General features: G+C 66.4%; 56 protein-coding genes (2 of these 56 running past the window's edge). 41 read left to right on the top strand and 15 right to left on the bottom strand.

The annotated features are described in order from the left end of the window. Together NDB2M1_RS01635 and NDB2M1_RS01630 are read left to right on the top strand one after the other, a co-directional pair. Positions 1–1,344: the 3' portion of a TonB-dependent receptor gene (locus NDB2M1_RS01635; RefSeq protein WP_072379002.1), read on the top strand. It extends 888 nt beyond the left edge of the window; 1,344 of the gene's 2,232 nt are visible here — the last part of the coding sequence; the start codon falls outside the window, past its left edge; the stop codon is at positions 1,342–1,344. A 73-nt stretch (positions 1,345–1,417) separates the two neighbouring features. After that, complete coding sequence (locus NDB2M1_RS01630; protein ID WP_072379000.1) at positions 1,418–2,845, top strand: pyridoxal phosphate-dependent decarboxylase family protein; 1,428 nt, start codon at positions 1,418–1,420, stop codon at positions 2,843–2,845. A gap of 3 nt (positions 2,846–2,848) precedes the next feature. Here NDB2M1_RS01630 and NDB2M1_RS01625 read toward each other — a convergent pair whose 3' ends face one another. The 5 genes from NDB2M1_RS01625 to NDB2M1_RS01605 all read right to left on the bottom strand — a co-directional run bounded on the left by NDB2M1_RS01625 (position 2,849) and on the right by NDB2M1_RS01605 (position 7,158). Next, entirely contained in the window at positions 2,849–3,364 is a 516-nt protein-coding gene (locus tag NDB2M1_RS01625; protein WP_083554591.1) for a nuclear transport factor 2 family protein, read from the bottom strand. 12 nt (positions 3,365–3,376) lie between these two features. Next, positions 3,377–4,672, bottom strand: coding sequence for a fumarylacetoacetase (gene fahA, locus NDB2M1_RS01620; protein ID WP_072378998.1), 1,296 nt, complete (start codon positions 4,670–4,672; stop codon positions 3,377–3,379). After that, the gene (locus NDB2M1_RS01615) at positions 4,669–5,214 is read right to left on the bottom strand and encodes a VOC family protein (RefSeq protein WP_072378996.1); all 546 of its coding nucleotides are present in this window, start codon (positions 5,212–5,214) and stop codon (positions 4,669–4,671) included. The genes fahA and NDB2M1_RS01615 overlap by 4 nt, the downstream gene beginning before the upstream one ends. Beyond that, on the bottom strand, positions 5,211–6,329 hold the full coding sequence (gene hppD / locus NDB2M1_RS01610; RefSeq protein WP_072378994.1) for a 4-hydroxyphenylpyruvate dioxygenase: 1,119 nt from the start codon (positions 6,327–6,329) through the stop codon (positions 5,211–5,213). Before hppD ends, NDB2M1_RS01615 begins: the two co-directional genes overlap by 4 nt. 175 nt (positions 6,330–6,504) lie before the next feature. Then, positions 6,505–7,158: a TetR/AcrR family transcriptional regulator gene (locus NDB2M1_RS01605; RefSeq protein WP_171955296.1), complete on the bottom strand. Its 654-nt coding sequence runs from the start codon at positions 7,156–7,158 to the stop codon at positions 6,505–6,507. 150 nt (positions 7,159–7,308) lie between these two features. Here NDB2M1_RS01605 and NDB2M1_RS01600 point away from each other — a divergent pair, with 150 nt between their 5' ends. From NDB2M1_RS01600 to NDB2M1_RS01590, 3 genes are read left to right on the top strand one after another with little or no spacing between them, the layout of a single operon-like run. Then, positions 7,309–9,651, top strand: coding sequence for a TonB-dependent receptor (locus tag NDB2M1_RS01600; RefSeq protein ID WP_072378989.1), 2,343 nt, complete (start codon positions 7,309–7,311; stop codon positions 9,649–9,651). A gap of 1 nt (position 9,652) precedes the next feature. Continuing rightward, complete coding sequence (locus NDB2M1_RS01595) at positions 9,653–10,690, top strand: DUF1611 domain-containing protein (RefSeq protein WP_216233922.1); 1,038 nt, start codon at positions 9,653–9,655, stop codon at positions 10,688–10,690. Further along, a complete protein-coding gene (locus NDB2M1_RS01590) occupies positions 10,681–11,667 on the top strand; it encodes a dipeptide epimerase (protein WP_072378987.1) in 987 nt (328 codons plus the stop codon). The genes NDB2M1_RS01595 and NDB2M1_RS01590 overlap by 10 nt, the downstream gene beginning before the upstream one ends. Positions 11,668–11,786: 119 nt before the next feature. On the opposite strand, the gene NDB2M1_RS01585 is transcribed toward NDB2M1_RS01590, so the two are convergent. Next, positions 11,787–13,154: an MFS transporter gene (locus NDB2M1_RS01585; protein WP_072378985.1), complete on the bottom strand. Its 1,368-nt coding sequence runs from the start codon at positions 13,152–13,154 to the stop codon at positions 11,787–11,789. An 84-nt stretch (positions 13,155–13,238) separates the two neighbouring features. Between NDB2M1_RS01585 and NDB2M1_RS01580 the strand changes: the two genes are divergently transcribed. Further along, entirely contained in the window at positions 13,239–13,478 is a 240-nt protein-coding gene (locus NDB2M1_RS01580; RefSeq protein ID WP_072378983.1) for a hypothetical protein, read from the top strand. 19 nt (positions 13,479–13,497) lie between these two features. After that, on the top strand, positions 13,498–15,213 hold the full coding sequence (locus NDB2M1_RS01575; RefSeq protein ID WP_072378981.1) for a CocE/NonD family hydrolase: 1,716 nt from the start codon (positions 13,498–13,500) through the stop codon (positions 15,211–15,213). Here NDB2M1_RS01575 and NDB2M1_RS01570 read toward each other — a convergent pair. Beyond that, positions 15,210–16,049, bottom strand: coding sequence for a M55 family metallopeptidase (locus tag NDB2M1_RS01570; RefSeq protein WP_072378979.1), 840 nt, complete (start codon positions 16,047–16,049; stop codon positions 15,210–15,212). The genes NDB2M1_RS01575 and NDB2M1_RS01570 overlap by 4 nt on opposite strands. Positions 16,050–16,095: 46 nt before the next feature. Continuing rightward, the gene (locus tag NDB2M1_RS01565; RefSeq protein ID WP_197274393.1) at positions 16,096–16,986 is read right to left on the bottom strand and encodes a LysR family transcriptional regulator; all 891 of its coding nucleotides are present in this window, start codon (positions 16,984–16,986) and stop codon (positions 16,096–16,098) included. A 325-nt stretch (positions 16,987–17,311) separates the two neighbouring features. Here NDB2M1_RS01565 and NDB2M1_RS01560 point away from each other — a divergent pair, with 325 nt between their 5' ends. The 4 genes from NDB2M1_RS01560 (at position 17,312) to NDB2M1_RS01550 (ending at position 19,666) form a co-directional block, all read left to right on the top strand. Next, the gene (locus tag NDB2M1_RS01560) at positions 17,312–17,998 is read left to right on the top strand and encodes a peroxiredoxin-like family protein (protein ID WP_072378977.1); all 687 of its coding nucleotides are present in this window, start codon (positions 17,312–17,314) and stop codon (positions 17,996–17,998) included. Continuing rightward, positions 17,998–18,171 (top strand): hypothetical protein, encoded by a 174-nt coding sequence (locus NDB2M1_RS22515; protein ID WP_171955295.1) that lies wholly within the window; start codon positions 17,998–18,000, stop codon positions 18,169–18,171. The genes NDB2M1_RS01560 and NDB2M1_RS22515 overlap by 1 nt, the downstream gene beginning before the upstream one ends. Further along, the gene (locus NDB2M1_RS01555; protein WP_054123073.1) at positions 18,168–18,899 is read left to right on the top strand and encodes an SDR family oxidoreductase; all 732 of its coding nucleotides are present in this window, start codon (positions 18,168–18,170) and stop codon (positions 18,897–18,899) included. The genes NDB2M1_RS22515 and NDB2M1_RS01555 overlap by 4 nt, the downstream gene beginning before the upstream one ends. Before the next feature lie 80 nt (positions 18,900–18,979). Continuing rightward, positions 18,980–19,666: a glutathione S-transferase family protein gene (locus tag NDB2M1_RS01550; RefSeq protein ID WP_054123072.1), complete on the top strand. Its 687-nt coding sequence runs from the start codon at positions 18,980–18,982 to the stop codon at positions 19,664–19,666. Positions 19,667–19,717: 51 nt separating this feature from the next. On the opposite strand, the gene NDB2M1_RS01545 is transcribed toward NDB2M1_RS01550, so the two are convergent. Then, positions 19,718–20,086 carry a sigma factor gene (locus NDB2M1_RS01545; RefSeq protein ID WP_072378975.1) on the bottom strand — a complete coding sequence of 123 codons (369 nt, stop codon included), beginning with the start codon at positions 20,084–20,086 and terminating at the stop codon, positions 19,718–19,720. 236 nt (positions 20,087–20,322) lie between these two features. Between NDB2M1_RS01545 and NDB2M1_RS23300 the strand changes: the two genes are divergently transcribed. After that, on the top strand, positions 20,323–20,454 hold the full coding sequence (locus NDB2M1_RS23300; protein WP_256374880.1) for a hypothetical protein: 132 nt from the start codon (positions 20,323–20,325) through the stop codon (positions 20,452–20,454). A 9-nt stretch (positions 20,455–20,463) separates the two neighbouring features. Here NDB2M1_RS23300 and NDB2M1_RS01540 read toward each other — a convergent pair whose 3' ends face one another. Further along, a complete protein-coding gene (locus NDB2M1_RS01540) occupies positions 20,464–21,453 on the bottom strand; it encodes a dipeptidase (protein WP_072378973.1) in 990 nt (329 codons plus the stop codon). Positions 21,454–21,566: 113 nt separating this feature from the next. On the opposite strand from NDB2M1_RS01540, the gene kynB reads away from it, so the two are divergent. After that, positions 21,567–22,205: an arylformamidase gene (gene kynB, locus NDB2M1_RS01535; RefSeq protein ID WP_231625071.1), complete on the top strand. Its 639-nt coding sequence runs from the start codon at positions 21,567–21,569 to the stop codon at positions 22,203–22,205. Then, positions 22,202–23,443, top strand: coding sequence for a kynureninase (gene kynU, locus NDB2M1_RS01530; RefSeq protein ID WP_072378971.1), 1,242 nt, complete (start codon positions 22,202–22,204; stop codon positions 23,441–23,443). Before kynB ends, kynU begins: the two co-directional genes overlap by 4 nt. Before the next feature lie 50 nt (positions 23,444–23,493). On the opposite strand, the gene NDB2M1_RS01525 is transcribed toward kynU, so the two are convergent. Genes NDB2M1_RS01525 through NDB2M1_RS01515 form a run of 3 tightly spaced genes read right to left on the bottom strand, consistent with a single transcriptional unit; the run spans position 23,494 to position 28,142 of the window. Further along, positions 23,494–25,359, bottom strand: a complete 1,866-nt coding sequence (locus NDB2M1_RS01525; protein ID WP_072378969.1) for a CocE/NonD family hydrolase — start codon at positions 25,357–25,359, stop codon at positions 23,494–23,496. Between the two features lies 1 nt (position 25,360). Beyond that, a complete protein-coding gene (locus tag NDB2M1_RS01520; RefSeq protein WP_072378967.1) occupies positions 25,361–27,376 on the bottom strand; it encodes a M3 family metallopeptidase in 2,016 nt (671 codons plus the stop codon). A gap of 13 nt (positions 27,377–27,389) precedes the next feature. Then, positions 27,390–28,142, bottom strand: a complete 753-nt coding sequence (locus NDB2M1_RS01515) for a TonB-dependent receptor (protein WP_072378965.1) — start codon at positions 28,140–28,142, stop codon at positions 27,390–27,392. Between the two features lie 266 nt (positions 28,143–28,408). Here NDB2M1_RS01515 and NDB2M1_RS01510 point away from each other — a divergent pair, with 266 nt between their 5' ends. From NDB2M1_RS01510 to NDB2M1_RS01465, 10 genes are all read left to right on the top strand, one after another. Further along, positions 28,409–29,902 (top strand): aldehyde dehydrogenase family protein, encoded by a 1,494-nt coding sequence (locus tag NDB2M1_RS01510; protein WP_072378963.1) that lies wholly within the window; start codon positions 28,409–28,411, stop codon positions 29,900–29,902. Positions 29,903–29,957: 55 nt separating this feature from the next. Then, entirely contained in the window at positions 29,958–30,974 is a 1,017-nt protein-coding gene (locus NDB2M1_RS01505; RefSeq protein ID WP_072378961.1) for a helix-turn-helix transcriptional regulator, read from the top strand. After that, the gene (locus NDB2M1_RS01500) at positions 30,971–32,092 is read left to right on the top strand and encodes a M14 family metallopeptidase (protein ID WP_216233921.1); all 1,122 of its coding nucleotides are present in this window, start codon (positions 30,971–30,973) and stop codon (positions 32,090–32,092) included. The genes NDB2M1_RS01505 and NDB2M1_RS01500 overlap by 4 nt, the downstream gene beginning before the upstream one ends. After that, positions 32,089–33,675 (top strand): GMC family oxidoreductase, encoded by a 1,587-nt coding sequence (locus NDB2M1_RS01495; RefSeq protein ID WP_072378957.1) that lies wholly within the window; start codon positions 32,089–32,091, stop codon positions 33,673–33,675. Before NDB2M1_RS01500 ends, NDB2M1_RS01495 begins: the two co-directional genes overlap by 4 nt. After that, positions 33,672–34,022 (top strand): nuclear transport factor 2 family protein, encoded by a 351-nt coding sequence (locus NDB2M1_RS01490; RefSeq protein WP_054123061.1) that lies wholly within the window; start codon positions 33,672–33,674, stop codon positions 34,020–34,022. Before NDB2M1_RS01495 ends, NDB2M1_RS01490 begins: the two co-directional genes overlap by 4 nt. A gap of 8 nt (positions 34,023–34,030) precedes the next feature. Further along, the gene (locus NDB2M1_RS01485; RefSeq protein ID WP_083554587.1) at positions 34,031–35,302 is read left to right on the top strand and encodes an MFS transporter; all 1,272 of its coding nucleotides are present in this window, start codon (positions 34,031–34,033) and stop codon (positions 35,300–35,302) included. Positions 35,303–35,359: 57 nt separating this feature from the next. After that, positions 35,360–36,178: an SDR family NAD(P)-dependent oxidoreductase gene (locus tag NDB2M1_RS01480; protein ID WP_072378953.1), complete on the top strand. Its 819-nt coding sequence runs from the start codon at positions 35,360–35,362 to the stop codon at positions 36,176–36,178. A gap of 67 nt (positions 36,179–36,245) precedes the next feature. Continuing rightward, positions 36,246–36,536: a DUF1330 domain-containing protein gene (locus tag NDB2M1_RS01475; protein WP_072378951.1), complete on the top strand. Its 291-nt coding sequence runs from the start codon at positions 36,246–36,248 to the stop codon at positions 36,534–36,536. Positions 36,537–36,576: 40 nt separating this feature from the next. Beyond that, on the top strand, positions 36,577–37,869 hold the full coding sequence (locus NDB2M1_RS01470) for an MFS transporter (protein ID WP_072378949.1): 1,293 nt from the start codon (positions 36,577–36,579) through the stop codon (positions 37,867–37,869). 32 nt (positions 37,870–37,901) lie between these two features. Then, positions 37,902–38,810 (top strand): CmcJ/NvfI family oxidoreductase, encoded by a 909-nt coding sequence (locus tag NDB2M1_RS01465; protein ID WP_072378947.1) that lies wholly within the window; start codon positions 37,902–37,904, stop codon positions 38,808–38,810. A gap of 3 nt (positions 38,811–38,813) precedes the next feature. Here NDB2M1_RS01465 and NDB2M1_RS01460 read toward each other — a convergent pair whose 3' ends face one another. Further along, positions 38,814–39,728 (bottom strand): LysR family transcriptional regulator, encoded by a 915-nt coding sequence (locus NDB2M1_RS01460; RefSeq protein WP_072378945.1) that lies wholly within the window; start codon positions 39,726–39,728, stop codon positions 38,814–38,816. Between the two features lie 107 nt (positions 39,729–39,835). Here NDB2M1_RS01460 and NDB2M1_RS01455 point away from each other — a divergent pair, with 107 nt between their 5' ends. The 7 genes from NDB2M1_RS01455 (at position 39,836) to NDB2M1_RS01425 (ending at position 46,495) form a co-directional block, all read left to right on the top strand. After that, on the top strand, positions 39,836–40,339 hold the full coding sequence (locus tag NDB2M1_RS01455; protein WP_072378943.1) for a hypothetical protein: 504 nt from the start codon (positions 39,836–39,838) through the stop codon (positions 40,337–40,339). After that, the gene (locus NDB2M1_RS01450) at positions 40,336–41,274 is read left to right on the top strand and encodes an NAD(P)-dependent alcohol dehydrogenase (protein ID WP_072378941.1); all 939 of its coding nucleotides are present in this window, start codon (positions 40,336–40,338) and stop codon (positions 41,272–41,274) included. Before NDB2M1_RS01455 ends, NDB2M1_RS01450 begins: the two co-directional genes overlap by 4 nt. Positions 41,275–41,408: 134 nt before the next feature. Next, positions 41,409–42,338, top strand: a complete 930-nt coding sequence (gene cysD / locus NDB2M1_RS01445; protein ID WP_072378939.1) for a sulfate adenylyltransferase subunit CysD — start codon at positions 41,409–41,411, stop codon at positions 42,336–42,338. Continuing rightward, positions 42,338–44,263: a sulfate adenylyltransferase subunit CysN gene (gene cysN / locus NDB2M1_RS01440; protein ID WP_054123054.1), complete on the top strand. Its 1,926-nt coding sequence runs from the start codon at positions 42,338–42,340 to the stop codon at positions 44,261–44,263. Before cysD ends, cysN begins: the two co-directional genes overlap by 1 nt. A 17-nt stretch (positions 44,264–44,280) precedes the next feature. Further along, positions 44,281–45,015 (top strand): 3'(2'),5'-bisphosphate nucleotidase CysQ, encoded by a 735-nt coding sequence (locus tag NDB2M1_RS01435; protein WP_072378937.1) that lies wholly within the window; start codon positions 44,281–44,283, stop codon positions 45,013–45,015. Positions 45,016–45,048: 33 nt separating this feature from the next. After that, entirely contained in the window at positions 45,049–45,534 is a 486-nt protein-coding gene (locus tag NDB2M1_RS01430) for a flavin reductase family protein (protein ID WP_054123052.1), read from the top strand. A 265-nt stretch (positions 45,535–45,799) separates the two neighbouring features. Beyond that, complete coding sequence (locus NDB2M1_RS01425; RefSeq protein WP_072378934.1) at positions 45,800–46,495, top strand: Crp/Fnr family transcriptional regulator; 696 nt, start codon at positions 45,800–45,802, stop codon at positions 46,493–46,495. 134 nt (positions 46,496–46,629) lie between these two features. Here NDB2M1_RS01425 and NDB2M1_RS01420 read toward each other — a convergent pair whose 3' ends face one another. After that, on the bottom strand, positions 46,630–47,316 hold the full coding sequence (locus NDB2M1_RS01420) for an OmpW/AlkL family protein (RefSeq protein ID WP_072378932.1): 687 nt from the start codon (positions 47,314–47,316) through the stop codon (positions 46,630–46,632). Between the two features lie 255 nt (positions 47,317–47,571). Between NDB2M1_RS01420 and ccoN the strand changes: the two genes are divergently transcribed. From ccoN to hemN, 10 genes are all read left to right on the top strand, one after another. Further along, complete coding sequence (gene ccoN, locus NDB2M1_RS01415) at positions 47,572–49,215, top strand: cytochrome-c oxidase, cbb3-type subunit I (protein WP_072378930.1); 1,644 nt, start codon at positions 47,572–47,574, stop codon at positions 49,213–49,215. Positions 49,216–49,239: 24 nt separating this feature from the next. Next, on the top strand, positions 49,240–49,989 hold the full coding sequence (gene ccoO / locus NDB2M1_RS01410) for a cytochrome-c oxidase, cbb3-type subunit II (protein ID WP_072378928.1): 750 nt from the start codon (positions 49,240–49,242) through the stop codon (positions 49,987–49,989). Beyond that, positions 49,986–50,177 carry a cbb3-type cytochrome c oxidase subunit 3 gene (locus tag NDB2M1_RS01405; protein WP_054123047.1) on the top strand — a complete coding sequence of 64 codons (192 nt, stop codon included), beginning with the start codon at positions 49,986–49,988 and terminating at the stop codon, positions 50,175–50,177. Before ccoO ends, NDB2M1_RS01405 begins: the two co-directional genes overlap by 4 nt. Continuing rightward, positions 50,167–51,108: a cytochrome-c oxidase, cbb3-type subunit III gene (gene ccoP / locus NDB2M1_RS01400; RefSeq protein WP_083554586.1), complete on the top strand. Its 942-nt coding sequence runs from the start codon at positions 50,167–50,169 to the stop codon at positions 51,106–51,108. The genes NDB2M1_RS01405 and ccoP overlap by 11 nt, the downstream gene beginning before the upstream one ends. A 26-nt stretch (positions 51,109–51,134) precedes the next feature. Beyond that, complete coding sequence (ccoG, locus tag NDB2M1_RS01395; RefSeq protein WP_072379997.1) at positions 51,135–52,592, top strand: cytochrome c oxidase accessory protein CcoG; 1,458 nt, start codon at positions 51,135–51,137, stop codon at positions 52,590–52,592. A 157-nt stretch (positions 52,593–52,749) separates the two neighbouring features. After that, complete coding sequence (locus NDB2M1_RS01390; RefSeq protein WP_371328178.1) at positions 52,750–53,229, top strand: FixH family protein; 480 nt, start codon at positions 52,750–52,752, stop codon at positions 53,227–53,229. Further along, the gene (locus tag NDB2M1_RS01385) at positions 53,226–55,343 is read left to right on the top strand and encodes a heavy metal translocating P-type ATPase (protein ID WP_072378924.1); all 2,118 of its coding nucleotides are present in this window, start codon (positions 53,226–53,228) and stop codon (positions 55,341–55,343) included. Before NDB2M1_RS01390 ends, NDB2M1_RS01385 begins: the two co-directional genes overlap by 4 nt. Further along, on the top strand, positions 55,340–55,489 hold the full coding sequence (gene ccoS / locus NDB2M1_RS01380) for a cbb3-type cytochrome oxidase assembly protein CcoS (protein ID WP_054122096.1): 150 nt from the start codon (positions 55,340–55,342) through the stop codon (positions 55,487–55,489). Before NDB2M1_RS01385 ends, ccoS begins: the two co-directional genes overlap by 4 nt. Then, positions 55,486–55,725 carry a hypothetical protein gene (locus NDB2M1_RS01375; protein ID WP_072378923.1) on the top strand — a complete coding sequence of 80 codons (240 nt, stop codon included), beginning with the start codon at positions 55,486–55,488 and terminating at the stop codon, positions 55,723–55,725. Before ccoS ends, NDB2M1_RS01375 begins: the two co-directional genes overlap by 4 nt. After that, positions 55,722–55,733, top strand: partial view of an oxygen-independent coproporphyrinogen III oxidase gene (gene hemN / locus NDB2M1_RS01370; protein WP_072378921.1) — the start only. The gene runs 1,332 nt beyond the window's last position; the window shows 12 of its 1,344 coding nt (coding positions 1–12); its start codon is at positions 55,722–55,724; the stop codon falls past the right edge of the window. The genes NDB2M1_RS01375 and hemN overlap by 4 nt, the downstream gene beginning before the upstream one ends.

The raw sequence follows: 55,733 nt of genomic DNA, 5'->3' as shown, positions 1-55,733 counted from the left end.
AACTCGATCGTTGGTCTCAATCTCAAGTACGATGCGGGCAGCTTCACGGTCACCTCGCAGAGCACCTACCACGACCGCAAGCTGCGCTACATCAGCCAGAACGGGTACTACTTCCCGCTGGTGACCGGCATTCTTTCCGGCTTCCAGAACGTGCAGGAAGGCTACAGCAGCGATGTCTCGCCCAACAACGGCAAGATCTTCACGCAGGAACTGCGCATCGCCTCGAGCGGAACCGGACCTTTCAAGTGGACGGTCGGCGGGTTCTATCTCGATGCCGACATCACGGCCGGACAGTTTGCGCGTTCGCCCGACCTTGTTCCGATCCTTGGCGGCGACAATGTGGTCGATCTCAACATCAAGGGCCGCCAGATCGAATACGCAGGCTTCGGCGAGGCGACCTACACGCTGGGCGACAAGATCGACCTTTCGGCGGGCGTGCGCGTCTCGCGCGTGACGCTGCGCAACGACGTGCGCACTGGCGGCTTCCTGCCGGTGTTCTCGCTCGATCCTGCCGCCTATGTGAACAAGACCTTCAATCAGCGCAACACGCCGGTGACGCCGCACTTCTCGATCACCTGGCGCCCCACACAGGATCTCAGCCTCTATGCGGCGGCGGCGCGCGGCTACCGTGTGGGCGGCATCAACGTAACGTCCGGCGTTGGCGGACGTCGCACGCCGGAGACCTACAACTCGGACAGCCTGTGGAACTACGAAGTCGGCGTGAAGGGCCGCCTGTTCGACGGGCGCCTCGATTTCGCTCTGGCCGGTTACTACATCGACTGGAAGGACATCCAGGTCTCGCTCGTCAACAACATTGGCCAGTACACCGGCAACGCGGGCCGCGCGCATCTCTATGGCGTGGAGTTCGAAGGCACCGCGCGGTTGACGGATCACTTCACGCTGGGCGCGGCCTTCAACTTCGCCAGCAACGAGATCGCGCAGCGCACCGAAGGGCTGGGGACGGCGGCGGGCGTCGTGACGGTGGTGCCGGGTGACAAGCTCGCCGCTTCGCCGGAATCGCAGGCGAACGGCTTTGCCGAGTACCGCTTCGATCTGGGCAAGGCGCAGGTCTATGCGCGCCTTGCCGCGCGGTATGTCGGCCCGGCCTATACCGCGTTCAACCGGGCCGGCGCGCGCTTCGGCGACTACGGCGCGGCGGACTTGCGCATCGGTGCGGACTTCGGACGATTCGAGCTGGTGGCCTTCATCAACAACCTGACCGATTCCGCAGGCAAGACCAGTGCGGGCGACGCCACGTTCGCCGGCCCCGTGCTGCTGCAGGAAAAGGTCGCGTTCCGCCTGCAACCGCGCACGATCGGCCTGACCGCGCGGGCGAACTTCTGAACCGGCCCCGGCTTGACCCTGCCCGGCTCTGCTCTGCAAAGTCGGGCAGGGACCGTGGGGCTGCGAGGAAGCGATGACTAACGAGGAATTCCGGGCGTTGGGGCACCGGCTGGTCGATTGGGCGGCAGACTACCGCCGCGATCTGGCCGTGCGCCCGGTCGGCGGCGACTTTGTGCCCGGACGAGTGCGTGCGATGCTGCCACCTGTTGCTCCCGAGGCGGGGGGCGGGCTTGAGGTGGCGCTCGCCGCACTCGATACCGTGGTGCTGCCCAACATGGTCCACTGGCAGCACCCGCGCTATTTCGGGTGGTTTCCAACCGGGGGGCAGGAAGCCGGTGTGCTGGGCGAACTCGTTTCGGCGGTGCTCGGCAGCGTGGGGCTTTCCTGGGAATCCTCGCCCGCGCTGACCGAGGTGGAGGAAGTCGTCATCGGCTGGTGCCGCCAGCTGTTCGATCTGCCCGACGCCTGCCAGGGTGTGATCCAGGACAGCGCCTCGACCGCGACGCTGGTCGCCTTGCTCGCGGCGCGCGAGCGGGCCTCAGGCTATGCGCAGTTCGGCGGCGGGCTGCGGGCGCTGGAGCGACCGTTGGTGGTCTACTATGGCGAGAGCAGCCACAGCTCGGTCGAGAAGGCGGCGCTATTGGCGGGGTTCGGGCGCGACAACCTGCGGAAGATACCCGGCGGCGCTGACGATGCCATGGCGCCCGATGCGCTTGCCGCACAGATCGAGGCGGACATTGCGGCCGGCTGCGTGCCTTGCGCGATTGTGGCGTCCAGTGGATCGACCGGTACACTTGCGTTCGATCCGTTGGAGGAAATTGCGAGCCTCGCCGCGCAGCACTGTATCTGGTTCCATATCGATGCGGCAATGGCGGGTGCGGCGCTGATCCTGCCCGAATTGCGCGCGCGGTTTGCGGGGATCGAGCTTGCTGATTCCATTGTGATCAACGCGCACAAATGGCTCGGCGTGCCCTTCGATTGCAGCCTCTATTTCGTGCGCGAGCCCGAAGCGCTGGAGCGGGTGATGTCGACCAATCCCGCCTATCTCCAGTCCGCGCGCGACAGCGAAGTGCGCAACTACCGCGATTGGGGCTTGCCGCTGGGCCGCCGTTTCCGCGCGCTCAAGCTGTGGTTCGTGCTTGCCGATCTCGGCGCGGAAGGGCTGCGGGCCAAGCTGCGCAAGGATCTGGCGCTGGCTGAGGACTTGGCGGCCAAGGTTGCAGAAGCGCCCGGCTGGCGGCTGGTGCGGCCGCTTCGGTTGCAGACAGTCTGCTTGGTGCACGAGCCTGCGGGCCTTACCGGCGCGGCGCTTGACGCGCATACCCGGCGCTGGGCCGCGTCAGTCAATGCTTCGGGCAAGGCGTGGCTGTCGCCTTCGCAGATCGACGGGCGCTGGTTCGTACGCGTGTCGATCGGGTCTGAGCGGACCGGGCCGGAAGACGTCGCCCGGGCATGGGCAGCTATGCAGCTCGAAGCCGAACGCAGCGCCGCATTGGCTTGAACCTCAGCGCGGGACGTCGCCGTCCCAGTGCTCGACGATCCGGCCATCCTTCACACGAAACATGTCAAACGCGGTGGTGGTAAAGGGTTTGTCCTGCGGCGTCTTGCCCGGCATCTGCCGCGCGAATGCGAGCACCACGATGTCGCGTTCGGCGGTGATGGAAATGAGACCGCCGCGGATTTCGGCAACCGGTGCCGAAGCGTGGGCATAGGGCGTGAAGAAACGCACAAACCCGGCGCGGCCGGTGGGGACGTTGGGATTGTGCTGGAGGTAATCCTCGGCAAGGAAATCGCCCGCGCGGTCAAGGTTCTGTGCCTCGATCACCACGCGCCAGAAATCGAACACCAGCTTCTTGTTGGAGGCCAGCTGCGGATCCGGACTGGTAAGCATGGCTGCCTGGCTGCCCGCAGGCGCTGCAGCAGGGGGCGGCGACACGGGGTCTGCAGCGAGGGCAGCCGCAGGCGTGAGCACGAGCAAGGTGGCTGCCGGAAGCGAGCGGAACAGGCGGGCAGGCATCATCAAGGTCACTCCTCAGGCGAGCAGTGCAGGAAGGATTGTGCCGGTACAGGCGCTGAAGCCGATGGTGCGGTAGCCCTCGCGCCGCGCGGTGCCGCGCAGGGTCAGGCGGTCGCCGTCTTCAAGGAAGGTGCGTGTCTCGCCGCCGGGCAGGGTTATCGGCTCGCGCCCGCCCTTGGTCAGTTCGAGCAGGCTCCCGGCACCTGCGGGGTCGGGGCCGGAAAGCGTGCCGGTGCCAAGCAGATCGCCCGGTGCCAGATTGCAGCCATTGCTGGTGTGGTGGGTGACAAGCTGCGCCGGAGTCCAGTGCATCGCCGCGCCTGCGGTGCTGCGTGACAGGACATGCGGCGCAGTACCAGCCTCGCGCATTGCGGCGGTTTCGAGCAGGACTTCGAGCTCGATGGCGATCATGCCGTCCGCGGCGTCGGCAGGATCGCGCAAGTAGGGCAGCGGCTGCGGTTCGCCTTCGGCGCGGGGGGAAGGGGGGCAGCGGAAGGGTGCCAAGGCCTCGCGGGTCACCACCCAGGGTGACACGGTCGTGGCGAAGTTCTTGGCGAGAAAGGGGCCGAGCGGCTGGTACTCCCACGCCTGCACATCGCGCGCGGACCAGTCGTTGAGGAGGCACAGGCCGCCGATGCGCTCCCACGCCTCGCTGATCGGCACCGGCGTGCCGAGCGGATTGGCGCCGGCAATCCACAGGCCGAGTTCGAGTTCGTAGTCGAGGCGGCGGGTGGGACCGAAGACGGGGGCGGTCTCGCCCGGCGGGAGGGTCTGGCCGATGGGGCGAGTCACAGAGGCGCCGGAGGCCTGCACCGAGCTGGCCCGGCCGTGGTAGCCGATCGGCACATGATGGTAGTTCGGCAGCAGCGGATTGTCCGGCCGAAACAGCGCGCCCACCGCGCGGGCGTGGTGGATGCCGACGTAGAAATCTGTGTAGTCGCCGATTGCGAAGGGCAGGAGGAGCGTGCAGGCGTCTGCATGGTGCAGGTGCGGCCTGATCTCTTCGGCGTGGGCCGCATTGGTGAGCAGCGCGAAAAGAGCGTAGCGCAGCGCGAGGCGGGCCGCGAAGGGCAGCGCGAACAGCGCATTGAGGCGCGGCTCGCCAAGTGCCGCGCCGAGTTCGGCAGGCAGGAGCGAAGCAATCCCGCGCAGGTCCAGCACTTCGTCGCCGATGGCTGTGCCGATGCGGGGATCAGTGCTACCCGCCGGAGTAAACACCCCCAGCGGCAGGTTCTGCACCGGAAACGCCGCGTGGTCCTGCGCAGACTCGACCCAGCTTTGCGCCGCCGGGTCGTGGGTGTGATCGATCATTCGCTCGCACCCGGTTCCTTGTGCAGCCATTCGGCGTGGCGCGGCGCGCGCTTGGTGCGGCTCCATTCCTCGAGCATCACCGGCGCGAGTGTCTCCAGTTCCGCGTACTGCGCAGGGGTGCCGATATTGCACGCGAGTTCGAGCCGGTGGCCGTTGGGATCGAAGAAGTAGATCGAGCGGAAAATGCCGTGGTAGGTTGGCCCGAGCACGTCGATGCCCTCGGCCTCCAGATGCGCCTTCGCCGCATGGAGCGCGGCTTCATCGACCACTTCGAAGGCGAGGTGCTGAACCCATGCCGGGGTGTTGGGATCCTTGCCCATTTCCGGCTGGTTGGGCAGCTCGAAGAACGCCAGCACATTGCCGCCGCCGCAATCGAGGAAGACATGCATATAGGGATCGTGCTCGCCGGTCGAGGGTACCGTGTCCTCGGCGAAGGCGGTGGTGTAGCGCATGCCCATCACGCGCTCGTACCACGCCACGGTCTCCTTGGCGTCGCGGCACCGGTAGGCGACGTGGTGGATGCGCTGGATCTGCGGGATCATGCGGCGGCTCCTTCCACCTGCAGCACGCCGCGGCGCAGCTGGTCGCGCTCCATCGACTGGAACAATGCGGTGAAATTGCCCTCGCCGAAGCCTTCGTCCTTCTTGCGCTGGATGAATTCGAAGAACACCGGGCCGATCTGCGTTTCGGAGAAGATCTGGAGCAGAAGGCGCGGATCGCCCTTCTCGGTCGAGCCGTCGAGCAGGATGCCGCGCTTCTGCAGCTCCTCCACCGGCTCGCCGTGGCCGGGGAGGCGTTCATCCAGCATCTCGTAATAGGTCGCGGGCGGCGCGGTCATGAAGGGGGTGCCGAGCGCCTTGAGGCGGTCCCAGGCGCCAAGGAGATCGTCGCACGAGAAGGCGATGTGCTGGATGCCCTCGCCATTGTAGGCGCGCAGGAATTCCTCGATCTGGCCGCCGCCGGCCTTGGCCTCTTCGTTAAGCGGGATGCGGATCTTGCCGTCCGGGGCGGTCATCGCGCGACTGGTGAGGCCGGTGTATTCGCCCTTGATGTCGAAGTAGCGGATCTCGCGGAAGTTGAAGATGCGCTCGTAGAAGGCGGCCCAATGCGCCATGCGGCCGCCGTAGACGTTGTGAGTGAGGTGATCGATGGTGTGGAAGCCCGCGCCCTTGGGCTGGCGGTCCACCTCCGGCAGGTAGACGAAATCGATGTCGTAGATCGAGAGGTCACCCAGCGGCGAGCCTTCGTAACGGTCGATCAGGTAGATGATCGCGCCGCCGATGCCGCGGATGGCGGGGAGGCTGAGCTCCATCGGGCCGGTGCGCACCTCGACCGGTTCGGCCCCGCGTTCGAGGGCGACGCGGTAAGCCTCGGCCGCATTGCGCACGCGCCAGCCCATGCCGCAGGCGGAGGGACCATGCTCGGCTGCAAAGTAGGCAGCGGGGCTCTTCGGCTCGTAGTTGGCGATGAGGTTGATGCCGCCCTGCCGCCAAAGCTGCACCGCCTTGGAGCGGTGGTTGGCGATATGGGTGAAGCCCATCGCGGCGAAGACGGGTTCGAGCAGGCCAGGCTGGGGCGCGGAAAATTCGATGAACTCGAAGCCATCGAGGCCGAGCGGATTGTCGAACAGGTCGGTTGTCTTGGCCTCGGCGTTCAACGCATTTCTCCCACGATTCCGGTTGCGGGAGAAGGATAGCGCAAAGGGCATGCGTTGTCCGCGCAAAGTCAGCGCCGCGATAGCGCATCCATGCATCAATTTCGCATGAAGCGTTGGTGATTGGTGATTTTCGTGCGTCCTTGCAACTCTGGCTGGAGTTATCGCGCGCCGTTAGTCAGGGCGTGGTCAGCAGCCGTACCATCGCGTCTTCCCAAGCCGTCACCGCCTTTTCGATCTGCGCGCGCGGGACGGCGCGGATCGTCTCCAGCGAGAGGCCGAACATGATCGCGTTGTTGAGCAGGCGCACGGTCTCGACACGCGGGTCATCAGGGCTGATGACCCCCTCGAGAATGCGCGCGAGCAGGCGGCGGACGAAAGCGCTGTGGCGCGAGAGCGTATCGCCGATCGCGTCGGCAAGTTCGGGATCGTCGCGCATCGCAAGCTCGATTTCCATCGCTGCGACGAGTTCCTTGGTGCCGATCAGCGACCACGAGGCCTTGGACAGCGCGAGGAAGCGCGGGAGGCCCTCCGGCACGCCCCGCAGCGCGCGGCGATAGGCGAGGAAGCGCTCGGTGGCGAAGCGGCGCACGACCGCCGCCATGAGGCCCGCCTTTGTCGGATACTGGTGCTGCAGCGCGCCGAGGCTGACACCGGCTGCCTTGGCGATCTGGCTGGTAGTCGCACCAGCATAGCCGACCTGGTGGAGCAGTTCGACCGAGGAGGAGAGGATCTTGCGCCGAGTCTCGGCGCTGCGCTCACCCTGCGTGCGGCGCACTGAACGCTGCGCCGGTGCGCTATCGGGCGCAAATGCTAGGGTCTGGCTGTTCACGATGCGTGCCTTTCCTCCTCCGGGTGCGGGCAGGAGCCTGATGCATATATGCCATACTTAGAGCCAATGCGGAGGCATAACGAAATTTGAGTTGACCGGTACATCTGCCATTTACAATATAGGTTACTTGTAAATTCAAGGGGCAGGGACATGAAGATTGCAGGTTCGAAGAGACTGGCGATGCGACTGGTGGGACTTTCGGCCCTGCTTTCGGGAACGAGCCTCTGGGCCGTGGCTGCCCACGCCGAGGCGCCGACCACCACCGAGGAGCTGGCGACAAACGAAATCGTGGTGACAGCAAGCCGGCGCGAACAGTCGCTGGTCGAGGTTCCGTCGGCGGTTACGGCGGTCTCTGGTGACGTGCTTAACGAGCGCGGCCTGACCGACATCCGCGACTTTGCCGCACTCGTTCCCGGCTTCTCGCTCGACGATCGCGGCGGCACCGACGTGCGCCTGATCCTGCGCGGCCAGAACACTGGCGGTGCGGGCGCCAGCGTTGCGACGATGATGGACGACGTCGTGCTGAGCTCGACCAGCGCGCTCAGCAACGGCTCGACTGTCACGCCCAACTTCGAGACTTATGACCTCGAGCGCGTGGAAGTCCTGCGCGGGCCGCAGGGCACGCTCTATGGCGCGACGGCGCAGGGTGGTCTGGTCAAGTACGTGACGAAGAAGCCTGATCTGGTGAAGGCGGGTGCCGCCGCCGAGGTTGGTTTTGAATCGGTCAATCAGGGCGAGACTGCCTTCAACGGTCGTGCCGTGGTCAATATCCCGCTCATCACCGACAAGCTCGCGATCCGCGCGGCCGGCTACTACATCGATCTGCCTGGCTATATCGACAACCCGCTGCTCGGCCTCAAGGATGTCAACCGCGGCAACCGCCGGGGCGGGCGCGTGTCGCTGCTGGCGAAGCCGACCGATCGTCTGTCGATCCGCGTGACGGGGGCTTATCAGAGCGAGGAATACGGCGCAGAAGGCGTGGTCGAAGTCGTCGGTTCGCCGGTTCCGGGCAGCGAGACATCGCGCTCGTTCGACCTCGTCGGCGGCACGCCGAGCGACCGCAAGGGCTTCCAGGGCGGCAACCGCGCGCGCTCGCGCTTCATCAACGGCGTGATCGACTGGGACGTGGGCTTTGCCGATCTGACCAGCTCGACGAGCCTGGTGAAAGTGAGCCGGCGGCAGGGCTTCGACATCAGCAACGGGCCGGTGGCGCCCTTCGTGACGCTGGGCGCCGCGTTCGGCGGGCTGTTCGGCGAGCCGATCACCCTTCCGTTGGTGCAGGACAACGATCACCAGAAGTTCAACCAGGAAGTGCGGCTTTCCTCGAAGAAGGGCGTCGGTCCGAGTTGGCTGACGTGGCAGGTCGGCGTCTTCCACTCCTATGAGGATGTGCTGTTCAGTCAGGATTTCGTGGTGCGTTCGGCAGCGGATGCCAGCCGGGAGCTGACGGTTCTGCCGTTCATTCCGGGCATTGGCGGGCTTGGGCTTGGCGGACAGCGCACCGATGCCAATTACAACGAGTGGTCGGGCTTCGGCGACGTGACGTTCAAGTTCGGGCGCTTCGAGCTGTCGCTGGGCGGGCGCTACACCGATATCCGGCAGGACGGCGTGGTGACCAACTTCCCGGGCGTGTTCACCGGTCCGCCGAGCGCGGCCGATCCGACGATCGCGGGGTCTGTTCCGTTCGTATCGAAGGAAAACAAGTTCACCTACTCGGTGGCGCCGCGGTTCGCGGTGACCGACCGCATCTCGCTCTACAGCCGCATCGCTTCGGGCTATCGCCCGGGTGGTCCGCTGACCGTGCCGGGGGCGGGAACGAATGGCATCCCGCGCAGCTTCCGGCCTGACAACACCGTCAACTACGAAGTCGGCACCAAGGGCGATATCGGCCCGCTGGCGTTCGACGTGGCGCTCTATCGGATCGACTGGACCGATGTGCAGGTGCTTGGCGCTGTAACCCCGCAGAGCGGCCCGACGCTGTTCGTCACCACCAACGGTGGCCGCGCGCGCAGCCAGGGCATCGAATGGGCGCTGGCGCTGCGGCCGGAAAAGAACCTGACGATTGCGTGGTCAGGCAATGCCGTCGATGCCACGCTGCGCTCGGACGTGCCGGGGATCGGTGGTTCTGCGGGCGACAATCTGCCCTACGTGCCGCGCTTCACCAGCACGGTGACCGGTGACTACCGCATTCCGCTGACCGGCTCGGTGACGGCGAATCTGGGCGCGACATGGTCCTATGTCGGCGGGCGCAATGGCGATTTCATTGCCGCGCCGCTGCTCAGCAACAATCCGCACCTGCCAGCCTATAGCACCTGGGACCTGCGCGCGGGAATCGAAGTCTCCGGCATCACGCTCGATGCGATCGTGCGCAACGTCTCGAACTCGCGCGGGATCACCGGTTATCGCAGCGCGTTCGGGTTCAACGGGACCACCGGTCAGGCCGCCATCGTGCAGCCGCGCTCGGTGCAAGTGCGGCTTTCCGGCCGGTTCTGACATGACCATGCCAATGGGGGAGGTGCCGCAAGTGCGGCTGCCACGGCCCTACCTGATCTTCGTGGGCGACGCGCAAAGTGCTGTCGCCGCGAAGACCGGGGCGGGAGTCTGTCACTGGGCACCTGAGGCCTGCACCGCGCAGTGGCGGCTTGGTGCGGATGCCTACGATATCGGCCTCCCGGACATGCGCCCGGTTGAGGCTGTGGCGGCGGGTGCCAGGGCGCTGCTGATCGGGGTTGCGCCGGTCGGCGGCAAGCTGCCTGCGCACTGGGTGCCGTGCATGATCGAGGCGCTGGAAGCGGGGCTTGATCTTGTCAGCGGGCTGCACACGCGGCTCGAATCCGTGCCTGAAATCGCGGCGAAAGCGGCGGAATTGGGGCGCAACTTGCACAACGTGCGGCATAGCGGCCTGAGCTTTCCAGTGGCGAGCGGGCGCAAACGCAGCGGCAAGCGATTGCTGACGGTGGGCACCGATTGCGCCATCGGCAAGAAGTATGCGGCGCTGGCGATTGCGCGCGGCCTCAGGGATCGCGGCGTTTCCGCAGATTTTCGCGCGACCGGGCAGACCGGGATCATGATTGCCGGCGGCGGCGTCGCGCTCGATGCGGTGGTGTCCGATTTCCTCGCGGGCGCGGCGGAATGTCTTTCGCCTGACGCGGCGGCGGATCACTGGGATGTGATCGAGGGGCAGGGCTCGCTGTTCCACCCCGCCTATGCGGCGGTGACGGTGGGTCTGATCAATGGCAGCCAGCCCGATGCGCTGGTGCTCTGTCACGAGCCGGGACGCCCCTGCATCAGCGACTTTCCGGACTATCCGATCGTGCCGCTGGATGTGGCGATCCCCCGCTATCTCGACATCGCGCGTCTGACCAATCCGGCTGCGATGTTTGTGGGTGTCAGCCTCAACACCTCCGCGCTCCCCGAAGCCGAAGCACGCGCGCTGTGCACGGTTATCGCGGGCGAGACCGGCCTGCCGACAACCGATCCGCTGCGCTTCGGGGTCGAACCCATTCTGGAACGGATGCTCGCATGGGCCTGACGATTGCGATGGAACCGCGCCACTGGCCGGTGAAGGAAGTGCTGACGATCGCGCGCGGTTCGATGACCGAGCAGCCGACGATCCATGTCACCTTGACCCGCGAGGACGGTGTGAAGGGGCGCGGCGAGGCCTGCGGCATTCCCTACAAGGGCGAGACGCCCGCGACGATGATGGCTGATATCGAGCAGGTCCGGCCGATCGTGGAGGCGGGCGTCACGCGAAATGCGCTGATCGATCTGCTCCCTGGCGGCGGTGCGCGCATGGCGCTCGATGCGGCGCTGTGGGATCTCGAGGCCAAGGCTGGCGAGGGCGATCCCTATGTCCGCAACGGCCTCACGCCGGGTTCGATCAATTCAGCCTACACCATCGGCATGCGCGATATGGCGGCCTATGAGGAGGCGGCCCGGCAGTATGCGGGCTATCCGCTGCTCAAGGTGAAAGTGGCGGCCGACGATCCGGTCGGCGCGATCAAAGCGGTGCGGCGCGGAGCGCCCGATGCGCGGCTGATTGTCGACGCCAATCAGGCCTGGAGCGTCGAGGCGCTGAAAGCCTTTGCCCCCGCGCTGGTGCCGCTGGGGGTCGCGCTGCTCGAACAGCCGATCCCGGTCGGCGCGGAAGCGGGCCTCGATGGCTGGACTTCGCCGATCCCGCTCTGCGCGGATGAATTGGTCGACGGGATCGCCGATCTCGACAAGGTCGTCGGGCGGTTCCAGCTGATCAATATCAAGCTCGACAAGGCGGGCGGGCTCACCTCCGCGCTGCGCCTTGCCGATGCAGCGCAGGCGCGCGGGCTGGGGCTGATGGTGGGCTGCATGCTGGGGTCCTCGCTCTCGATGGCCCCTGCGATGGTGCTCGCGCAGCGCTGCGCTTTCGTGGACCTCGACGGGCCGATGCTGCAGGCCGAGGATGTGGCCGAGGGCTACACCTACCTGAATGGCGTGGTTGCCGCGCCGCACAAGCCAGAGCTCTGGGGCTGACCGGTTTCCTCTCCGCAAGGGGAGGGTTGGGGTGAGGGGCTGCCGGCAAACCGCGCCGCTCGGGAGGTCCTCACCCCTAACTTCGAGCATGCGCCCTTGTTCAGGCGAGGGCAACCGCTTCAGGCGGCGTTGAGCGCTTCTGCTTCGGCTTTGGCGGCTTGGAATCCGGGGCCACGCACCATCTGCAGGGCCAGCGCGGCAAGAATGAGGATCGGGATAGCGACCACGGTCATTGCGGTGATGAGATGCGAGCCGTCTGCCGCGAGCGCATCGGACGCGGCGCCGACCAAGGGGCCTGATATTGCCGCGCAGATCATGGTCACGATGAACTGCACCGCGACCATGCGGCCGATCAGTGAGACCGGAACGAGCGTCTGGAAGACCGTCGGCTGGAACATCGCGCCGAGCGAGAGGAACAGGCCGAACGCGCCGAAGAACACGTAGAGCCCTGTCGCACTGTGGATGAGCGGGAGGACAAGGCAGCACACCAACATGCCGACCGAGGTGAACGCGAGCACCATTGCCGGGGCCATTGCTCCGAAGCGGGGAAGCGCAACGCGCGTGACAACGAGGCTGACGAGGAAGGCCGAGAAGGCCGAGCCGATCTGCGCTATACCCATGCCTGCGCCCACTTCGCTTGGGGCGGCATTGAACAGGCGCCCGGCGGCAATCGCAATCCACGGGCCGACCGCGCCGAACGCGAGTCCCGCCAGCGCTGAGCCGAGCACCAGCGGGAACAACTGGCCACGATGGCGCCAGAGATAGCTGCCGAAGGCGGGGCCAGCGGGCGAAGCTTCTGTCGCTGCTGGGGTGGGCGCCGCCGCGCGCGGGATCGGGAGCACCAGCGCGAGCGCCACCATCACAGGGCCGGCGGCGGCGGCGAGAAGGAAGCTGACGCGCCACGGTTCCATCTTGGCGAGTGTGCCCGGCAGATAGGGCTGCACCGTAGGCGTCAGTTCCACCAGCAGACCCGCGAGCGCGATGGCAAGCGCGCCGCCGCCGATGGCGGTTGCGACGAAGATCGAATTGGCGATCTGCCGCTGCGTGCCGGAGAACAGCCGCGGGATCGCGCTGTAGGCCACCGGTGACAGGCCAGCTTCACCCGCCGCGACAAGCCCGCTGAAAATGAGGATGGCCTCGAAACTGGGCGAAAGGCCTGAGAGCGCAACGGCAAGGCTCCATGCGGCGATGCAGCCCGCCAGCACGTAGCGATTGTCGAACCGGCCGGTCATCCAGCCAAGCGGATAGCTGGCGAGCGCGCCACAAACGGCGGTGCCGGTGCCTTGCAGCAGCCCGATCTGCACGTCGGTGAGGTGGAAGGCCTGCCGCACCTGCTCGTTCACCAGCAGCAAGACATAGCGATCGGCAAAGGAAACAAGGCTGATCAGCGACAGTGCACCGAGCACAAGCCAGGCGGCGAAACCGGCGCGGGCGGGAGGTTCGCCGAGCAGGGAAGCGGGTTCGTCCGTCGTCGCAGTGCTTGCCATCAAATCGCCCTTACTTCCAAGTTGACCTACTTGTAACTTCAACCTAGCATGTTTGGACTGTAAGGCAATCGGGGCAGATCGACCATGGCGGAGAGGGGGCCAGAAACGGCGGAGATCCCGGCCCTAGACACGCTGGCGCACCGCGTGACGCGCGAACTCAACGCCGGCTTTGTCTTTGCCCACGTGACCACGCGGCCTTCCGACCCCGGCATGCGTAGTCCCTCCGGCGAGCCGTGCCGCATATCGCGCTTCGGCATCGACGGCGGGGCGCTCGGCATGCTTTCCTATACCCGGCTGCAGGCGTTCGGGTACCTGCTCGGCTGACACGCGAAAGGCTTTTGCGATGACGGACATGACCCACGTCGGCCTCCCCGCGCCGGACTTGCGCGTTGACGTGCCGATGCGCGACGGGGTGACACTCGATACTTGCGTGTGGCTGCCGGCGGGAGGCGGTCCGGTGCCGGCGATCCTCATCCGCACGCCCTACAGCCGTGCGGTGAGCGGGGTGAACGAGCCGCCGATGGTGCGCTACCTGCAAAGCGGCTTGGCGGTGGTAATGCAGCAGATCCGCGGCATCGGACGTAGCGGCGGGCACTTTGCCTTCATGGCCCCGCATGAGCGCGATGACGGCTACGACGCGGTCGAATGGATTGCCGCGCAGGACTGGTGCACCGGCGCGGTCGGGCTTGATGGGCACAGCTATGCCGGGATGACGCAGCTGACGACTGCGATCGCTCAGCCGCCGCACTTGCGCTGCATGGCACCGGCGGTCGTCAGCACCGATTTCTTCCTCGAGCCGCCCTATGTCGGCGGCGTGTTCTCGCGCATGCACACGCTGGTGTGGTGCGAGGCGCTCGATTTCCCCTCGATGCTCGAGCCGAAGGACGGCGCTTTCGCGATGCACGGGTTCATGAGCGATCCCTCTCTGCTCGCCTCATGGCTCTCGCGCCCGGTGCGCGCGGCGGGGGCGGGCCTGAAAGGCGACCTCAGGAAGCATTACGAAGACTCGCTTGATCACCCGACGTTCGACGACTGGTGGGCCGCGCGCAGCTTCAGCGCGGAAGACTTTGCGAAGATCACGGTGCCGACGCTGGTGGTCTCGGGCAATTTCGATCCGAGCGTGGGGACCATGCACCTGTGGCGAGGGCTCGAGGCGGGACCGGTTTCGCCGGACAGACGCTGGCTGCTGATCGGGCCTTGGGACCACAACGGCGCCTACAACGGCGGCGATCGCTATCACGGTCCGTTCGATCTGGGACCGGACAGTGACCTCGATCTCGTGGCTTTGCGAATCGCGTTCTTCAAGCACTACCTGGTTGATGAATCGGACGGCGCACTGCCTAAGGCGCGCGTTCAGCATTTCCTCACCGGCGCAAACCGGTGGGTGGCGGGCGATGCATTCCCGCTGCCGGGGGCAGCTGAGCGGGTGCTCCATCTTGCGAGCGGTGGTCATGCCAACTCGCTGCGGGGCGACGGGTGGCTGCTCGATGCGGCGCCCGATGGCGCTGCCGTGGCTGACAGTTTCGTCGACGATCCCGATTGGCCGATCGTCTGCCCGCTGCCGGGGCTCAAGGGGCCGCACCACCGGCTCGATCTGCGCGAGCTGGCGCGGCACCACGATGTGCTGGTCTACCAGACCGGGCCGCTCGCCGCGCCGCTGACGGTGATGGGCGAGGCGCGGCTGGAGCTGGAGGTGAGCGCGGACGTGCCGGATGCCGATGTCGTGGTCTATCTCGTCGAGGTTGCGGCGGACGGGAACTGGAACTTCCTCGCCTTCGGCCAGCTGCGGCTGCGCTACCGCGAGGGGTTTGACCGCGAGGTGATGCTGACGCCCGGCGAGGTCGTGCCGATCAGCTTCACACTGAGCCATGCCGCGCACGAAATCCCGGCGGGCGGCAATCTGGCGCTGCTGGTGCTGGGCGGCAATTTCCCGCTGCTTGATCCCAATCCGCATGGGCTTGGGCCGATTGCCGACCAGACCGAGAATCGCCCCGCGCAGCAGTGGCTGCACCATGGCGGCTCCCACCGCGCCGCGCTCTGCCTGCCGGTGCTGGCCTAGTCGCCCTTCGGATAGTTCGAGAGGAAGCCGGTCATCACCAGCAGTTCGCGCATGGTGGCAAACTCGGCTGCGGCGGTGTTCTGGCCGGTCTGGGCGAAGCCGGGGAGCAGGCCTGCGAGTTCGGCCGTTACCGGATGCACGAACTCGATCTCGAGCCGATAGGGCGCGGGTAGGCGCAGCAGTGTCCGGGGCGCGCGGGTGATTGCGCGCAAGGCGGCCTCTCCGACCATAGCAGCGCCCTCCGAGGGCGTTACGGTGGCGACCGAACGCCAGGCGATGAACTGCTTCACCGCGCAGGTGTCCGCGTCGGGAAGATAGCCTGATACTTCGCGGCAGATCGCATCGTCGCCGGTGACGAGGATGACGGGAACCCCGATCTCGCCTGCAAAGGCCGCGAGCAGCCGCGCCTCGGAGCAGCTTTCGCCGTTCACGCGCACATCGTTGAACAGGCCACCGTGAAACGTATGGGCGAGTGTTCCGGCTCCGCTGCGCGCGCCGCTGTGGAAGCCGATGAACATGCAGGCATCGACACCCGGCCAGTCGGCACCTTCCATCTGGCCGAGCGGGCGCGGCCAGGAGCGGATCAGCCGGGTTCCGGCGGGCAGGCGATCGGGCAGGAGGTTCTGCGCGTTGCCGTGGCCGTCTGCGATGATCACTTCGCCATAGCCATTGTCGAGCGCTGCACGTGCGGCGGCGGCAACTTCGGCGGTCATCCAGCTGCGCGCGGTTTCATACTCGAACTGGCCGGGGAGCAACTGGCTCACGCTGGCGACGCCGGCGATCCCTTCCATGTCGGCGGAAATGAACAGGCGGCGGCGGGGAGGGGCGCGGGACATGGCGGCACCCTTTCGAAACTTACGAGTCGAGTCAATTGCAAGTGCGTCAGGCCGCCGGTTCCAGTTCGCCGTCACCGCCGACGACGACTTCAAGCCAGTCGACAAAGGCCCGTGCGCGGCGGCTGGACTTGCGGCCCGAGGGGAACATGGCCCAGACATCGAGCGTGCTGAGGCCCCATTCTGTGAGCACCGGGCGGACGGTTCCCGCCGCCAGTTCCGGCGTGAACATCAGCCGAGAACCCATGCCGATGCCGAGCCCGGCGAGGATGCACGAGCGCATGCCTTCCGCGGCGCTCACCCGCAGCGTCGGCTGCACCGCGATCGACACGGCGGCGGTGCCTCTGGTGAACGACCATGCGGTCGCACCCTCGAACTGGCTGTAGGCCACCACGCGGTGTGCCAGCAGATCCTCAGGCGTTTTCGGTGCGCCCATCCGGTCGAGATAGGCGCTGGAGGCAACAAGCAGGCGCTGTGAACTGCCGAGGCGGCGTGCGACAAGGCTGCTGTCCGCCGGTTTGCCGAGGCGTATCGCGAGATCGACGCCCTGTTCGATCAGATCGACCCAGCGGTCGTCGAGGATCAGATCGATGGCAAGATCAGGATGTGTGTCGAGAAATTCCGAGAGACGCGGCAGGATATGCAGCGCGGCATAAGTCGGCGGCGCGGCAAGGCGCAGGCGGCCGGCAAGCGAGGTCGCCGCCTCGCGCGCGGCGGATTCGGCCTCGTCCGCTTCATCGAGCACGACGCGCGCGCGCTCGTAATAGCGCTGGCCCGCTTCGGTGAGGTGCTGGGCGCGGGTGGTGCGGGTGAGGAGGCGGACGCCGAGGTATTCCTCGAGATTGGCGATGGCTTTGGAAACGGCGGGCTGGCCCATGTTCAAGCGTCTGGCGGCGGCCGAAAAACTGCCGGTTTCGACCACCGTGGCAAACTGTTTCATGGCAACCAGCCGGTCCATACATTCATTCCCCTTTGGAACAGATGCTATCAGAACGGGGTTCCTTATGCCAAGCCGAGGAATTGGTCATTGTGGTTTCAACGCCAGAGACGGCGGAACGATTTCAACCTGCGGAGACCGACGATGACCAACCGAACCATGCGCTTCACCGCTGCGGAAAACTGATCGCCGGTTACCTCACCCTCTCCCTGCGGGCGCCCATCCCCATCCCCCTCCCTGGCGCCGCACACCTCGGACGACAAGGCCGGTCTCCAGTCCCCTTTGGGCCCAAGCCTTGTCGTCCTTCTTTTTTCCAAAGGACCCCGCCATGACCACGACGCTCAAGTCCGCGCTCGACCAGTTCCGGCTCGAGTTCACCGGCAAGATCCCGCCCGAGATTGCCGCCGCCATGACGCGCGCGGACAACGAACTGGCGGCTTCCGGCATTGCCGCCCAGGCGCTCGGCGCTGGAGCGGAAGCTCCTGATTTCACGCTGAAGGGCGCGCGCGGCGAGACCGTGACGCTGTCCAGGCTGCTCCGCCAGGGCCCGGTCGTGGTGAGCTTCTACCGCGGCGGCTGGTGCCCTTATTGCAACCTTGAGCTGCGCGCGCTGCAGGCGGTGCTGCCCGAGATCACCGCGCGCGGCGCCAGCCTTGTCGCGATCTCGCCTGAACTGCCCGACGAGAGCCTCTCGACCGCCGAGAAGAACGAGCTTGCCTTCCCGGTGCTGAGCGATACCGGCAGCCGCGTCGCCCGCAACTGGGGCATCGCCTTCGATCTCGCTGAAGAGCTGCGCCCGATCTACAGCCGCTTCGGCCATGCCCTGCCGGATCGCAACGGCGGTACCGAATGGATCCTCCCGGTACCGGCCACCTTCGTGATCTCGGACTGCGGGATCGTGCGGCTGGCTTTCGTTGATACCGACTATCGCAACCGGCTGGAACCCGAAGCCGTCCTCTGCGCGCTCGATGCGATTGCCGCCGCCCGCGCGCGCGTCGCTGCGGAGTACGGCTGATGCGCAGCATTTTTCATCGCACCCGCCAGTTCATGGCCGATGAGCTGGGTCTTGCTGCCGTCGCCTATGCCGGCAGCTCCAGCATGACCACGGCCATGATCGCGGTGGCTGTCGATATCGTCATGCAGGGCCGCCGCGCCCTCAGCGTCAATTTGCCCGGGATTGCCGGATGAATGCGATTGATGCGGATCCGTTGCGTCCTCGCGTCCTGATCACTGGTGCTTCGCGCGGGATCGGATTTGCTGCTGCACAAGTGCTTGCGGCGCACGGCTGGGATGTCACCGGTGTGGCACGCAGCGCCCCGGGCTGCTTCCCCGGCACATTCATCGAGGCTGACCTCCTCGACGAGACTTCGCTGGCGGAGCTGGCTGGCCAGATTGCCGCAGGTCCTCCGCTCGCCGGACTGGTCAGCAACTTCGGCATGGCGCGTCATGAAGCGCTGATCGATGCCGGGTGGGACGACTTTGCCGCGCTGATGGCCGCCAATGTCCGCCCTGCGCTTGCGCTAGCGCAGGCGGTGCTGCCCGGCATGCGTGCAGCGCGTTATGGGCGCATCGTCCACGTGACGAGCATGGTGACGCGCGGCAATCCCTGGCGCACCGGCTATGCCGCTGCCAAGGCCGCGCTCGAAAGCCTCGTGCGCACGATCGCGGTAGAGGAAGCACCCTATGGCATCACCGCCAATGCGGTCGCGCCGGGACCCACCGCGACTGAACTGTTTCGCACCAACAACCCGGCGGGGAGCGAGGGCGAAGCACGCTATCTCGCGCAAATCCCGATGCGGCGACTGGGACAGCCCGACGAGATTGCCGAGGCCATCGCCTTCTTCCTCTCGCCCGGCGCGGGCTTCGTCACCGGTCAAACGCTGTTTGTCGATGGAGGCGCTGGCCTTGGCCGCTAGGCATGCGACGGTCCTCGGTGTAACCTGTTGATGGCGCGGTACGAACTGCCGTTTATCGGCGTTACCTTCGAGGAGGAACCATGTTCCAGAAGTTGCGACTGGTCAGCCATCACCTTTGCCCCTACGTCCAGCGTGCCGTGATCACCGCAGGCAAGCTCGGCATACCTTTCGAGCGGATCAACATCGATCTTTCGGCCAAGCCCGACTGGTTTCTGGCAATCTCTCCCACCGGCAAGGTGCCGCTGCTGCAAGTGACACGCGCCGACGGTGGTGAGCATGTGCTTTTCGAAAGTGCGCCGATCGCAGAGTTCTTCAATGACATCGGTGGCGGCGAGATGCTCGCGGCCGATCCGGTCGAGCGCGCGAGGCAGCGTGCGTGGATCGAGTTCGCCTCGGGCACCCTGGCCGAGATCGCGGGGCTCTACGCGGCACCCAATGCCGAGGCTTTCGATGCCAGGTGCGCTTCCATCACGGTCCGGCTCCGGCAGGTGGAAGCTGTGGTCGGCGACGTCTGGTTCTGGGGCGACCGGTTTACGCTGGTGGACGCCGCGTTCGGGCCGCTCTTCCGCTATTTCGATCTGTTCGAAAAGCGGCTGGACCTGCGCCTGATCGATGACTTGCCCCGCCTTGCCGCGTGGCGGGCGCGGCTGGCGGCCGATCCGGTAGTGGCGGGCGCCGTGGCGGAGGATTACCCGCAGCGGCTCGAAGCCTTCATGCTGGCGCGGGGAACCGAACTATCGCGGCGGCTGGAATCGGTCGACGCGTGATCTGTTCGCTTGAAGTGGCCGGCTGCAACGCTGCTTGCTGCCGGCTTCTTTTCAGTAGATGTGCAGCGAGCGGATGAAGGGGCTGGTGATGTCGCGCGCGACCCTTGCCTGATTTGCATTCCGCTCGATGGTGTAGCGCGCGATGGCGGCAAGCCAGGGCAGGAAGGCGCGGGAGCTGTCGAACGTGTGGCGGCGGGTGTGAAGCACAAGCAGCGCATCGCGGACCGCATCGTCTAAGGCAGAGGGAGCCAGCCGAACGCCGTAGTAGCGCCGCAGCCAGCGGGCCGATTCCTGCAGCAGGGTGCGATAGGCGAGAGTATCGCCGCAGAGGCTCGCCGCCATGGCCGACTCCCACGCGAAGGTGCCCGCCAGCGGCCATGATTGCTTGCGCGCCATTGCCTGTTCCTGGCTGATTTCCATGTTTCTCTCCAGACACTTGGCTGATGCAGTGAACTTGCCGCGCGCCCTGAGCGTTGCCCACGCTTCTGGAGGTTATAGTATCTATTCCCTCCGGGCATTTCCATACATTTTTCGTTTTATTACAAATAAGTATTCCCATTCTGGGGGTGAATCGACCGGTAACCGTCTCTCCGGCCCAAGCGAACCCTTGTGCAACGGCCGCAACGGTGCGGCCGCCCTTGCTCGGGAGACTTGCCATGCACAACCTTACCCAGCCCGCCGACAAGTCGGGCCTCGCCGCGCTGATCGGCACGGGCCTTGGCCTTTTCGCGATGACCGCTGTCGCCGTCGGCGGCGCGATCGCCGGCGTTGCGATGATGATGTATTGAGCCCATGGGTCAGCTGCTGGAGCCGCCGGGCCAGACCTCGGCGGCGATGCGGCGCCATGAGCCGCCCAGAACAAGGGCAAGTGCCGCTTCGTCATAGCCGCGCGCGGTGAGCTTGCCGACGACCGGAGCGAGCACTTCGGGCCCCAGCATCGGCACATCTGCAGAAAGGCCCGCCGGAAAACTGTCCGCCGAAGCCGCGATCAGGGCGGCAAGTTCGTCCGGATCATAGGCATAGTCGAGCGCCAGGCCGACATGCGCCGGGCCGGCGATCTGGACCACGTGGTCGATATGGCAGACCATTGCCTCGATCAGATCGGCACCCGCTGGCGCCAGAAAATCACCGATCCCGTTGATGCCGATCACCCCGCCGCGCTGCGTGCAGGCGCGGATTGCCGCATCGCTGATGTTGCGCGGATGCGCGTGCAGCGCGGCGCAATTGGAATGCGAGAACAGGACCGGGCCGGGCGCCGCTGCGATGATGTCGAGCGCCGTTCTGCGACCTGCATGCGAACAGCACACCACGATCCCGGCCTCGTGTAGTGCCGTGATGACGGCACGGCCCGACGCAGTCAGTCCCTCATCATCTTCGTCAAGGCACCCCGCGCCGAGGGCATTGGCGCGGTTGTAGACCAGCGCGGTCCAGCGCACGCCGAGATCGGCGTAGAGCCGCGCGAGCTCCGGCGCATCCGCCAGCGCGCCGGCGCCTTCAAGGTCGAACACCACCGCCAGCTTCCCCGCGCTGCGAGCGACGTCGATTTCTGCAAGCGTTCCGGCCACGGCATAGTCGGCATCGTGCGCGGCAATCCATGCGCGAAACGTTGCCAGCATGCGCATATGCTCAAGCGGGCCTTGCGCGTCATAACCGATATTGAGCGAGACGACGTGAAAGCCCGCCGCGCGCAGCCGCTCCAGCCCGGGCAGGAAGCGTGTGTCACCGGGGCGCAGGGGCATGCAGGCATGGTTGTCCCACACGGTGGCATCGGCGGGGAGCACGATCATGCTGGGCGTTTCCTTCCGTGGTGGACTTCCCGGCCGGCCGCATCGACCGAACTGCGCAGCGCGGTTATCAAGATCGCGCAATGGCCACAGGGCCGGGCAGGGAGCGACCACGCGTGCGGATCATCGACATCACCCAGCGCCTCGATGCGCGCACGCCGTTGTGGCCGGGCGAGCCGCCGTTCGTGCTGCGCCAGCATGCCGAGATATCCGACCAGTGCCCGGTCAACGTGGGCGCGCTTGCCATGCCGCTCCACGCCGGGACTCACGCCGATGCACCGTTCCACTATGATGCTGCCGGGCAGACCAGCGCCGAGACCCCGCTCTATCCCTACATCGGGCGCTGTGTGGTGGTGGATGTCCGCCATGCCAAAGGGCTGGCGGTCGAGGTCGCGGATATCGACTGGGCGGCGCTGGAGGCTGCGGCCGCACCGCGCGTCTTGCTGCGGACGTACGAGCGCTTCCCGCATGAGGTGTGGGACAGCGGGTTTCGGGCTGTCTCCGCTGCCGTGATCGAACGACTGGCGGGGCTCGGCGTGGTGCTGATCGGCACCGATGCGGCCTCGCTCGATCCCGAGACATCGAAGACCATGGACGCGCACCACACCGTGCGCGCGGCGGACATGCGCATTCTGGAGGGGCTGGTGCTCGATCATGTGGAACCCGGCGAATACGAACTGATCGCGTTGCCGCTGCCGCTGGCGGGAGCCGATGCCAGCCCGGTGCGTGCCGTGCTGCGGGAGATCGCAGCATGAGCCGATGGGACCGTGCGGCGCTCGAAGCGCTCGACAAGGCTGATCCGCTCGCCGCTTTCCGGGAGCAGTTCCAGTTTCCCGACGGGCTGATCTATCTTGATGGCAATTCGCTCGGCGCGTTGCCCCGCCGAACTCTGGCGCGGGTTGAGCAGACCGTCACGCAGGAGTGGGGCGAGGGGCTGATCACCTCGTGGCTGGGCGCCGAATGGATCACCGCCCCCCGCCGGCTGGGGGACAAGATCGCGCGGCTGCTCGGCGCGGAACCGGGCGAGGTGATCGTGGCGGATTCGACCTCGGTCAACCTGTTCAAGGCGATCACGGCGGCGCTTTCCTTGCGGCCGGAGCGTTCGGTGATCCTTTCGGAAACCGGCAATTTCCCCACTGATCTCTACATGATGCAGGGCATCGCGGCGTTCTCGGGCGGGCGTATCCGGGCTGAGGCCGTGCACGAGGATGCGGTGCTGGACCGGCTCGGCGATGATGTAGCGGTGCTGCTGCTGACGCAGGTGCACTACAAGACCGGCGCAGTACGCGACATGGCCGAAGTGACGCGGCGTGCGCATCAAGCCGGGGTGCTGGTAGTCTGGGACCTCAGCCACAGCGCGGGGGCGATCCCGGTCGGCCTCAACGCGGCGGACGCCGATTTTGCGGTGGGCTGCGGGTACAAGTTCCTGAACGGCGGGCCGGGGGCGCCCGCCTATCTCTTCGCAGCGCGGCGGCATCAGGCGCATGCCATGCCGGTGCTTTCGGGCTGGATGGGGCATGCGGCGCCCTTCGCGTTCGAGGACAGCTACCGCGCGGCCGAGGGGATCGAGCAGTTCCTGTGCGGCACCCCGCCGATCCTGGGGATGGCCGCGCTCGAATGCGGGGTGGACCTTCTGGCCGAGGCGGACATGGCCGCAATCCGGGCAAAATCGCTGCAGCTTGGCCGCGTGTTCATGGACCTGATGGACGAGCATGTCGCAGACCACGGCTTCACGCTGGTCAGCCCTCGCGAGGATCCGCGGCGGGGGAGCCATGTCTCCTACGCCCACCCGCAAGGCTATGGGATCATGCAGGCGCTGAAGGAGCGCGGGGTTATCGGCGATTTCCGCGATCCCGATGTGCTGCGCTTCGGGCTGACGCCGCTCTACTTGCGCCACGTCGACATGCTCGATGCCGTGCTTGCCATCCGTGCGGTGTGCGAGACGCGGGCCTGGGATGATCCGCGTTGGGCGGTGCGGGCGGCGGTCACCTGAAAAAGCTGCGGCGGGCCATTGGTGGGACTGTGAATACCGGCCCGCCGCCTTCACTTGCCCGGTCCCTGTGGCGCGGTTGAGGGCCGGGCAAGACGAAGTTCGAGTTTGCTGCCGCCATTGCCGATGCCGATCCGCCAGCGGCTGCCGGTCGCGGTCGGACTGGAGAAATGGCGGCTGTCCGAGGCGGCGAGTGTGAGACGCAAATGGTTGCCTGCTGCAACGACATGCGCGAGCGGCTCGAACGCTATGGCGAGGCGCTGCGGCCCGCCGGCGATCGAGGCCCTGTCATCGCCGGCGAGACCGGAGGGTTGCGGCGTGATGGCAGGATAAGGGGCGGTGCCTGAGCGGGTGTAGTTTGCGCGGACCATGCCGTCGGCAATCACCCGGGCATGGCCCGCGCTGTCCACTTCCTCCAGCCACGCGAAGACATCCGCGCGGGGGGCGCTCGTCGTCAGCGCAAGTTCGAGCACCGGCGCTCCGAGGAGGTGCAGCGGCGCGGTGAGAGCGGGCCCATCGAAGTGCAGCAGCGCGCGGTCGGCGGCGCTGCGTTCGGGGTAGATGACCGGGCCGCCGGTGATCGTCGCGTCCCAGCGTGTCATGGTGCCGGGCGCGCCATCCGCGCCCGGCCGATGCAGCAAGGTCGTCCGCGCACCGCAGCGTCCGGTGGCGGCGAGCCTGCGCTTGGTAGAGAGACATAGCGCGGTTTTGGGTGGGTTGGTGTCCCACGTGTCCGCCGAGGCCCACGTGTTGCTCCCGGTGGTGAACCAGCGCACGCGCGGCTGGGCGTCATATCCATTGGCGCGGCCAGCGAGGTAGTGATCAAAGAAAGCAAGCACCTCTGTGCGGAAATCGAAGGCGGAAGGAGTGGGTGTGCTCACGTCCGGTCCGCCGTGATAGCCGATGCCGTGCGAGGCGGCGGCGATGATCAGGCGCTGCTGGCGCGATGTGCTGGCGATGAGGCGGTTGATCCCGGCGCGGGCATAGCCGGAATCGAACCAGCCTTCGATCGAGAGGAACGGCACGTCCGCTGCATCGATTTCTGCGCGGCGCTGATAGCTGCTGGGCAGGCGCACCGCGAACGTGTCGTTGTCGTCGCGGTGGGTAATCCCCCGCGTGGCGCCGCCGCTGTCAAAGTTGGGCGCATGCTCGGCGATGGCCTGGTGGAGCAGCTTGAGATCATCGTCCCCATCGACCGGGCAAGGGTGCTTCAATTCGGCCATGTCCGGACGGTCCGGCCCGCGCCCGACATCGAGCGTGCGGTTGAGCGTGCTCCACCCGTCGCGGAACACGGTGTTGGGCACGCCGCCGGGGAAGTAGAGATCGGCGTAGGCATCGATCAGCGTGGAAATCGGTGCGACGGCCTTGACCGCCGGGTGGCGCAGGACGGGCAAGTATTCCGCCGCAGTGCCGCCATAGCTGATCCCGGTCGAGCCGACTTTGCCATCGGACCACGGCTGGCGGGTGATCCAGTTTATCACGTCAGTGCCGTCGGCGAGTTCGTTCGCGTCAAGCTCGCCGCTGCGGGTGCCGAACGAAGCGCCGGTGCCGCGCACGTCCGCCATCACGACGGCATAGCCGCGCGACGCGAAGTAGGCGGCGAAGGGCGTGATCGCGCGGCAACTGCCCACCGGGTCCGACTTCGCGGCAAAGGCGCGCCAATAGCGGGTGAGGTTGAGGATGGTCGGCACCCGCGCGCCGGGTCCGGCGCCCTGCTGGTGGTAGACATCGACCGCGATGCGCGTGCCGTCACGCATGGGGATGTAGATCGAGGACTTGACCACCGGATCGCTTGACGGCGTGCGCGCGGGGAAGGTCTGCTGCCACGGCGCGGCATCGGGCGCCGGGGCTTCGTTGGCGGCAACGGGCATGCCGAGCGAAAGCAGTGCGGCGAGCAGCAAAGGGCGGAAAAGGCGCATGCTAAAGGTCCAGTCCCAGCTTGCGGATCAGGGCGGGCACGGCGGGCTCACGCCGGGCGAAGGCGCGGTAGGCGTCATCCGGCGGGACCGCCGCGCCAACACCGAGCAGTGCTGTCTCGAGGCGCCGCGCGGTGTCTGCATGGAACAGACCGCCCGCCGCCTCGAACACTTCGATGGCATCGGCGACCATCACGTCGGCCCAGTGGTAGCTGTAGTACCCCGCCGCATAGGCATCGGCGAAGACGTGCGCGAAATTCATCACACCGTGGCGCGGGGCAACGCTGCGCGGCATGCCCATTTCGGCGAGTACCCGCCGCTCGACCCGTTCGGCATCGACCACGCTGCCCGGTCCCATGCGGTGGAGGTGGAGGTCGACGAGGGCGGGGCCGGCCAGCGACAGCACGAAGGCGCCCGGATCGAAGATTCCCCCCGCCGCCAGCTGGCGCTGCATCGCTTCCGGCATCGGTGCACCGGTCTGATAATGGCGGGCAAAGCGGCCGAGCACTTCGGGAGTGGTGACGAGATGCTCGAACAGCTGCGAGGGCATTTCGATCATGTCCCACGCGACATGGGCCATGCCTTGCGCCGGGTGGTCGACCACTGTCAGCAAGGCATGGAGCGCATGGCCGAGTTCATGGAACAGAACGCGTGCATCCTCCCACGATAGCAGCACCAGCTCGCCCGGCGCGGGGGGCGTGAGGTAATGGTGGATCGCCGTCAGCGCTGGCTCATCGGGGCGGGAGGCCAGCCTGCCGCGATAGCAATCCATCCACGCGAGCGCGCGCTTGCCTTCGCGCCGGAACAGATCGAGCCACAGCACGCCGATGAGCTCGCCATGCTGGCGCACTTCCCATGCCGAGACGGCCTCATGCCAGCCATACAGGTCGTCGCGCCGGGTGAAGGCGCATTGATAGAGCGTGCCGGCCGCCCAGAACATGCCCTCGATCATGCTGTCCAGCTGGAGGTATTCGCTGAGCTGCACGGCATTGAAGCCGCGTTCGCCGGCGCTGAGGATGTCGTTGAGGAACGGCCGGTCCCACGGTTCGATGCGCGAACCGATGCTGCGGGCCTGCGGCAGTCTGGCAAGGCGCTCCTCGTGCCGCGCGGCTGCTTTCACCGCCTCCCGGGCAATCGTCTCGACCAGCTCCAGCGCCCGGTCTCCGTTGCGGGCCATCCGGTCCGCGGCGGCAAGATCGGCGTAATTTGCATAGCCGAGCAGCGCGGCCTTGCGGGCCCTGAGGTTCAGGATTTCCGCCACCACCGGCGGGTTGGACACGGCGCCGCGCTGGACCCACATCCGCCAGACGCGTTCGCGCAAGGCGCGGTTCTCGGCCTGCGCAAGGATGGCATCGACCACCGGTCTTGCACAGGGCACGCAATAGGGCGCACCGACACCGCAGGTCTGGGCCTCGCGCCGGAGCACATCGATCATCGCCGCATCGACTCCGGCAAGCGTGCGAATATCCTCGACCGGTGCGTGGAGCTGGGCGGTATCGGCAAGCAGGTTGGCCTGAAAGCGGGCCTCGAGCGCCGCAAGTTGGGCGTTGACCGTCTTGAGTTCGGCGAGCTTACCCGGCGCAAGGCCGGCGCCGCGTGCCCGCATGGCGGAGAGCACCAGTCTTGCGGTGCGGCGCTCGCTGGCTGTCAGCTGTTCCAGCCCGGCAATCTCGGCAATGCGGGCAAACAGCGCGGGATGCCAGGCAAGCTCATCTTCCATCACGCCGCGCAGCGCCGCGAGGTCAGCCAGCGTGGCTTCGTCTTCGGGGCGCGCGGCGGTGTTGCGCACGTGGCGAAGCAAGGCTTCGGCCTGATCGAGCCCGTGTTCGGCCATCTGCAGCGGCAGCAGCGTGTTGGCAAAGCTGGGTGGCGCCGGATCCTCCGCCACCGCAAACGCCACCTCCCGCCATGCCGCGATTGCCGCCCGGTAATGAGCGTCAAGCGCTGCCGCGGTGACTGAGCCCAGCGGCGGCAGCCCCCCGCGTGGGCCCCGCCATGCCAGATCGGGCGCCGCCAGCATCACGCCCTGGGCCTCAGACGCTGTAGTGGGCGGCAAGACTGTACGTCCGCGGCCGGATCATCGAGGTGCGCTGGATGCCGTAGGTTGAGTCCTGATCGATCAGTGGCCGGGCATTGCTCAGGTTGTTGCCGAAGGCGCGCAGCTGGATTGCACCGTTCGAGAGCAGGACCGAGGCATTGACCACGTTGTAACTGGCGCGGAATTCGGCCGGGTTGGGGATCGTGTTCGGCCCGCCAGCGAAGGTAACCGGGAAGGTCCGCTCGAACGCGTTGCGGATCGAACCCTGGTAGGCATAATCGACATGGAATGTCAGGTTCCGCCGACCGCTGACCGGGGTGGTATGGTCGGTATAGGCGCTTGCTGCCCGCTCCGGCGTGCCGAGTACCCGGTCGCCGGTGCGGGACGCAACACTGAGCGGGGCGTTGGTGATCCTGGCATCATTGTAGGTCATGTTGCCGCCGGTCGTGAGGCCATCAACCGGCGACACGCGGCCGTCGAGCTCGACGCCCTTCACCTCCGAAAGCCCGGCGTTGTCGGTGAAATTGAACCCGCAGCTATTGAGCGCGAAGACCTGCTGGATGCCCTTCCAGCGGGTGTAGTAAGCGGCCGCGTTGAACATCACCTTGCGGGCGGTGACCACGATCTCGCCGGCGTCTGTGGCCTTTGCGTCCGTATCGTCGGCCGCCTTTGCCGCGACCGGGAGCATGAGGCAGGCTGCGGTGGTCGCCAGCAGCGCGCGACGGGTCCGGTTGGACAAAGAGATCATGACGTCCCCTTCCTTGTGGCGAAAGGGCCGGCCCCACCCCCTCATGGCGGGCATTCGCCCCTTTCTGACGGACAGATCATTGGAGATGTCGGGCGCGCATACTTTTCCGCGGGACCGAACTTTCTTTGCAAAACACAGGTTCGGGCGGCACGGCTGGTGCTTGCGCAAAAGTCCTACGGGCCATCGCACAAGTCTGGAGGCGCGACATTTGCAAACCATCGGCCTCGAGACGGAGGCGCGTCGCAATTCCCACCGGGGGTGATGAGATGAACCGAACGCTGCAGGACTGGACTTTGGCTGCCGAAGCGTTGCGGCCCGATGCGCGATCGCTGATCAGTGGCACGCGGGTCACAAACGGAGATGCCGCGCCGCTCGACGTGGTCAACCCTGCCAACCGTCGGGCCCTCTTCCAGCTGGTCTCGGCCGATGCGCAGACCGTCGATGCCGCAGTCCAGGCCGCGCGCGCCAGCTTTGCCGATGAACGCTGGCGCGGGCAGGGGCCGGGCGCGCGCAAGGCCATGCTTTTCGCGATCGCTGATCGACTGGAAGCACGGGCGCAGGAAATCGGGCTGCTCGACAGCCTCGAAATGGGCAAGCCGATCAGCGAAGCGGTAGCTCAGGTGAGCATTGCTGCCTTGTTCTTCCGGCACTACGGCGAGGCGCTCGACAAGCTTTATGGCGATGTGGCGCCGTCCGATGCGGCCACACTCGGCCTCAGCCTGATCGAGCCGCGCGGGGTGGTGGCGGGGATCGTGCCGTGGAACTTCCCGATCATCAACGCTGCGCTCAAGGCGGCACCCGCCTTGGCGGCGGGCAACTCGGTGGTGCTCAAGCCTTCGGAAATCGCCGGCCTCTCGGCACTGGCCCTTGCCGAAGTCGCGCTGGAGGCAGGGCTGCCCGAAGGCGTGCTCAATGTGGTGACAGGCACGGGACCCGTCACCGGCGCAGCGCTCGCCGCACACCCGGGGATCGACCTCATCGACTTCACCGGCAGCACGCGGACCGGACGCGCGGTGATGGGGCTTGCTGCATTGAACGGCACGCCGTCGCACATGGAACTGGGCGGAAAATCGCCGCAGATCGTGTTTCCGGATATGGCGGGGAGTATTGCCGACATCGCGCCGGTCATGGCGCATGAAGTGTTCTGGAATGTCGGGCAGTGGTGCGTCGCGCGTTCGCGCCTGCTCGTCCATGCCTCGCTCTATGATGAAGTGGTCGCGGCGCTCGTCGACGCGGCCAAGACCTATGTTCCGGGCAATCCGCTTGATCCGGCGACAAGCTACGGCGCCGTCGCCTTCGAGGGCCAGTACCGCAAGGTCTGCGCCTATGTCGAACAGGCGCTGGGTCAGCAGGCACGGACCGCGACGCCATGGGCTCCGCGCGAGGATCCGGGCTTCGCCGTGGCGCCCGTTATCCTGACCGGCGTCTCGCCCAGGATGGCGATTGCGCGCGAGGAGGTGTTCGGGCCGGTGTTGGCCGTGATGGCGTTCGAAACCGAGGAGCAGGCGCTGCACCTCGCCAACGCAAGCGAATACGGACTTGCCGCCAGCGTCTGGACCAGGGACCTTGCGCGCGCGGTGCGCATGGGGCGCGGGCTGACATCGGGGCGGATCTCGGTGCGGTCCGGCGTGCCCGGCGGCGAGGGCAGCGGCATGGCGATTTCGGCCGAGCCGTTCGGCGCGTCCGGCTTCGGCGTGGCCGGCGGCATGGCCGGCTTACGTTCCTATTGCAGAATCAAAGGAATCGAGTTTACAATATAAGCATATTGCAAGTTAGGAGCCCTACGGAGGGACCGCAGGCAATTCAGGGGAGGTCATGACGCAAGATCTCGGCACCTCGATCGGCAATTCCCCGGCCTCATGGGTGACGGCGGGCGATATCCTGTCGATGGCGTCGCGCCCGCGTGCGGTCTATGACGACGCATCCGTGCGCGGCTGGGACGAGTATCACGAGATCCGTCCTGGATTTTCGCTCATCGCCGGATGTGCAGAATACCTTGTTCAGCAGCGCGCGACGTTCAACGGGGGCGACGCCTTCAAGCTGCACTTCAAGATTGAGGGGCACTCGATTATCAGCGACGGACGGGGGCACGAGGCCCAAGCGGACGCGGGCACGATGTCATATCTCGTTCAACCGCGCAATTCGGTGAAGTTCGAACAGCATCTCATGCAGTCGCGCGAATCCGCGATTACCTTCGTGTGCAGCCAGCCTTTCCTTGCCCAACTGGCGGATGACGCCGAACTGCGCATGCCGCGGCCGATCCGGGATTTCATCGACGGGCGCGATCTCGACTTCCATTGCGACGTGCTGCCGCTGCCGGCGGCGCTCCACACCATGGTGGGTGATATTCTGCAGCCGCCTTATAATGGCGCGATGCGCACGATGATGGTGCAGGCCAAGGCGATGGAAGTGCTCTGCGCCGCGCTGACCCGGATTGCCGAGCATGGCGATAACAGCACAATGATCCGTCCGCGCGATCTCGCCAAGGTGCGCGAGCTGTGCGAAATCCTGCAGGCCGATCCCTTCAGCACCACCAGCATCACGCGCCTCAGCCGCATGGTCGCGTGGAACGAATCTCAGATGACCGAGCAGTTCCGCCGCGTGACCGGCACCACCGTGTTCGGCTATCGCCAGCAGCTGCGGATGGACCACGCGCTGCGTCTGCTCCAGACGAGCGACCGGTCGATTACCCAGATCGCGTTCGATGCGGGCTATGAACATGCCAGCAACTTCGCGACCGCCTTCAAACGCACCTTCGGCTTCTCCCCGCGTGAGGCGCGGCTGTGCCGGAAGGGTGATTGCACAGGCCTTTCGGCCATCGTCAAAAGTTGAGCGGTCCGGGCCGAGTTATCGCTGCCAGTATGGACCTTTCGCGCTACTTCAGGCCCGATTATCAGGCGGCTCGCTGCCGGTTTCTCGGCACCGCCACGGCGGCAGGGGCTGCCATCGAAAGCATCAGCCATCCCGAGCGCGGGCCCGACGGGCTGCTGCTTGCGACCGATGTCGCGTGGATCGGTCCCGCCGATGCCCCAGCCGTGCTGGTGCTGCTTGCGGGAACGCATGGGGTCGAAGGTTTTTGCGGATCGGGCGCGCAGATCGCTTGGCTTGATAGCGGCGCAGCGCAGGTTTTGCCGCCGGGCGTGGCGGTCATGCTCGTCCACGGCGTCAATCCGCACGGCTTTGCCTGGCAGCGCAGGGTCGATGCGGCGAACGTCGATCTCAACCGCAACTGGGTCGATTTCGGCGGCCCGCTTCCCGACAACGCTGGCTATCGCGCGCTGCATCCTGCGCTGATGCCGGACACCTGGACCACCGGGACCTCTGCCGAGATCGCGAAGGCGCTCGCGGACTACGCTGCCGAAAATGGCGAGGCAGCGCTGCGGCAGGCGCTGACGGCAGGGCAATACAGCCATGCCGACGGGATCTTCCACGGCGGGACGGAGCCGACATGGTCGCGGATGACCCTGACGGCGATTTACCGCGAGAAGCTGGCAGCAGCGCAGCGAGTGGCGATCATCGACTACCATTCCGGCCTGGGGCCGCGCGGGATGGCCGAGCAGCTCGTGCCGGTGCCCAAGGGCAGCGCCGCCTATGCGCGCACAGTGGCGGCGTTCGGAGCGGGAATTCTTTCGGTCGTGGACGGGGCCTCCTCGTCTGCCAAAGTTGGCGGCGATGGACTCGCCGCTGCGGCGAATGTGCTGTCCCACGCGGAAGTGACCACGATGGCGATGGAATATGGCACGCGGCCGTTCGATGTGGTGCTCCACGCCCTGATTGCGGACAACTGGCTCCATGCGCGCGGCGATCCGCTCTCGCCTGAGGGGCAGATGATCACCGCGCAGCTTCGCGATGCCTTTGTCGGCGATGACGACGTGTGGCGGGCCATGGTTGTCGGCCAGTCCGCGCTGGCGATCCGGCAGGCACTGGCGTTCCTGGGTTCGCCCGCATGATCCCGCAGTACGAGGCCGATGTCGTGGTGGTCGGGCTCGGCAGTTCCGGCAGCGTCTTTGCCGGAAGGCTTGCTGAAAGTGGCCAGCACAGCCTCGCCATCATCGAGGCCGGGGATCGGCAGTGGCCCAAGGTCAGCACTATCCCCGCTGCCGTTTTCCGCACGCTTGGCCGGTCCGAGTACGACTGGAGCTTCGAGACCGAGCCCGACCCCACGCGCGGCAATCGCAAGGACATCTGGCCGCGCGGCAAAGGGCCGGGGGGCAGCAGCCTGATCAACGGCACGATTTTCGTGCGTGGCAATCCGGCGGACTATGATGCGTGGGACAAGCTCGGTGCGACCGGGTGGGGCTATCGCAGCGTCCTCCCGCACTTCCGCAATCTGGAGCGCTGGCACGAGCCTGATCAGCATCGCGGCACCTTTGGTCCGCTCCCGATCGAAGTGCCGCCCTACGAATACGAACTCACCCAGACGCTGATCCATGCTTCGCGCGCCGCCGGCTTCGGCACGACGGACGACTACAACGGCGCCTCGCAACTGGGCTTTGGCCGGGTGCAGGCGAACCAGCGAAAAGGGCGGAGGGTCAATCCCTTCGACGTGTTTCTTGTGCCCCATCTGAAGTCGCCCAAAGTGCGGCTGTTCACGAACGCCGAGGCTGAACGGCTGCTGTTTGATGGCAAGCGCGTGGTCGGCGTCGAGATGCGCCGCAACGGCGTGCTGCAGCGGGTCATGGCGCGGCGCAAGGTGGTGGTCTGCTCGGGCGCGATCGCCTCGCCCACGCTGCTGCTGCGCTCCGGGTTGGGGCCTGCCGAAAAACTGCGGGCTTTGGGGATCGAACCGGTGGTTGATCTGCCGGACGTCGGCCGCAACTTGCGCGAACACGCCGGGGTGATGATGCCGTTCCGGGTCGATCGGCCGACGGTCAACCAGCACGGATCGCGGCTCGGCATGGCACGTGCGTTGCTGCAGTGGTTCGCAGGGAAGGGGCCGGCCGCAGCGGCGACGGCGCAGGCCGTGGGCTTCCACCATATCGATGATCCGTTTGGCCGGGCTGACCTGCAATTCCACTTCTCGCCCTTTGCGTTCGGTCAGGATGAGATGGGCCGCGTGGTGCTCCCGCGTGAGCGGATGGTGCTGATGGCGCCGAGCGTGAACCACCCTGAAAGCTCCGGCAGGCTCCGGCTGCGTTCGCATCTCGCCGGCGTGCCGCCGCTGATCGAGCCGCGCTTCCTTGAGGCTGAGCGCGATGTGGCGACGCTGATCAAGGGGGTGCGGCTGATCGAAAAACTGCTCACCACCGAGCCGTTTGCACAGCACATGCGCGGTTTTGTCGATCCACCGCCCGCCGATGACGGCGAGATGGAAGCCTTCGTTCGCGAGCGCGCGGCGCCGCTCTATCACCCGGTCGGCACTTGCCGCATGGGGAGCGACGCCAAGGCGGTGGTCGATCCCGCGCTGGATGTCCGCGGAGTACAGGGGCTTAAGGTGGTCGATACCTCGATCCTGCCTGCCCATGTCAGCGGCAATACCCACGCTGTCGCGCTGATGGTCGGCGAGAAGGCCGCGAGCGAGTTCGCCGCGTGAGCGGCGCGGAGGCCGATCCGGTCGCGCTCGTCGAGGGGCAATTGCAGGCCTATAATGCGCACGATATCGACGCGTTTTGCGTGCATTATGACGCCGATATCGAAGTGGCGCTGCTGGGGGACGATGCGCCGCCCCTGCGGGGCATGGCGGCCTTCCGTGACCGATATATCCGCCGCTTTGCCGAGAGCCCGCAGGTCCATGCCGACATCGAGCAGCGTATCGTGCTGGGGCGCTTCGTGATCGATCTGGAGCGGCTGACCGGGACTGCGCCGCAAGTGCGCCGGGTGATCGCGATCTACGAGACCGGTGGCGGCCTGATCCGCCGCGTGTGGTTCGGGCAGGGGTGAGCCATTCGATGACGAGGCCCCTCTCGCTCGCCCGCACTTTGGCTTTCTCCAGCCTTTCGGTGCCGCTTTCGATCCTCAGCCTGCCGATCGTGATCTATGTCGGGCCTTACTACGGTGAGGAACTCGGTATCGGGCTCGGCGCGGTTGGGACCGTTTTCCTTGTCGTGCGCATCCTTGATGCCATGCTCGATATCTTCGTCGGTCGCTGGTCGGACCGGACGCGCTGGCGGATGGGGCGGCGCAAGCCCTGGATTCTCGTCGGCGCGCCATTGCTGCTGGCGGCCTCGATCATGGTCTCGTTCCCGCCTGTCCGGCCGGGGGTGATCTATTTCGCGGTGGCCGTCTCGCTCTACTACATCGCATGGACGGTGGTGCAGATCCCGCATCTCTCGTGGGGGCAGGACCTTGGCGGTGACGAGGCGGGGCGGCGGCGCATGTCGGCCTGGCGCGAATCCGGCACCGTCGTGGGCGCGCTGATGGCGGGCCTGTTGCCGCTGATCGTGCCGCAGGCGCCGGGCACTTCAACCGCCGCGCATGCGATCTGGGTGCTGGGCATCGCGGCGACCGTGCTGCTCGCGCTGACCCTGATCGCCGCGCTGCTCTTCGTGCCTGAACGTGCGGCAGGCGAAGCGGAGGTTACCAATGCCGAGCCGCTATGGGGCGCGCTGCGCTCGATGCCGGTGCTTGCCGCGATTTCCTCGATCCTGCTGATGAACTTCGCGGCGGGCAGCTACAACGCGGTGGTGCTGATCCTGATCGAGGAGGAATACGGCCTCAAAGGCGCGTTCCTGCCCTTCGTGCTGCTGCAATACGTGATCTGTCTTGCCACGGTGCCGCTGACCATCCGTGTCGCGCGGCGGGCGGGGACCTACACCGTGCTGGTGGGCGGCGTGATCGTCTTCGTCGTCGGCCTGCTTGCCTTCGCCGCGATGCCGCCCGCGCAGCCTGCGACCTATGTGCTGGCGCTGGCGGCAGGGATCTATGTCAGCACGCTGCTGGTCCTCACCCCCGCCTATGTCGCCGAATTTGCCGCCGCCGATCTTGCCGCAAGCGGGCGCGACCGGATGGGCGAGTTCATGGCGCTCTACAACCTTTCGAGCAAACTGGGCGCGGCGTTCGGCTCCGGGGCGGGGCTGATCGTCTACGATGTGCTCAAGCCCCATGTTGCGGGCGGGCTGATGAGCCCGGGGCGCGTGGTGGGGTGCTATCTGCCCGTCGCGATCTTCGCGCTTTCGCTCGCCGCGCTCGCCCGGAGCCGCAAACCTATCACTTTCGCCTGATGAGGCCCCGCGGTTAGCGCGGCATGCTGCGCGCCTGACGAGGGGGAGTTGACGGGCATGGGTGAGCTTTCAGGCAAAGTGGCGATCGTGACCGGCGCCGCGCGCGGGCAGGGCCGGGCGATGGCGCTGGCACTGGCTGGAGCCGGCGCGGACGTGGCGATCTGTGATGTGGGCGAGGCAACCATGCCGAGCGTCGGCTACCCGCTTGGCGGTGCGCTCGATGCCGTTGCGCGGGAGATCGAAGCGCTCGGCGTGCGTGCGCTGTATGCTGTCTGCGATATCCGCCGGCAGGCCGAGATCGATGCGTTCGTGGGCCGCGTGCAGGCAGAGTTTGGGCGGATCGATATCCTCGTCAACAACGCGGGTATCCTCACCGGCAATGCGCCGATGCACCTGCTCGACGACGAGACTTTCGAGACGACGCTGGCGGTCAACCTGACGGGCGGCTGGCGGATGAGCCGCGCGGTTGTGCCCATCATGATTTCGGGCGGCGCGGGCGGGCGGATCATCAATATCGCCTCGGTGGCGGGCATGATCGGCACGCCCGGCTTCGGCCACTACTGCGCGACCAAGCATGCCATGATCGGCATCACCAAGACGATGGCGGCTGAGCTTGGCGCTCACGGCATCACCGTCAACGCGGTATGCCCCGGGTTCCTGCCCACGCCGATGGTCGAACATACCGCCAGCGAGATCGCCGCTCGTGCCGGGCTGACGCAGGAACAGGTCTACGAGCAGTACCTCAGCGTCGCGCATGTGAAGGAGCCGATCCAGCCCGAGCAGACCGCCGCCTCGGTGCTCTATCTGGCGAGCGAGGCCGCGCGGGTGGTGACCGGCTCCAGCCTCGTGATCGATGCGGGCTGGTCGGCCACCTGAAGCCTTGCACCGCGTGGAAATGTGCCCCTAGATGGGTGAACAAACCAAACCGGAGAGGGATGACCGCATGACGGCCTATGTAGTTTTCATCAAGGATGGCGTGAACGATCAGGCGGAGCTTGACCAGTACAATGTCAAGGCAGGCGCCTCGATCGCCGGGCATCCGCTAAAGCCGCTGGCTTTCTATGGCCCCAACGAGACGTGGGAAGGCCCGGCCGCCGAAGGCCTCGTGATCATCGAGTTCCCCGACATCGATGCGGCCAAGGCCTGGTACAACAGCCCGGCCTATCAGGACGCCAAGGTGCACCGCCTCAAGGGCGCGACGTACCGCGTGATGGTGACCGAAGGGGTCGGCTGAATCCGGTTGCAAGGCGGGCTGCTTAAGGCATGATGGCCTGATGGCGCCCGCCCATCAGACTATTTCGCACCGCTCGATGCTGATCGCGGGCTTCTCGACTGTCGTCGAGTGGTACGATTTCACGCTCTACATCTATGTCGCGACGATCCTTTCGCGGGTGATGTTCGGCGGCGGCGACGGCTCGCTGGTGGCGGTACTGGCGGGTTTCGCGATATCCTACCTGATGCGGCCCTTGGGTGCGCTGGCGATGGGGCACTATGGCGACCGGCACGGGCGGCGGCGCGCCATGCTGCTCTCGATGGCCATGATGACCGCCGCGATGCTGGGCTGCGCCCTGTTGCCGACGCACGCGCAGATCGGCCCGGCGGCGGGCTTCCTGCTGCTTGCGCTGCGCTGCGTGATGGCCTTCGCGGTGGGCGGCGAATATACCGGCGTGGTCGCTTATTTGATCGAGGGCGCGGGGCCAAACCGGCGCGGTCTCATCACCAGTTGCGCCTCGGCAGCGAGCGAAGTGGGCGCGCTCCTCGCGGTCGGGGTGGCGGCGCTGACGGCCTGGGCGCTGCCCGCCGCAGGGCTCGATGCATGGGGCTGGCGCATTCCCTTCTTTTTTGGCGCGCTGCTGGCGGGCGGGGTGCTGCTGGCGCGGGCGAACATGGACGAATCGCCCGAGTTTGAACGCCACAAGGCGGCGGGGACGGTGCCCACGGCCCCGCTGCGCCATGCCATGGTCCATGAACGCATCGGCATCATCCGGGGCTTTGCGATCTCCGCGCTGGGGTCGATCAGCTACTACGTCGGCATCACTTATGTGCCGACGTTCCTTGGCTCGGTGGGGGCAGTGGGCGAGGGGGCAGCACTGACGCTGTCGACCGTGGCGGCTTTCGTTGTCATCGCGGTGACGCCGCTGGTGGGCGCGCTTTCCGATCAGATCGGGCGGCGGCCGGTGCTGATCGGCATTGCGCTTGCCTGCGCGGTCGGGCCGATCACCCTGTTTTCGCTGATGGCACACGGCGGGATATGGCCGGCGCTTGTCGGCGCGGTACTGCTGGCGGCGCTGGGCGGCGCGTGGAGCGCGGTCGGTGCGGTGGCGACCGCCGAACAGTTTTCCGGGCAGGCGCGTCTCTCCGGCCTTGCGCTGGGCGTGACGAGCGCGACCGCGATTTTCGGCGGGCTCACCCCGCTGGTGGCGCAAGTGCTGCTGGAGGGGACGCATTGGCCCGCAGTCCCCGGTGCCATGATTGCCGTGGTCGCGCTGGCGATCCTGCCGGTGCTCTGGCGCATTCCCGAAACCGCACCCCGCCAAAGCTGGACAGCCGCGCCGCAACCGATATAGTTCGCTTGCCTAACAATAAGCGGAAGAAGGCCATGGCAACGCAAGCGGCGCTGGATATCGAAGATACGGCGCGCAAAGCTCCGGCACTGATCCGCTATCTGGATGAAGGCGAGTACTTCACCCGGCGCTATGTCAGTCAGGGTGTCGAGATGAACACCGGCGATTACCGCGACTATCCCGTCGAGGTGCGCGACGGGATGCCTATCCGGGATCATTTCAGCCTCGATGTGCATGGCTTCGCGATAGCCCGGCATCAAAGCGCGATAGTCGATTTCCATGACAAAGCCGCCGTCGATGCCGGGTATCAGCGCGAAGTCGAAGCGCTCGTGGCGCGGCTGACCGGTGCGGACAAGGTGGCGACGCAAGGCTGGATGATCCGCACTTCGGGCGACCTGTCGGCGCGCGCCCAGGAGAAGGTTGCGGGCTACGTCCATTCGGGCGGCATCCAGCCCCCGGCGGGCGAGGCGCATGTCGATTACAACGAGCTGACCGGCAAGCGCGCGGCGGCGCGGGTCTACGGGCAGGCGTTTCCGGATGGGCCGGGCTACCAGCGCTACATCTGCTTCTCGCTGTGGCGCACCTTCTCACCGGGCCCGCAGGATTGGCCGCTGGCGGTGTGTGACGGGCGCACGGTCGGCGATGCCGAGACGGCCTCCAACACGCTGTTCGTGGTGGATGAATTCCCGGTCGGCGATGCACTGACTGCGCCGGTCGATGGCGAGGACCAAATGATCGCCGCGACGATCTTCCGCTATCGGCCTCAGCACCGCTGGTGGTACTTCGCCAACATGGAGGCGGACGACGTGCTGCTGTTCAAGTTTCAGGACAGCGCCCATTCCGTCACCTGGCGCTGCCCGCATACCGCGTTCCACGACACCAGCCTGCCGGACACGAAGATCCGCGAAAGCATCGAAGTGCGCGGGGTGGCGTTCTTCGAATAGGCGCTAGAGGTCGACGGCCCAGGGCTGGGTGGTCCCGAGCGTCTCGAACAGGAAATCGACATAGGCGCGCACTCTTGGCGGCGGGGCTACGTGGGTGCGGAACAGCACGTGGATCGGGATGGGTGCTTGCCGCCATGCATCGAGCAGCAGCGCGAGCCGCCCCGCGCGGACATCCTCCGCCACAAGAAAGCGCGGCAGTACGGCTATGCCGCAACCGGCGAGCGCGGCGAGGCGCACGGCTTCCGGATCGTCGATCTGGATCGGCGGGGCATACGTCACCGTCGCGGCGCGCTCGGGGCCATTGAGGACGAGGCGGTTGTGCTTTCCGGCCGGACCCAGTTCCAGCATGGCGTGGGCGGCGAGGTCCTCGGGCTCTTCCGGCATGCCGGCGCGGGCGAGGTAGCCGGGGGAGGCGACCATCGCGAAGGCGATTTCGCCCAGCTTGCGGTTGCCGACTTCGGGCGAGGCGACGGTGCGGAGGCGGATCGCGATGTCCGCTTCGCCTGGGCCGGACCCCAGCGCATGTTGTTGCGCGCCGAGCCACAGCGCCACGCGGACTTGCGGATGGCGCGCGCGGAACTGCGGCAGACCCGGCACGATGAAGCGCCGCCCGACCAGCCCGGTGGTGGCAATCGTCAGCAGCCCGCTCGGCCCCTTGCCATCGGCACGCAGCGCGGTTTCGGCTTCCACCGCATCGTCGAGCAAGCGGCGGGCATGGGGCACGAAGGTCCGCCCCTGCGCGGTCAGCGTCACGCTGCGGGTGGACCGATCGAGTAGCGGCGTACCGAGCGCCGCCTCGAGCCGGGCGAGCTGCCGCGCGACCGAAGATTTGGGTGATTTGAGCGCGCGGGCGGCGCCGGTGAAGCTGCCGGCGTTCACGATTTCGAGGAAGACTTCGACATCGGGCAGGTGGAGCATTGTTCGCAAATCCGGGTCAATATTGCGCGAATGTACCGGGTTGATCCGGTTCGAGCCAGCCTTGTATCGCTGCTGATGACGCAAACAGCGGCAGCGAAAGGCATCCCATGGAGCCCAAGGCTTACTTCCATCTCGTCGGCTACACGTTTGCTCTGGCAGGCTTTGCGATACTGTACTGGTCGCTCTACCCGCGCCTTGTGGCTGCGGGCCGCGACGCGCACCTTAAGGCGCTGATCCCGGTTCATTTCCTGCGCTATTTCGGGCTTACCGCGATGCTGCCGGGGGTATTCAACCTTGCTCCTGCGGGCTTCAGCGAGGGCTATCTTTTCCAGATCATGGCGGGCGACGTGCTGGTCGCGGCGCTGGCGCTGATCGCCTTTGCACTTGTCCAGACCGGATCGTCGGCGCGGATTGGCTTCGCGTGGGTGTTCAACGTTGTCGGCATGCTCGACTACCTCAACGCGGCCGCGCGCGTGACGCCTGCAATTCACGATGCCAACATTCTCGGCCCGCTCGGCTGGCTGGTGATCACCGTGCTGCTCCCCGCCTGGCTGGTGAGCCATCTCGCCATCTTCGGCGCGCTGCTGACAAGAAAGGAGCGCCGCGCATGAAGGCATTCTCCTACGACCGGTTCGGCGGCGGCGATGTGCTGCACGCAAGCGAGCTGCCGGACCCGGTCCCCGGCAAGGGTGAGGTCGTCGTCGCGGTGCAGGCCCGCTCGATCAACCTGATCGATATCCGCGTGCGCAGCGGCACGATGGGCCTGCTGGTGAACAAGCGCTTCCCCAAGGTGCCCGGTGCCGATCTTGCCGGCGAGGTGATTGCCGTGGGCCCGGGCGCCGAAGGTTTCAAGGTGGGCGACCGGGTGTTCGGCGCGGCCGATCCGTTCAAGGGCGGCGCCTTTGCCGAGCGGATCGCGTTGAGTGCCCTGAACCTCTGCCCGATCCCGGACGGTCTCGCGCCTGATGTCGCCGCTGCCCTGCCGATCGCGGGCCTCGCCGCGCTGCAATCGCTGCGCGATCTGGGGCTGCTCAAGGCCGGGCAGTCGGTGCTGATCCATGGCGCGACCGGGCCGGTCGGGCTCTTCGCGGTGCAACTCGCCAAGCGGACCGGTGCTGAAGTCACGGCAGTCGGCAGTTCCGGACTGGACACGGCGCGGCGGCTCGGTGCGGACCGGGTTGTCGACTATCGCAATGGCCCCGGTTTGCCGAAGGGGCTGCGCTTCGACGTGATCCTCAATTTTTCGGGCAAGTTTCCCTTCGCGCTCGGTCGTGCCTTGCTGAAGCCTGACGGGCGACTGGTCGAACCTTCGCCGACGATCCCGCTGTTCATCGGCTCGAAGCTGGGCAACCTGTTTCGCCGGAAGAAACACATGGCGCTGGCGGCGGCGGTGCGGCGCGCGGATCTCAAGCTGCTGGCAGACCTGGCGGCAACCGGTGCGCTGGAGCCGGACCTGGCCGCCAGCTTCCCCTTTGATGCAACGCGCGAGGCCTACGCCATGGTCGAGCGCGGCGGAGTGATCGGCAAGGTTGTCGTCACCAGCTGATCCTCGCGGCGGACGGGCCATTAAAGCTCGCATTGAGCGGACGAAAGGAATGCCATCCCGGCGTGCTCCCATATGGGAGCTTTGCCGATCCGAATGAGAGGCCATGTGCGCTGCCACAATCCATGAGGCACGCCATGTCCGATCCCGTCAGCAAATCCACCCTGACTCACATCCAGCGGCTCGAGGCCGAGGCGATCCACATCATGCGCGAAGTGGTGGCCGAGGCGACCAATCCGGTGATGCTCTACTCGGTCGGCAAGGACAGCGCGGTGATGCTGCACCTTGCGCGCAAGGCGTTCTACCCCAGCCCGCCGCCGTTCCCGCTGCTCCATGTCGATACGACGTGGAAGTTCCAGGCGATGTACGAACTGCGCGAACGGATGGCGAAGGAGAGCGGCATGGAACTGCTCGTCCACCAGAACGAGGAAGCCAAGGCGCGCGGGATCAATCCGTTCGACCACGGCCCTCTCCACACCGACATGTGGAAGACCGAAGGGCTCAAGCAGGCGCTCGACAAATGGGGCTTCGATGCCGCCTTCGGCGGTGCGCGGCGCGACGAGGAGAAGAGCCGCGCCAAGGAGCGCATTTTCAGCTTCCGCACGGCCTCGCATGGCTGGGACCCGAAGAACCAGCGCCCGGAGCTGTGGAACATCTACAATGCCCGCAAGAACAAGGGCGAGAGCATCCGCGTGTTCCCGATCTCGAACTGGACCGAGCTCGACATCTGGCAATACATCCGCCTCAACGACGTGCCGATCGTGCCGCTCTACTACGCGGCGGTGCGGCCGACCTTCGAGTGGGAAGGCGGCCTGTTCATGGCCGACGATCTGCCGCGGCTCGAGAAGGTTCTGGGCTACAAGCCTCAAATCACGGAACGTTCGATCCGCTTCCGCACCTTGGGCTGCTTCCCACTGACAGGTGCGGTGGCGAGCAACGCGACGACGCTGAGCGAAGTGATCCAGGAAACGCTGCTGACCACCACCAGCGAACGGCAGGGCCGGGTGATCGACAAGGATGCCGGCGGAGCGGGCATGGAAGTCAAGAAGCAGCAGGGGTACTTCTGATGTCGGGTGCGGACGTGATCTACCAGACCGAGGCCCTGATTGCCGAGGACATCGAGGCCTACCTCAACCTGCACCAGCACAAGTCGATGCTGCGCTTCATCACCTGCGGCAGCGTGGATGATGGAAAGTCCACGCTGATCGGGCGGTTGCTCTACGATTCGAAGATGATCTTCGAGGATCAGCTCGCAGCGCTCGAGAATGACAGCAAGAAGGTCGGCACGCAGGGCGGCGAGATCGACTTCGCACTGCTGGTCGACGGCCTCGCGGCGGAACGCGAGCAGGGCATTACCATCGACGTCGCCTACCGCTTCTTCAGCACCGAGAAGCGCAAGTTCATCGTCGCGGATTGCCCGGGACACGAACAGTATACGCGCAACATGGTGACCGGCGCTTCCACCGCCGATCTTGCCGTGATCCTAATCGACGCGCGCAAGGGCGTGCTCACGCAGACGCGCCGCCACAGCTATCTCGCGCACCTCATCGGCATCCGCCACATCGTGCTCGCGGTGAACAAGATGGACCTGATCGGCTATGATCAGGCGAAGTACGACGCGATCGTTGCCGACTATGCCGCGTTTGCCGCCAGCATCGGGATCGAGGCGTTCACCGCTATGCCGATCTCGGGCTTCAAGGGCGACAATATCACCGCGCCCAGCGCAAACACGCCGTGGTACTCGGGCCCGACGTTGATGGGCCATCTGGAAGCGGTGGACGTGAACACGGCGGCCGAAGCGGCGGGCGTGTTCCGCTTGCCGGTGCAGTGGGTCAACCGCCCGAACCTTGATTTCCGGGGCTTTTCGGGCCTCATCTCGAACGGCACCGTGCGCAAGGGCGATGCCGTGCGCGTGCTGCCTTCGGGCAAGACCAGCACGGTGACGCGCATAGTCACGCTGGATGGCGATCTGGAGGAAGCGGTCGCAGGCCAGTCCGTCACGCTCTGCCTTGCGGACGAGATCGATTGCTCGCGCGGTGACGTGATCGCCGCTGCCGACGCGCCGCCGCAAGTGGCCGACCAGTTCGAGGCGAACCTCGTGTGGATGGCCGACGAAGCGCTGGTGCCGGGCCGCGCCTATTGGCTGAAGCTCGCCAGCCAGACCGTTTCGGTCACGGTTTCGCAGCCCAAGTGCACGATCAACGTCAACACCTTGGAGCGCCTTGCCGCCAAGACGCTCGAACTCAACGCGATCGGCATTGCCGAGATCACCACCGACCGCGCAATCGTGTTCGAACCCTATGGCGAGAGCCGGACGCTCGGCGGCTTCATCCTGATCGACAAGATCAGCAACGCGACAGTCGCGGCGGGCATGCTGAGCTTCAGCTTGCGCCGCGCGCAGAACGTGCACTGGCAGGCGCTTGATGTCTCGCGGGCTGCTCATGCGCGGCTCAAGGGCCAGAGCCCGGCGGTGCTGTGGTTCACCGGGCTTTCGGGCTCGGGCAAGTCGACCATCGCCAACCTCGTCGAGAAGAAGCTCCATGCGCTGGGCAAGCACACGTTCCTGCTCGACGGCGACAATGTGCGCCACGGACTCAACAAGGATCTGGGCTTCACCGAGGCCGACCGCATCGAGAACATCCGCCGCGTGGGCGAGGTGGCCAAGCTGATGACCGACGCGGGGCTTATCGTGCTGACCGCCTTCATCAGCCCGTTCCGCGCCGAGCGTGACATGGTGCGCGGCCTGCTGGCAGACGGCGAGTTCTTCGAGGTCTTCGTCGATACCCCGCTGGAAGAAGCCGAGCGGCGCGACGTGAAGGGGCTCTACAAGAAGGCGCGTTCTGGCCAGCTCAAGAACTTCACCGGGATCGACAGCCCGTATGAAGCGCCGGAAAACCCTGAAATCCGCGTGGACACGATGCGCGAAACCCCCGAAGAGGCGGCGGAACGGATCGTGGCGCTGATCATCGGCGACTGGATGCCGATCATCTGACGAGTGCAGGGGTCTTGATGGACGATATCGAACTGGCGCGGCATCTGGCGGCGGGCGCCGCGCGCATCCTGATGGACCTGCGCGGGGCCGACACGCACGAAGGCAAGGCCCTCGGCGCCGAAGGGGATCTCCGCGCGAATACCTGGTTGATGGCCGAAGTCGCGGCGCACCGGCCGGATGACGGCGTCTTGTCGGAGGAAACGCAGGATACCCCCGAGCGCCTCGGCAAGTCGCGCGTCTGGATCATCGATCCGCTCGATGGCACGCGCGAGTATGGCGAAGGCCGCAGCGACTGGGCCGTGCATGTCGGCCTTGCGGTGGACGGTGTCGCCACGCTGGGCGCAGTGGCACTGCCGGGGCTCGATCTCGTGCTTGATAGCGGCGCGCCGCAGCCCTTGCCGCCGATGGCCGAGAAGCCGCGCCTGCTGGTCAGCCGCACCCGACCGGCGCATGAAGCGGTCGAGGTCGCGAAGATGCTCGGCGGCCAGCTCGTGCCAATGGGCTCGGCGGGCGCAAAGGCCATGGCAGTCGTGCGCGGGGAGGCGGAGATCTACCTCCATTCGGGCGGGCAATACGAATGGGACAACTGCGCGCCGGTGGCGGTGGCTGCCGCCGCCGGGCTGCACGTCTCGCGGATCGACGGCTCACCGCTCGTCTACAACAACCGCGATACCTACCTGCCGGACCTCCTGATTTGCCGTCAGGAATGGGCAAGGCGAGTCCTTGGTGCCGTCACGGCAATCGAGGCTTGACCGGCATCTGGTTTGCAAGCACGGGGAGGTGCGATGATCGATCCCCGCCAGTTCCGTGATGTGCTTGGAGCCTACCCGACCGGGGTCTGCGTGGTGACCGCGCTGGCAGAATCGGGCGAGCGCTTCGGCCTTGTCGTTGGCTCGTTCACCTCGATCTCGCTCGATCCGCCGCTGGTTGGTTTTTTCCCCGACAAGCGCTCCGGCACCTGGCCCAAGATCGCGGCAACGGGGCGTTTCTGCGTCAACGTGTTGGGGGCCGATCAGCTCTCGCTGTGCCGCCGGTTTGCTGCGCGCGCGGAAGACAAGTTCGCCGAACTTGCGCATGGGCTCAGCCCGGCGGGCCTGCCGGTACTCGACAACGCCATCGCGTGGATCGACTGCACGATCGAGCGTGTGACCGAAGTGGGCGATCACTGGCTCGTCGTGGGCGCCGTGGAAGCGCTGGGCAAGGAAGGCGCGGGCAACCCGCTGCTGTTCTTCCGCGGGCAGTATCACGATCTCGCGCTGCTCGCCGATTGATCGGCCAAGGCTACCCACGGGTAGATTTATTTGTAGTCAAGATTCCAGTTTGATCTCGGTCAAGGATCGCGCCCGGCGACTCTGCCACAAGGATGGGGCGCGGAAGGACCCGCCCGGGTTCTTGGGCTGTCATTCCCCCTTCCGCCGATTTCTCCCCGACTTCGGGCGGCGAGCATCCCTTGCCGCCCACTTTTCGTCATGTTTTTAGGTAGCTAGACGGATGCACGATTGCCGCAGACCTCTCCGGCTGGTAGAACCGGAATGGATGAGCGCCTGTGATACTTGCATAGTCCGCAATCGGGCCATTTGTGCCGGTCTCGAGCACCCCGAGATTACGGCGCTCAGCGCCATGGGCCGCCGCCGCTCCGTTTCCGCCGGTGAACCGCTGATCTGGGAGGACGACGACTCGCTGCTCGTCGCCAACGTGATCGAAGGCGTCCTCAAGCTTACCACCAGCACCGCCGATGGCCGCGAGCAGATCGTCGGCGTCGCCTATCCTTCCGATTTCATCGGCCGCCCGTTCGGCCAGACGAGCGCCGCGAGCGTCGTCGCTCTCACCGATGCGCGGGTCTGCGTGTTCGCCCGCAATGATTTCGACCGCTTCGCCCGCGAGCACCCCGAGCTCGAGCACAAGCTGCTCGAACGCACGCTGGCCGAGCTCGACCGCACCCGCGCATGGATGATGCTGCTCGGCCGCAAGAGCGCGCCGGAGAAGATCGCCACCTTCCTGCTCGATATGTCCGAGCGCCTCGCGGACAACGGCTGCATGGCCCACACCGGTCCGGCGCGGCAGTTCACGCTGCCCTTCTCGCGCCAGCAGGTGGCGGACCTTTTGGGCCTGACCATCGAGACGGTGAGCCGCCAGTTCACCAGGCTCAAGGCCGACGGCGTCGTCGCCCTGCCCGGACGGCGCGATGTCGAGATTCTTGACCGGGCTGCCCTGCAGGCGCTCGCGGGCTGATCACTGAAAAATTCGGCGGGCGGTGAGCGAGGCCGAAGCCCTGCTCGCCACCCGCCGCCCCTCCCATGGGTAGGGAGGTATGCCCTGCCGCGCGGGTAAGGTCGGAGGCTATCCGCGTCGGCCGTGCAATCGGTTCAGAAGCGGTAGGAGACGCCTGCGCTGAGGATCCAGGCGTCGATCTTGTGGCGCGTGGTCAGCGCCTCGACACCGCCTGCGGTGTAGAAGCGGGCGGTCGTGCCCATCCAGTACTTCTTGGCATCGAGGCTGAGGCCGAAGCCCTTCTTGCCCAGCGCGATATCGACACCGCCCTGGACCGCGACGCCGACTTCGTTGGACAAGTGCACGCGCGCCGCGCCGAGCGAGGCGGCGGCCGCACCGGGGCGTTCACCCAGCCACAGGTAGAGCGACGGGCCGACGCCGACGTAAGGCTTGATCCCGCCGGGCAGCGGCAGGTGATACTTGAGCGTCAAGGTGGCGGGGATGAGGATCGCGTGGTCGACAATGGCCGCGCCGGCGAGCGGACCGGCGCCGGTGACATGGTGCGCGCTGGTGCAGCAGATCGTTTCGGCCGAGACGTTCTTCGTGAAGAAGTACTCGACCGCGAGCGTCGGCACGCCGTTGTCGCTCGCCTTGGTCTGCGATCCGGCGGGCAGGCCAATGAGGTCCTTGTCGATCCGGCTGATCTTGCCATCAGGCAGCACGGCCGAGCCGAGCACCTTGATCTGCCACTTGCCCTCAGTCGATCCCGCATGGGCAGGTGCTGCGACAAGGGCGGTGGAAGCGAGTGCTGCGAGCGTAGCGGCAGCGTGGAGAGTCTTCATGAGCTGGGGCTCCTTCAGCTGCGGATGTCCTGCCCCTCGCAGGACGGCTTGAAGGCCGCAGCACACCGTCTCAATGCCGGGAGGACGCACCCGCAACATTGACGGAGCGCAAATCGCGACAAGAAAGAATAACCGTTATGGCAAATAGAATCCCGCTCCTTGCGAAACAGCTTCGCAGAAATTGACACGGGTCAATGTTGCGGGGGCGAAGGCGGGGCAGGGACAGTCCAGCTTCTTGGTTCGAAGGGAAGGTCCATGGACTCCGTTCTCCCGCGCACTGGCCTATGGTTGGCTGCGTTGTTCTTCGCGGTGATCGCCACCGCACTGGCGGCCGATATCGGTTTTGCCGTCCATATGATGATCTGCGCAGCTGCCGCGCTCATCGGTCTTGTCGTCACGGTGCGGGGCTGGGATCCGGCTGCGGCGATTCGCCCAGTTGATACAGGGCGTTATGACGACGACCTGATCCGCCTCGGCGTGATCGCGACGGTGTTCTGGGGCATGGCGGGGTTCCTGGCGGGGCTCTACATCGCGCTCGAGATGGCCTTCCCGCAGATGAATCTCGGGCTGCAGTGGATCAATTTCGGACGCCTGAGGCCGCTGCACACCTCCGCGGTGATCTTCGCGTTCGGCGGCAATGCCCTCATCGCGACATCGTTCTACGTGGTCCAGCGCACCTGCCGCACACGGCTTGCTCTGCCCGGGCTCGCGACGTTCGTGTTCTGGGGATACCAGCTTTTCATCGTGCTCGCGGCCACCGGCTACCTCATGGGGATCAGCCAGGGCAAGGAGTATGCTGAACCGGAATGGTACGTTGACTTGTGGCTCACCGTGGTCTGGGTCGCCTATCTCGCGGTCTTCGTCGGTACGCTGCTGAAGCGCTCCGAGCCGCACATCTACGTCGCCAACTGGTTCTACCTCTCGTTCATCCTGACAGTGGCGATGCTCCACCTCGTCAACAACGTGAACGTGCCGGTGAGCTGGTTCGGATCGCGCAGCTATCCGCTGTTCGGCGGGGTGCAGGGCGCGCTCGTCCAGTGGTGGTACGGCCATAACGCGGTCGGCTTCTTCCTCACCGCCGGCTTCCTCGCGATGATGTACTACTTCGTGCCGAAGCAGGCCGAACGCCCGGTCTATTCCTACCGGCTGTCGATCATCCACTTCTGGGCGCTGATCTTCCTCTACATCTGGGCGGGTCCGCACCACCTCCACTACACCGCGCTGCCCGACTGGGCACAGACGCTGGGCATGGTCTTCTCGGTCATGCTGTGGATGCCGAGCTGGGGCGGCATGATCAACGGCCTGATGACGCTCAACGGCGCCTGGGACAAGATCCGCACCGATCCGATCCTGCGCATGATGGTCCTCGCGCTCGCCTTCTACGGCATGAGCACCTTCGAGGGTCCGATGATGAGCATCAAGTCGGTCAACTCGCTCAGCCACTACACCGACTGGACCATCGGCCACGTGCACTCGGGCGCGCTGGGCTGGAACGGCATGATCACCTTCAGCTGCCTCTACTACCTTGCGCCGCGCCTGTGGGGCCGGGAACGCCTCTACTCGCTGCGCATGGTCAACTGGCACTTCTGGCTCGCGACGCTGGGGATCGTTTTCTACACCGCCGCGATGTGGGTGGCGGGGATCACGCAAGGGTTGATGTGGCGCGAATACGGGCCGGACGGCTACCTGGTGAACTCCTTCGCCGACACCGTCGCCGCGCTCCACCCGATGTACGTGCTGCGCGTCTTTGGCGGGCTGCTCTACCTCTCCGGTGCGGCGGTGATGGCCACCAACATCACCCGCACGATCCTCGGCCACTACCGCGACGAGCAGCCGCTGCATTCGGCAGCCTTCGATCCCGCGCGCGACGTGCCGCTCGCCCCCCCGCTCGCCATCTGACCCGGCCGACCAGGAGATACCGACATGGCAACTTTCATGGAACGCCACCGCAAGCTGGAACGCAACGTCACCCTCTTGGGCGTCCTCGCCTTCGCGGCGGTCACGGTGGGCGGGATCGTCGAGATCGCGCCGCTGTTCTGGATCGATAACACGATCGAGAAAGTGCAGGGGATGCGCCCCTATACTCCGCTCGAGCAGGCTGGGCGCGACATCTACGTCCGTGAGGGCTGCTACGTCTGCCACAGCCAGATGATCCGCCCCTTCCGCGATGAGGTGGAGCGCTATGGGCACTACAGCCTCGCGGCGGAATCGATGTACGACCATCCGTTCCAGTGGGGCTCCAAGCGCACGGGGCCGGACCTTGCCCGCGTTGGCGGCAAGTATTCGGATGAATGGCATGTCCAGCACCTGACCGACCCGCGTTCGGTCGTGCCGGAATCGATCATGCCAACTTACGGATTCCTCAAGGATCAGCCGCTCGATCAAGGCGACATGGTGCCTGCACTGCAGACGCTGGAGCGGGTGGGCGTGCCCTATACCAAGGACGAAATTGCCGCCGCCAACGACGACCTCAAGGCGCAGGCCGATCCCGATGCCGATCACGCGGCATTCCTCAAGCGCTACCCCGGCGCGACGGCGCGCGACTTCGACGGCGATCCCAAGCGCCTGACCGAGATGGATGCGCTTGTCGCCTATCTTCAGGTGCTGGGCACGATGGTCGATGTGAACGCCCCGGCGGCGCAGGAACATCTGGCCAAGGAGAAGGGCCGGTGAACGCCTTCCTCCAGCTCTCCACCCATTCGACCTACGACCTGCTGCGGCATCTGGCCGACAGCTACGGGCTGGCGATCATGGCGCTGGTCTTCGTGGGCCTCTGCCTCTGGCCGTTCCGCCCGGGCGGACGCGCGGCGAGCCGCGATGCGGCGCTCTCGATCTTCGAGGATGACTCCAATGACGCATGACAGCACACACCACGCAAAGGTGATCGATCACGCCACGGGCACGGCCAAGGTCGGCCATGAGTGGGACGGGATCGAGGAGCTCGATACGCCGCTGCCGCGCTGGTGGCTCTGGACCTTCTACGCGACGGTCGTTTTCGCGCTGGTCTACGTTGTGCTCTATCCGGCGATCCCGATGCTCCATTCGGCGAGCGCGGGCACGCTCGGCTGGTCGAGCCGCGGCGTGCTGGCCGACGAAGTCGCGCATGAGAAGGCCGAGCATCAGGGCGTGCGCGATGCCATCGCGGCTACTCCCATCGAGGCGCTGGCCGCCGATCCGGCCTTGCAGCGCGCCGCGATCGAAGGCGGGCATGCGGCGTTCAAGGTGAACTGCGTACAGTGCCACGGCGCGGGCGCAGCGGGCGCGAAGGGCTATCCCAACCTCAACGACGACGACTGGCTGTGGGGCGGCGATCTGAGCGCGATCCAGCAGACGCTGGTGAACGGCATCCGCCAGCCGGGCAATGACGCCACCCGCAGCAGCCTGATGCCGAGCTTCGGCAAGGATGGCATCCTCACGCCTGCGCAAGTGCAGGATGTGGTCAGCCATATCCGCGTGCTGAGCAAGCAGGACCCGGCGAGCGCCTCTTCGCGGCGCGGCGCGCAGATCTATGCAGACAACTGCGCGGTCTGCCACGGCGCGAACGGCGAGGGGAACCGCAGCGTCGGCGCGCCGAAGCTCAGCGACAAGATCTGGCTCTATGGCGGTGATCGCGCCTCGCTGGTGGGCACCGTGACCAATGCCCATGCCGGCGTGATGCCGGCCTGGACCGGTCGTCTCGATCCGGTGACGATCAAGATGCTGGCGGTCTACGTCCATTCGCTGGGTGGCGGCGAAGCTGCGCCTGCACCGGCGGCGCCTGCGGCAACTCCGACTGCGGGGGCGGCGCAGTAACCGCCATGAACATGATGGATCCGAACATGACCGAAGCAGCGGCCCCGCTCTATGCCAAGCGGACTGCGGTATTCCCGAAGAAGATCGACGGGCCGTTCCGCCGCTTCAAATGGTTCGTCATGGCGGTGTGCCTCGCCGTCTACTGGGGCACGCCGTGGATCCGCTGGGACCGGGGGCCGCACGCCCCCGAGCAGGCGGTGCTTGTCGATCTGGCGCACCGCCGGTTCTACATGTTCGATATCGAGATCTGGCCGCAGGAGTTCTACTTCGTCGCCGGAATGCTGATCATGGCGGGGATCGGGCTGTTCCTCGTCACGAGCGCGGTGGGCCGGGCCTGGTGCGGCTATGCCTGCCCGCAGACGGTGTGGACCGATCTCTACCAGCATGTCGACCGCCTGATCGATGGCGACCGCAATGCGCAGCTGCGGCTCAATGCCGCGCCGTGGAATCCTGCCAAGTTCGTGCGGCGGATGTTCAAGTGGGGCGTCTACCTTGGCATCGCCTTCGTGACGGGCGGCGCGTGGATCTTCTACTTTGCCGATGCGCCGACGCTGCAGCGCGAGTTCTGGACCGGCACCGCGGCGCCCGTCGCCTATGCCTCGACGGGCATTCTCACCTTCACCACCTTCTGGCTCGGCGGCTTCATGCGCGAGCAGGTGTGCATCTACATGTGTCCCTGGCCGCGCATCCAGACCGCCATGCTGGACGAGAATTCGCTGACCGTCACGTACAAGCACTGGAGGGGCGAGCCGCGCGGGTCGCTCAAGGAAGCGCGCGGAGCGGCCACACCTATCGGTGATTGCATTGATTGCCGGCAGTGCGTGGCGGTCTGCCCGACCGGGATCGACATCCGCGAGGGGCCGCAGATCGGCTGTATCACCTGCGCGCTGTGTGTCGATGCCTGCGACCGGGCGATGGCCTCGGTGGGCCGTGCGCGGGGCCTCATCGACTACTGCACGCTCATCGATGCCGAGCGCGAGATCAAGGGCGAGCCCGCGCGGCCGGTGGCGAAGGTGCTGCTGCGCCCGCGCCTCATCGCCTACTTCGCGGTGTGGGGCGGGATCGGCCTTGCACTGCTGTTCATGCTCGGCGCGCGCGAGCGGCTGACGCTGTCGGTCGCGCGCGAGCGCAATCCGGAGTTCGTGCAGCTTTCAGGCGGCGCAGTGCGCAATGCCTTCACGCTGGCGCTGCGCAACATGGAAGACCGCCCGCGCACCTTGCGTATAGCAGCCGAAGGGCTGCCCGGTGCTGCGCTCTACACCGACGAGATGGACCGCCACGCCGCCCGCGCAAGCATCGACGTGCCGGTCCCGGCAGACAGCACCGCCAAGGTGCGGCTCTATGCCGTGGTGCCCGCTGAGCAGGCACATTCGCAGGACTTTACGCTGACCGCGACACCGCTGGATGGCGAAGGCAGCACGCCGCGCCGCGAGACGCACTTTGCGGCGCCGGAAGGTGCGCATGAGGCAGAGGAACACGAGTGATGGCCTACGCCCGCCACACCCACACCCGTTCGTGTCGAGCGAAGTCGAGACACCGGGCGCGGCGTGCGGTGTCTCGACTTCGGGTCTTCGACCCGAAGTTCATCCCGAGCTTGACGAGGGGCTCGACACGAACGGCTTTGGATTTGGAGATTGGGTCATGAACACGGCATCGAAAATGCATCGCGCTCCCCGGCCCTTTACCGGACGGCATATGGCGCTTGTCATGGTCGGCTTCTTCGGCGTGGTGATTGCGGTCAACGTGCTGCTTGCGAACCTCGCGGTCTCTACCTTCAGCGGCACGGTGGTGGAGAACTCCTATGTCGCGAGCCAGGAATTCAACCATTGGCTCGGCGCGGCCAAGGCAGACAAGGCGCTGGGCTGGAAGCTGGCGATTGCGCGCGAAGGGGCAGAAAAGGTGCGCTTCACGCTTGCCGATGCAAGTGGCCGTCTGCTGAGCGGCGCCGCTGTGCGCGCGCAGGCAGACCATCCGCTTGGCGCCAAAGCCCCGGTCGTGATGACCCCGCGCGAAGTCGCGCCCGGTGTCTATGAAGCCGCGCTTCCTGCTGGCCGTTGGCATGTCGGCATCGAGGCCCGCGCTATGGGGCACCTATGGCATGCCGAGGATGATGCGCTGTGAACGCGGCATCCCCGCGCCTCGCCCCCGCCATCAGCCGCAGCGTGCTGGCGGTGCCCGGCATGCACTGCGCGGGCTGCATGGGCAAAGTCGAGCGCGCGCTCGTGGCGGTCCCCGGCGTGGCATCGGCCCGCGCGAACCTCACCGCACGGACCATCGCGGTCGATCACACCGATGCGGTCGAGATCCCCACGTTGGTCGCTGCGCTGGCGGGTGCGGGCTTTGCCGCCGAGCCGCGCGAGGATGTGTTGGAGCCGCCTTCGGCCACGCGCGAACTCCTTGCGCCTCTGGCGGTAGCCGGCTTTGCCTGCATGAACGTGATGCTGCTTTCGGTCAGCGTCTGGTCGGGCGCGGACGGCAGCACGCGCGATCTGTTCCACTGGCTTTCGGCGCTGATCGGCGTGCCGGCGATCCTCTACGCGGGGCAGCCGTTTTTCCGCTCGGCATGGGCAGCGCTGAAGCGCGGGCGCACCAATATGGACGTTCCGATTTCCATCGGCGTCACGCTCGCGACCGGCCTCTCCTGTTACGAGACGCTGACCGGCGGCAAGGAAGCCTGGTTCGACGGCACCCTGATGCTGCTCCTGTTCCTCCTCGCGGGCCGCGCGCTCGATGCGATGATGCGCGACCGGGCGAGGGCAGGGGTGGCCGCGCTGCTGCGGCAGGCCGCCAGCGGGGCGATGATCATAGGCGCTGACGGCCAACTGCGCTGGACAGCGGCGGCCGCGCTTGTCCCCGGCATACTGATGCGTGTCGCGGCGGGCGAACGGCTCGCGGCAGACGGCGAGATTGCCAGCGGTACGGGCCGCTTCGACCAGTCGCTGCTGACGGGCGAGAGCGCACCGGTGCCCGCGGGCCCGGGTCAGCGCGTGCTGGCAGGCATGCTCAACCTCGATGCGCCTGTCGATGTGATCGTAACCGCAGCCGGGCAGGGCACCGCGCTTGCCGAAATTGCGCAGGCGATGGAAGCGGCGGGGCAGGCCAAGAGCGCTTTCGTGCGCATCGCCGACCGCGCCTCGCGGCTCTACGCCCCCGCCGTCCACACGCTTGCGGCGCTGAGCTTCGCCGGCTGGCTGATTGCCGGGGCCAGCTTCCACCAGGCGCTCGTGGTCGGCATCGCAGTGCTGATCATCACCTGCCCTTGCGCGCTGGGCCTTGCTGTGCCTGTGGCGCAAGTCGTCGCGGCGGGTGCACTGCTGAAACAGGGCGTCATGGTCAAGGACGGCAGCGCCATCGAGCGCCTTGCCAAGGTTGACCGCGTGCTGCTCGACAAGACCGGCACGCTGACCATGGGCCGTCCGGTGCCCGACGCTGCCGTTCTCGATGCCCTGTCGGAGGAAGAGGCGTCTGTCGCGCTCGCGCTCGCCAGCCACAGCCGCCATCCGCTCTCGCAGGCGCTTGCGCTCGCGCTTGCAGCCCGCGACGTGCGTGCGGCGACCATCGAGCAGGTGCAGGAAACCTCGGGGCGCGGCGTCAGCGCCATGTGGAGGGGCCTTGCGGTGTCGCTCGGCCGTCCCGCGCAATCGGTGGGCACGTCCGCCGCGCTGGCCATCGGCGCCGGACCGGTCCGCCTGATCGGCTTTGCCGACCGCCTGCGGCCGGGCGCAAAGACTGCGCTCGCCGATCTCGCAGGGCTGGGCATCCAGGCCTCGATCCTCTCGGGCGACAATGCCGCCGCCGTCATGGTCATCGCGCGCGAGACCGGCCTCACCGGCCAGGCCGCCGCGCTCCCGGCGGACAAGCTCGATGCGATCCAGCGCCTCCAGCGCGCCGGCAAGTGCGTGCTGATGGTGGGCGACGGCATCAACGATGGCCCGGCGCTTGCCGCCGCCGACGCTTCCATCGCCCCCGGCAGTGCAAGCGACGTGGGCCGACAGGCTGCGGACTTCGTCTTCACAGGCGATTCGCTCCTCGCCCTGCCACGCGCGGTGCGCGCCAGTCGGCGGACGATGCGCGTGGTGCGCGAAAACTTCGCCGCCGCGATCCTCTACAACGCTTTCGCGGTGCCGCTGGCGATGGCGGGCCTCGTCACGCCGCTGATGGCCGCTATTGCCATGGCGACGTCCTCGCTGATCGTCGTCGCCAATTCGCTCAGGCTGACGGGAGCCGCGAGATGACCTCGATCCTCATCCTCATTCCCATCGCGCTCGGCATGGGCCTCCTTGGTCTGGTTGCTTTTTTCTGGGCGCTCAGGGGTGGGCAGTTCGCCGATCTCGATGGCGCCGCCGCGCGCATCCTGATCGACGAGGACCAGCCGCTGTGAGGCGCGCCTTCGCCCTGCTCAGCGCTCTCGCGGTGCTCCAGCTGGCGATTCCGGCGCAGGCTGCGCATCCCAGAATGATCGCGCTGTGCGGAGGTGGGGCGCCCATTCCGCTGCCGACAAAAAACAACGAGACAGACAAGCAGTGTTGCAAGATTTGCCATAGCGCAATGCGCAAGCGTCACGCCGGTGGCACCTGCTTTGGTGATACCGATGACGAAGAGGACTCCGGGCAATGAACGGGCCA

The organism is Novosphingobium sp. NDB2Meth1, from assembly GCF_900117425.1.
Classification (GTDB): Bacteria; Pseudomonadota; Alphaproteobacteria; order Sphingomonadales; family Sphingomonadaceae; genus Novosphingobium.
Note: the sequence above shows the minus strand (reverse complement) of the source record. Positions and strands in the feature narration are given on the sequence as shown.

Bases quoted from the DNA above. Each gene is read 5' to 3' on its own strand.
- NDB2M1_RS01630 (WP_072379000.1), top strand. From the start codon at position 1,418: ATGACTAACGAGGAATTCCGGGCGTTGGGGCACCGGCTGGTCGATTGG.
- NDB2M1_RS01625 (WP_083554591.1), bottom strand. From the start codon at position 3,364: ATGATGCCTGCCCGCCTGTTCCGCTCGCTTCCGGCAGCCACCTTGCTC.
- fahA (WP_072378998.1), bottom strand. From the start codon at position 4,672: ATGATCGATCACACCCACGACCCGGCGGCGCAAAGCTGGGTCGAGTCT.
- NDB2M1_RS01615 (WP_072378996.1), bottom strand. From the start codon at position 5,214: ATGATCCCGCAGATCCAGCGCATCCACCACGTCGCCTACCGGTGCCGC.
- NDB2M1_RS01600 (WP_072378989.1), top strand. From the start codon at position 7,309: ATGAAGATTGCAGGTTCGAAGAGACTGGCGATGCGACTGGTGGGACTT.
- NDB2M1_RS01595 (WP_216233922.1), top strand. From the start codon at position 9,653: ATGACCATGCCAATGGGGGAGGTGCCGCAAGTGCGGCTGCCACGGCCC.
- NDB2M1_RS01590 (WP_072378987.1), top strand. From the start codon at position 10,681: ATGGGCCTGACGATTGCGATGGAACCGCGCCACTGGCCGGTGAAGGAA.
- NDB2M1_RS01585 (WP_072378985.1), bottom strand. From the start codon at position 13,154: ATGGCAAGCACTGCGACGACGGACGAACCCGCTTCCCTGCTCGGCGAA.
- NDB2M1_RS01580 (WP_072378983.1), top strand. From the start codon at position 13,239: ATGGCGGAGAGGGGGCCAGAAACGGCGGAGATCCCGGCCCTAGACACG.
- NDB2M1_RS01575 (WP_072378981.1), top strand. From the start codon at position 13,498: ATGACGGACATGACCCACGTCGGCCTCCCCGCGCCGGACTTGCGCGTT.
- NDB2M1_RS01570 (WP_072378979.1), bottom strand. From the start codon at position 16,049: ATGTCCCGCGCCCCTCCCCGCCGCCGCCTGTTCATTTCCGCCGACATG.
- NDB2M1_RS01565 (WP_197274393.1), bottom strand. From the start codon at position 16,986: ATGAAACAGTTTGCCACGGTGGTCGAAACCGGCAGTTTTTCGGCCGCC.
- NDB2M1_RS01560 (WP_072378977.1), top strand. From the start codon at position 17,312: ATGACCACGACGCTCAAGTCCGCGCTCGACCAGTTCCGGCTCGAGTTC.
- NDB2M1_RS22515 (WP_171955295.1), top strand. From the start codon at position 17,998: ATGCGCAGCATTTTTCATCGCACCCGCCAGTTCATGGCCGATGAGCTG.
- NDB2M1_RS01555 (WP_054123073.1), top strand. From the start codon at position 18,168: ATGAATGCGATTGATGCGGATCCGTTGCGTCCTCGCGTCCTGATCACT.
- NDB2M1_RS01550 (WP_054123072.1), top strand. From the start codon at position 18,980: ATGTTCCAGAAGTTGCGACTGGTCAGCCATCACCTTTGCCCCTACGTC.
- NDB2M1_RS01545 (WP_072378975.1), bottom strand. From the start codon at position 20,086: ATGGAAATCAGCCAGGAACAGGCAATGGCGCGCAAGCAATCATGGCCG.
- NDB2M1_RS23300 (WP_256374880.1), top strand. From the start codon at position 20,323: ATGCACAACCTTACCCAGCCCGCCGACAAGTCGGGCCTCGCCGCGCTG.
- NDB2M1_RS01540 (WP_072378973.1), bottom strand. From the start codon at position 21,453: ATGATCGTGCTCCCCGCCGATGCCACCGTGTGGGACAACCATGCCTGC.
- kynU (WP_072378971.1), top strand. From the start codon at position 22,202: ATGAGCCGATGGGACCGTGCGGCGCTCGAAGCGCTCGACAAGGCTGAT.
- NDB2M1_RS01525 (WP_072378969.1), bottom strand. From the start codon at position 25,359: ATGCGCCTTTTCCGCCCTTTGCTGCTCGCCGCACTGCTTTCGCTCGGC.
- NDB2M1_RS01520 (WP_072378967.1), bottom strand. From the start codon at position 27,376: ATGCTGGCGGCGCCCGATCTGGCATGGCGGGGCCCACGCGGGGGGCTG.
- NDB2M1_RS01515 (WP_072378965.1), bottom strand. From the start codon at position 28,142: ATGATCTCTTTGTCCAACCGGACCCGTCGCGCGCTGCTGGCGACCACC.
- NDB2M1_RS01510 (WP_072378963.1), top strand. From the start codon at position 28,409: ATGAACCGAACGCTGCAGGACTGGACTTTGGCTGCCGAAGCGTTGCGG.
- NDB2M1_RS01505 (WP_072378961.1), top strand. From the start codon at position 29,958: ATGACGCAAGATCTCGGCACCTCGATCGGCAATTCCCCGGCCTCATGG.
- NDB2M1_RS01495 (WP_072378957.1), top strand. From the start codon at position 32,089: ATGATCCCGCAGTACGAGGCCGATGTCGTGGTGGTCGGGCTCGGCAGT.
- NDB2M1_RS01485 (WP_083554587.1), top strand. From the start codon at position 34,031: ATGACGAGGCCCCTCTCGCTCGCCCGCACTTTGGCTTTCTCCAGCCTT.
- NDB2M1_RS01480 (WP_072378953.1), top strand. From the start codon at position 35,360: ATGGGTGAGCTTTCAGGCAAAGTGGCGATCGTGACCGGCGCCGCGCGC.
- NDB2M1_RS01475 (WP_072378951.1), top strand. From the start codon at position 36,246: ATGACGGCCTATGTAGTTTTCATCAAGGATGGCGTGAACGATCAGGCG.
- NDB2M1_RS01470 (WP_072378949.1), top strand. From the start codon at position 36,577: ATGGCGCCCGCCCATCAGACTATTTCGCACCGCTCGATGCTGATCGCG.
- NDB2M1_RS01465 (WP_072378947.1), top strand. From the start codon at position 37,902: ATGGCAACGCAAGCGGCGCTGGATATCGAAGATACGGCGCGCAAAGCT.
- NDB2M1_RS01460 (WP_072378945.1), bottom strand. From the start codon at position 39,728: ATGCTCCACCTGCCCGATGTCGAAGTCTTCCTCGAAATCGTGAACGCC.
- NDB2M1_RS01455 (WP_072378943.1), top strand. From the start codon at position 39,836: ATGGAGCCCAAGGCTTACTTCCATCTCGTCGGCTACACGTTTGCTCTG.
- NDB2M1_RS01450 (WP_072378941.1), top strand. From the start codon at position 40,336: ATGAAGGCATTCTCCTACGACCGGTTCGGCGGCGGCGATGTGCTGCAC.
- cysD (WP_072378939.1), top strand. From the start codon at position 41,409: ATGTCCGATCCCGTCAGCAAATCCACCCTGACTCACATCCAGCGGCTC.
- cysN (WP_054123054.1), top strand. From the start codon at position 42,338: ATGTCGGGTGCGGACGTGATCTACCAGACCGAGGCCCTGATTGCCGAG.
- NDB2M1_RS01435 (WP_072378937.1), top strand. From the start codon at position 44,281: ATGGACGATATCGAACTGGCGCGGCATCTGGCGGCGGGCGCCGCGCGC.
- NDB2M1_RS01430 (WP_054123052.1), top strand. From the start codon at position 45,049: ATGATCGATCCCCGCCAGTTCCGTGATGTGCTTGGAGCCTACCCGACC.
- NDB2M1_RS01425 (WP_072378934.1), top strand. From the start codon at position 45,800: ATGAGCGCCTGTGATACTTGCATAGTCCGCAATCGGGCCATTTGTGCC.
- NDB2M1_RS01420 (WP_072378932.1), bottom strand. From the start codon at position 47,316: ATGAAGACTCTCCACGCTGCCGCTACGCTCGCAGCACTCGCTTCCACC.
- ccoN (WP_072378930.1), top strand. From the start codon at position 47,572: ATGGACTCCGTTCTCCCGCGCACTGGCCTATGGTTGGCTGCGTTGTTC.
- ccoO (WP_072378928.1), top strand. From the start codon at position 49,240: ATGGCAACTTTCATGGAACGCCACCGCAAGCTGGAACGCAACGTCACC.
- ccoP (WP_083554586.1), top strand. From the start codon at position 50,167: ATGACGCATGACAGCACACACCACGCAAAGGTGATCGATCACGCCACG.
- ccoG (WP_072379997.1), top strand. From the start codon at position 51,135: ATGACCGAAGCAGCGGCCCCGCTCTATGCCAAGCGGACTGCGGTATTC.
- NDB2M1_RS01390 (WP_371328178.1), top strand. From the start codon at position 52,750: ATGAACACGGCATCGAAAATGCATCGCGCTCCCCGGCCCTTTACCGGA.
- ccoS (WP_054122096.1), top strand. From the start codon at position 55,340: ATGACCTCGATCCTCATCCTCATTCCCATCGCGCTCGGCATGGGCCTC.